This is a genomic window from Bradyrhizobium sp. 21 (genome assembly GCF_023073335.1).
GTDB lineage: Bacteria > Pseudomonadota > Alphaproteobacteria > Rhizobiales > Xanthobacteraceae > Bradyrhizobium.
In genome coordinates, this window is the sequence record NZ_JADPJG010000019.1 from 1 (window position 1) to 54,538 (window position 54,538).

The 54,538-nt window shown below is 62.8% G+C and carries 59 protein-coding genes and 3 pseudogenes (1 of these 62 cut by a window edge); 31 read left to right on the forward strand and 31 right to left on the reverse strand.

From position 1 onward, the window contains the following. Positions 1-272 precede the first annotated feature (272 nt). Both IVB31_RS19025 and IVB31_RS19030 read right to left on the reverse strand, forming a co-directional pair. Positions 273-746: an isoprenylcysteine carboxylmethyltransferase family protein gene (locus IVB31_RS19025; protein WP_247325079.1), complete on the reverse strand. Its 474-nt coding sequence runs from the start codon at positions 744-746 to the stop codon at positions 273-275. Between the two features lie 21 nt (positions 747-767). Next, on the reverse strand, positions 768-1,664 hold the full coding sequence (locus tag IVB31_RS19030; protein ID WP_247325082.1) for an NAD(P)/FAD-dependent oxidoreductase: 897 nt from the start codon (positions 1,662-1,664) through the stop codon (positions 768-770). A 114-nt stretch (positions 1,665-1,778) separates the two neighbouring features. Here IVB31_RS19030 and IVB31_RS19035 point away from each other — a divergent pair, with 114 nt between their 5' ends. Together IVB31_RS19035 and IVB31_RS19040 are read left to right on the forward strand one after the other, a co-directional pair. Continuing rightward, a complete protein-coding gene (locus IVB31_RS19035; RefSeq protein ID WP_247325083.1) occupies positions 1,779-2,423 on the forward strand; it encodes a TetR/AcrR family transcriptional regulator in 645 nt (214 codons plus the stop codon). A 206-nt stretch (positions 2,424-2,629) separates the two neighbouring features. Continuing rightward, entirely contained in the window at positions 2,630-3,625 is a 996-nt protein-coding gene (locus tag IVB31_RS19040; protein ID WP_247325086.1) for an ABC transporter substrate-binding protein, read from the forward strand. Between the two features lie 106 nt (positions 3,626-3,731). Here IVB31_RS19040 and IVB31_RS19045 read toward each other — a convergent pair whose 3' ends face one another. The 3 genes from IVB31_RS19045 to IVB31_RS19055 are packed head-to-tail and all read right to left on the reverse strand — an operon-like array spanning position 3,732 to position 7,673. Further along, positions 3,732-4,349, reverse strand: a complete 618-nt coding sequence (locus IVB31_RS19045) for an Isoquinoline 1-oxidoreductase subunit (RefSeq protein ID WP_247325088.1) — start codon at positions 4,347-4,349, stop codon at positions 3,732-3,734. A 19-nt stretch (positions 4,350-4,368) separates the two neighbouring features. Next, complete coding sequence (locus IVB31_RS19050; protein WP_247325091.1) at positions 4,369-4,893, reverse strand: (2Fe-2S)-binding protein; 525 nt, start codon at positions 4,891-4,893, stop codon at positions 4,369-4,371. Further along, positions 4,890-7,673, reverse strand: coding sequence for a molybdopterin cofactor-binding domain-containing protein (locus IVB31_RS19055; RefSeq protein WP_247325097.1), 2,784 nt, complete (start codon positions 7,671-7,673; stop codon positions 4,890-4,892). Before IVB31_RS19055 ends, IVB31_RS19050 begins: the two co-directional genes overlap by 4 nt. Positions 7,674-8,048: 375 nt before the next feature. On the opposite strand from IVB31_RS19055, the gene IVB31_RS19060 reads away from it, so the two are divergent. Together IVB31_RS19060 and IVB31_RS19065 are read left to right on the forward strand one after the other, a co-directional pair. Next, the gene (locus IVB31_RS19060) at positions 8,049-9,497 is read left to right on the forward strand and encodes a multicopper oxidase family protein (RefSeq protein ID WP_247325099.1); all 1,449 of its coding nucleotides are present in this window, start codon (positions 8,049-8,051) and stop codon (positions 9,495-9,497) included. A gap of 135 nt (positions 9,498-9,632) precedes the next feature. Beyond that, complete coding sequence (locus tag IVB31_RS19065; RefSeq protein ID WP_247325101.1) at positions 9,633-11,255, forward strand: ABC-F family ATP-binding cassette domain-containing protein; 1,623 nt, start codon at positions 9,633-9,635, stop codon at positions 11,253-11,255. Here the strand turns inward: IVB31_RS19065 and IVB31_RS19070 are convergent. After that, a complete protein-coding gene (locus IVB31_RS19070) occupies positions 11,252-12,259 on the reverse strand; it encodes a glycerophosphodiester phosphodiesterase family protein (protein WP_247325104.1) in 1,008 nt (335 codons plus the stop codon). The two genes, IVB31_RS19065 and IVB31_RS19070, sit on opposite strands and share 4 nt — an antisense overlap. Before the next feature lie 538 nt (positions 12,260-12,797). On the opposite strand from IVB31_RS19070, the gene IVB31_RS19075 reads away from it, so the two are divergent. Further along, positions 12,798-13,226 (forward strand): hypothetical protein, encoded by a 429-nt coding sequence (locus IVB31_RS19075; protein WP_247325106.1) that lies wholly within the window; start codon positions 12,798-12,800, stop codon positions 13,224-13,226. A 396-nt stretch (positions 13,227-13,622) separates the two neighbouring features. On the opposite strand, the gene IVB31_RS19080 is transcribed toward IVB31_RS19075, so the two are convergent. Next, positions 13,623-14,045, reverse strand: a complete 423-nt coding sequence (locus IVB31_RS19080) for a hypothetical protein (protein ID WP_247325108.1) — start codon at positions 14,043-14,045, stop codon at positions 13,623-13,625. Positions 14,046-14,072: 27 nt separating this feature from the next. Between IVB31_RS19080 and IVB31_RS19085 the strand changes: the two genes are divergently transcribed. After that, positions 14,073-14,588 carry a hypothetical protein gene (locus IVB31_RS19085; RefSeq protein ID WP_247325112.1) on the forward strand — a complete coding sequence of 172 codons (516 nt, stop codon included), beginning with the start codon at positions 14,073-14,075 and terminating at the stop codon, positions 14,586-14,588. A 137-nt stretch (positions 14,589-14,725) separates the two neighbouring features. Here IVB31_RS19085 and IVB31_RS19090 read toward each other — a convergent pair whose 3' ends face one another. After that, entirely contained in the window at positions 14,726-15,265 is a 540-nt protein-coding gene (locus tag IVB31_RS19090; RefSeq protein WP_247325114.1) for a hypothetical protein, read from the reverse strand. A gap of 98 nt (positions 15,266-15,363) precedes the next feature. On the opposite strand from IVB31_RS19090, the pseudogene IVB31_RS33665 reads away from it, so the two are divergent. After that, a pseudogene (locus tag IVB31_RS33665) lies at positions 15,364-15,501 on the forward strand (MBL fold metallo-hydrolase); the annotation flags it as partial. Here IVB31_RS33665 and IVB31_RS19095 read toward each other — a convergent pair. Then, positions 15,484-15,642: pseudogene (locus IVB31_RS19095) on the reverse strand (IS3 family transposase); the annotation flags it as partial. The pseudogenes IVB31_RS33665 and IVB31_RS19095 overlap by 18 nt on opposite strands. 1,294 nt (positions 15,643-16,936) lie before the next feature. Between IVB31_RS19095 and IVB31_RS19100 the strand changes: the two are divergent. The 4 genes and pseudogenes from IVB31_RS19100 to IVB31_RS19115 all read left to right on the forward strand — a co-directional run. After that, positions 16,937-17,323: a hypothetical protein gene (locus tag IVB31_RS19100; protein WP_247325116.1), complete on the forward strand. Its 387-nt coding sequence runs from the start codon at positions 16,937-16,939 to the stop codon at positions 17,321-17,323. Positions 17,324-17,718: 395 nt separating this feature from the next. Then, positions 17,719-18,090, forward strand: coding sequence for a hypothetical protein (locus tag IVB31_RS19105; protein ID WP_247325117.1), 372 nt, complete (start codon positions 17,719-17,721; stop codon positions 18,088-18,090). Between the two features lie 14 nt (positions 18,091-18,104). Then, complete coding sequence (locus IVB31_RS19110; RefSeq protein WP_247325119.1) at positions 18,105-19,043, forward strand: OmpA family protein; 939 nt, start codon at positions 18,105-18,107, stop codon at positions 19,041-19,043. Beyond that, positions 19,043-19,483, forward strand: a pseudogene (locus IVB31_RS19115) (MBL fold metallo-hydrolase); the annotation flags it as partial. The gene IVB31_RS19110 and the pseudogene IVB31_RS19115, both read left to right, overlap by 1 nt. Before the next feature lie 21 nt (positions 19,484-19,504). Here IVB31_RS19115 and IVB31_RS19120 read toward each other — a convergent pair. The 3 genes from IVB31_RS19120 to IVB31_RS19130 all read right to left on the reverse strand — a co-directional run bounded on the left by IVB31_RS19120 (position 19,505) and on the right by IVB31_RS19130 (position 21,751). After that, on the reverse strand, positions 19,505-20,593 hold the full coding sequence (locus tag IVB31_RS19120; protein ID WP_276576614.1) for a type II asparaginase: 1,089 nt from the start codon (positions 20,591-20,593) through the stop codon (positions 19,505-19,507). 241 nt (positions 20,594-20,834) lie between these two features. After that, the gene (locus IVB31_RS19125; protein WP_071914505.1) at positions 20,835-21,083 is read right to left on the reverse strand and encodes a hypothetical protein; all 249 of its coding nucleotides are present in this window, start codon (positions 21,081-21,083) and stop codon (positions 20,835-20,837) included. A gap of 104 nt (positions 21,084-21,187) precedes the next feature. Then, on the reverse strand, positions 21,188-21,751 hold the full coding sequence (locus IVB31_RS19130) for a TetR/AcrR family transcriptional regulator (protein ID WP_247325131.1): 564 nt from the start codon (positions 21,749-21,751) through the stop codon (positions 21,188-21,190). A 98-nt stretch (positions 21,752-21,849) separates the two neighbouring features. On the opposite strand from IVB31_RS19130, the gene IVB31_RS19135 reads away from it, so the two are divergent. Beyond that, on the forward strand, positions 21,850-22,221 hold the full coding sequence (locus tag IVB31_RS19135) for a nuclear transport factor 2 family protein (protein ID WP_247325132.1): 372 nt from the start codon (positions 21,850-21,852) through the stop codon (positions 22,219-22,221). Positions 22,222-22,272: 51 nt separating this feature from the next. On the opposite strand, the gene IVB31_RS19140 is transcribed toward IVB31_RS19135, so the two are convergent. Continuing rightward, entirely contained in the window at positions 22,273-23,235 is a 963-nt protein-coding gene (locus tag IVB31_RS19140; RefSeq protein WP_247325588.1) for an alpha/beta hydrolase, read from the reverse strand. Between the two features lie 125 nt (positions 23,236-23,360). Here IVB31_RS19140 and IVB31_RS19145 point away from each other — a divergent pair, with 125 nt between their 5' ends. Together IVB31_RS19145 and IVB31_RS19150 are read left to right on the forward strand one after the other, a co-directional pair. Next, positions 23,361-24,038: a nitroreductase gene (locus IVB31_RS19145; RefSeq protein ID WP_247325133.1), complete on the forward strand. Its 678-nt coding sequence runs from the start codon at positions 23,361-23,363 to the stop codon at positions 24,036-24,038. Positions 24,039-24,168: 130 nt separating this feature from the next. Beyond that, on the forward strand, positions 24,169-24,372 hold the full coding sequence (locus IVB31_RS19150; RefSeq protein ID WP_247325134.1) for a hypothetical protein: 204 nt from the start codon (positions 24,169-24,171) through the stop codon (positions 24,370-24,372). A gap of 28 nt (positions 24,373-24,400) precedes the next feature. On the opposite strand, the gene IVB31_RS19155 is transcribed toward IVB31_RS19150, so the two are convergent. Genes IVB31_RS19155 through IVB31_RS19165 form a run of 3 tightly spaced genes read right to left on the reverse strand, consistent with a single transcriptional unit; the run spans position 24,401 to position 26,994 of the window. Further along, on the reverse strand, positions 24,401-25,522 hold the full coding sequence (locus tag IVB31_RS19155) for an HD domain-containing phosphohydrolase (protein ID WP_247325135.1): 1,122 nt from the start codon (positions 25,520-25,522) through the stop codon (positions 24,401-24,403). 48 nt (positions 25,523-25,570) lie between these two features. Beyond that, positions 25,571-25,891, reverse strand: coding sequence for a PilZ domain-containing protein (locus tag IVB31_RS19160; protein ID WP_247325136.1), 321 nt, complete (start codon positions 25,889-25,891; stop codon positions 25,571-25,573). Next, positions 25,888-26,994, reverse strand: a complete 1,107-nt coding sequence (locus tag IVB31_RS19165; RefSeq protein WP_247325591.1) for a DUF2336 domain-containing protein — start codon at positions 26,992-26,994, stop codon at positions 25,888-25,890. Before IVB31_RS19165 ends, IVB31_RS19160 begins: the two co-directional genes overlap by 4 nt. Positions 26,995-27,290: 296 nt before the next feature. Here IVB31_RS19165 and IVB31_RS19170 point away from each other — a divergent pair, with 296 nt between their 5' ends. The 3 genes from IVB31_RS19170 (at position 27,291) to IVB31_RS19180 (ending at position 29,960) form a co-directional block, all read left to right on the forward strand. Further along, positions 27,291-28,238 carry a helix-turn-helix domain-containing protein gene (locus IVB31_RS19170; protein WP_247325138.1) on the forward strand — a complete coding sequence of 316 codons (948 nt, stop codon included), beginning with the start codon at positions 27,291-27,293 and terminating at the stop codon, positions 28,236-28,238. 50 nt (positions 28,239-28,288) lie between these two features. Next, positions 28,289-28,879 carry an NAD(P)H-dependent oxidoreductase gene (locus IVB31_RS19175; protein ID WP_247325141.1) on the forward strand — a complete coding sequence of 197 codons (591 nt, stop codon included), beginning with the start codon at positions 28,289-28,291 and terminating at the stop codon, positions 28,877-28,879. A 115-nt stretch (positions 28,880-28,994) separates the two neighbouring features. Continuing rightward, entirely contained in the window at positions 28,995-29,960 is a 966-nt protein-coding gene (locus tag IVB31_RS19180; RefSeq protein ID WP_256464332.1) for an acyltransferase, read from the forward strand. A gap of 15 nt (positions 29,961-29,975) precedes the next feature. Here IVB31_RS19180 and IVB31_RS19185 read toward each other — a convergent pair whose 3' ends face one another. Further along, entirely contained in the window at positions 29,976-32,057 is a 2,082-nt protein-coding gene (locus IVB31_RS19185) for a HAMP domain-containing methyl-accepting chemotaxis protein (protein WP_247325155.1), read from the reverse strand. Positions 32,058-32,158: 101 nt separating this feature from the next. Then, positions 32,159-32,596, reverse strand: coding sequence for a DUF1810 domain-containing protein (locus IVB31_RS19190; protein WP_247325157.1), 438 nt, complete (start codon positions 32,594-32,596; stop codon positions 32,159-32,161). A gap of 213 nt (positions 32,597-32,809) precedes the next feature. Between IVB31_RS19190 and IVB31_RS19195 the strand changes: the two genes are divergently transcribed. From IVB31_RS19195 to IVB31_RS19215, 5 genes are all read left to right on the forward strand, one after another. Next, the gene (locus IVB31_RS19195) at positions 32,810-33,757 is read left to right on the forward strand and encodes a DUF2778 domain-containing protein (protein WP_247325159.1); all 948 of its coding nucleotides are present in this window, start codon (positions 32,810-32,812) and stop codon (positions 33,755-33,757) included. 78 nt (positions 33,758-33,835) lie between these two features. Next, the gene (locus IVB31_RS19200) at positions 33,836-34,093 is read left to right on the forward strand and encodes a hypothetical protein (protein WP_247325161.1); all 258 of its coding nucleotides are present in this window, start codon (positions 33,836-33,838) and stop codon (positions 34,091-34,093) included. Positions 34,094-34,203: 110 nt separating this feature from the next. Beyond that, the gene (locus IVB31_RS19205) at positions 34,204-34,410 is read left to right on the forward strand and encodes a hypothetical protein (RefSeq protein WP_346730879.1); all 207 of its coding nucleotides are present in this window, start codon (positions 34,204-34,206) and stop codon (positions 34,408-34,410) included. A 116-nt stretch (positions 34,411-34,526) separates the two neighbouring features. Then, a complete protein-coding gene (locus tag IVB31_RS19210; protein WP_247325163.1) occupies positions 34,527-35,084 on the forward strand; it encodes a hypothetical protein in 558 nt (185 codons plus the stop codon). A gap of 21 nt (positions 35,085-35,105) precedes the next feature. Then, positions 35,106-35,765 (forward strand): hypothetical protein, encoded by a 660-nt coding sequence (locus tag IVB31_RS19215; RefSeq protein WP_247325165.1) that lies wholly within the window; start codon positions 35,106-35,108, stop codon positions 35,763-35,765. Between the two features lie 91 nt (positions 35,766-35,856). Here IVB31_RS19215 and IVB31_RS19220 read toward each other — a convergent pair whose 3' ends face one another. Further along, positions 35,857-37,713 carry a tannase/feruloyl esterase family alpha/beta hydrolase gene (locus tag IVB31_RS19220; protein WP_247325178.1) on the reverse strand — a complete coding sequence of 619 codons (1,857 nt, stop codon included), beginning with the start codon at positions 37,711-37,713 and terminating at the stop codon, positions 35,857-35,859. Between the two features lie 487 nt (positions 37,714-38,200). On the opposite strand from IVB31_RS19220, the gene IVB31_RS19225 reads away from it, so the two are divergent. Continuing rightward, complete coding sequence (locus IVB31_RS19225) at positions 38,201-38,860, forward strand: MarR family transcriptional regulator (protein ID WP_247325182.1); 660 nt, start codon at positions 38,201-38,203, stop codon at positions 38,858-38,860. Between the two features lie 174 nt (positions 38,861-39,034). Continuing rightward, positions 39,035-40,126 (forward strand): substrate-binding domain-containing protein, encoded by a 1,092-nt coding sequence (locus IVB31_RS19230; RefSeq protein ID WP_247325184.1) that lies wholly within the window; start codon positions 39,035-39,037, stop codon positions 40,124-40,126. A 21-nt stretch (positions 40,127-40,147) separates the two neighbouring features. Here the strand turns inward: IVB31_RS19230 and IVB31_RS19235 are convergent, their stop codons facing one another. The 6 genes from IVB31_RS19235 to IVB31_RS19260 all read right to left on the reverse strand — a co-directional run bounded on the left by IVB31_RS19235 (position 40,148) and on the right by IVB31_RS19260 (position 45,358). Next, on the reverse strand, positions 40,148-40,930 hold the full coding sequence (locus IVB31_RS19235; RefSeq protein ID WP_247325188.1) for an ABC transporter ATP-binding protein: 783 nt from the start codon (positions 40,928-40,930) through the stop codon (positions 40,148-40,150). Beyond that, positions 40,918-41,973 carry a dihydrodipicolinate synthase family protein gene (locus IVB31_RS19240; protein ID WP_247325190.1) on the reverse strand — a complete coding sequence of 352 codons (1,056 nt, stop codon included), beginning with the start codon at positions 41,971-41,973 and terminating at the stop codon, positions 40,918-40,920. Before IVB31_RS19240 ends, IVB31_RS19235 begins: the two co-directional genes overlap by 13 nt. Positions 41,974-41,979: 6 nt before the next feature. Continuing rightward, positions 41,980-42,801 (reverse strand): GNAT family N-acetyltransferase, encoded by an 822-nt coding sequence (locus IVB31_RS19245; protein WP_247325193.1) that lies wholly within the window; start codon positions 42,799-42,801, stop codon positions 41,980-41,982. Then, positions 42,788-43,825: an NAD-dependent epimerase/dehydratase family protein gene (locus IVB31_RS19250; protein WP_247325195.1), complete on the reverse strand. Its 1,038-nt coding sequence runs from the start codon at positions 43,823-43,825 to the stop codon at positions 42,788-42,790. Before IVB31_RS19250 ends, IVB31_RS19245 begins: the two co-directional genes overlap by 14 nt. A gap of 31 nt (positions 43,826-43,856) precedes the next feature. Then, entirely contained in the window at positions 43,857-44,627 is a 771-nt protein-coding gene (locus IVB31_RS19255) for an ABC transporter permease (protein WP_247325197.1), read from the reverse strand. A gap of 83 nt (positions 44,628-44,710) precedes the next feature. Next, positions 44,711-45,358: a TetR/AcrR family transcriptional regulator gene (locus tag IVB31_RS19260; RefSeq protein ID WP_247325198.1), complete on the reverse strand. Its 648-nt coding sequence runs from the start codon at positions 45,356-45,358 to the stop codon at positions 44,711-44,713. A 100-nt stretch (positions 45,359-45,458) separates the two neighbouring features. Here IVB31_RS19260 and IVB31_RS19265 point away from each other — a divergent pair, with 100 nt between their 5' ends. The 5 genes from IVB31_RS19265 to IVB31_RS19285 all read left to right on the forward strand — a co-directional run bounded on the left by IVB31_RS19265 (position 45,459) and on the right by IVB31_RS19285 (position 48,924). Further along, positions 45,459-46,475 (forward strand): ABC transporter substrate-binding protein, encoded by a 1,017-nt coding sequence (locus IVB31_RS19265; RefSeq protein ID WP_247325200.1) that lies wholly within the window; start codon positions 45,459-45,461, stop codon positions 46,473-46,475. Between the two features lie 267 nt (positions 46,476-46,742). Then, positions 46,743-47,438, forward strand: coding sequence for a septum site-determining protein MinC (minC, locus tag IVB31_RS19270; protein ID WP_247325201.1), 696 nt, complete (start codon positions 46,743-46,745; stop codon positions 47,436-47,438). A 19-nt stretch (positions 47,439-47,457) separates the two neighbouring features. Then, entirely contained in the window at positions 47,458-48,273 is an 816-nt protein-coding gene (minD, locus tag IVB31_RS19275) for a septum site-determining protein MinD (protein WP_007591740.1), read from the forward strand. Beyond that, entirely contained in the window at positions 48,270-48,551 is a 282-nt protein-coding gene (minE, locus tag IVB31_RS19280; protein ID WP_247325202.1) for a cell division topological specificity factor MinE, read from the forward strand. Before minD ends, minE begins: the two co-directional genes overlap by 4 nt. Positions 48,552-48,738: 187 nt before the next feature. Beyond that, positions 48,739-48,924, forward strand: coding sequence for a hypothetical protein (locus IVB31_RS19285; RefSeq protein ID WP_247325204.1), 186 nt, complete (start codon positions 48,739-48,741; stop codon positions 48,922-48,924). 24 nt (positions 48,925-48,948) lie between these two features. On the opposite strand, the gene IVB31_RS19290 is transcribed toward IVB31_RS19285, so the two are convergent. The 4 genes from IVB31_RS19290 to IVB31_RS19305 form a co-directional block, all read right to left on the reverse strand. Continuing rightward, entirely contained in the window at positions 48,949-49,197 is a 249-nt protein-coding gene (locus tag IVB31_RS19290; protein ID WP_247325205.1) for a hypothetical protein, read from the reverse strand. A 114-nt stretch (positions 49,198-49,311) separates the two neighbouring features. Beyond that, positions 49,312-49,701: a hypothetical protein gene (locus IVB31_RS19295; protein ID WP_247325207.1), complete on the reverse strand. Its 390-nt coding sequence runs from the start codon at positions 49,699-49,701 to the stop codon at positions 49,312-49,314. A 94-nt stretch (positions 49,702-49,795) separates the two neighbouring features. Next, on the reverse strand, positions 49,796-50,026 hold the full coding sequence (locus tag IVB31_RS19300; RefSeq protein WP_247325209.1) for a hypothetical protein: 231 nt from the start codon (positions 50,024-50,026) through the stop codon (positions 49,796-49,798). Between the two features lie 378 nt (positions 50,027-50,404). Next, positions 50,405-51,397, reverse strand: a complete 993-nt coding sequence (locus tag IVB31_RS19305; protein WP_247325211.1) for a hypothetical protein — start codon at positions 51,395-51,397, stop codon at positions 50,405-50,407. A gap of 315 nt (positions 51,398-51,712) precedes the next feature. Here IVB31_RS19305 and IVB31_RS19310 point away from each other — a divergent pair, with 315 nt between their 5' ends. Beyond that, on the forward strand, positions 51,713-52,330 hold the full coding sequence (locus tag IVB31_RS19310) for a L,D-transpeptidase (protein ID WP_247325593.1): 618 nt from the start codon (positions 51,713-51,715) through the stop codon (positions 52,328-52,330). Between the two features lie 7 nt (positions 52,331-52,337). Here the strand turns inward: IVB31_RS19310 and IVB31_RS19315 are convergent, their stop codons facing one another. Further along, a complete protein-coding gene (locus tag IVB31_RS19315; RefSeq protein WP_247325213.1) occupies positions 52,338-52,769 on the reverse strand; it encodes a hypothetical protein in 432 nt (143 codons plus the stop codon). Positions 52,770-52,892: 123 nt separating this feature from the next. After that, the gene (locus IVB31_RS19320; RefSeq protein WP_247325222.1) at positions 52,893-53,357 is read right to left on the reverse strand and encodes a MarR family winged helix-turn-helix transcriptional regulator; all 465 of its coding nucleotides are present in this window, start codon (positions 53,355-53,357) and stop codon (positions 52,893-52,895) included. Between the two features lie 102 nt (positions 53,358-53,459). Between IVB31_RS19320 and IVB31_RS19325 the strand changes: the two genes are divergently transcribed. Next, positions 53,460-54,538: the 5' portion of an FAD-binding monooxygenase gene (locus tag IVB31_RS19325; protein WP_247325223.1), read on the forward strand. Its footprint extends 844 nt past the window's final position; the window shows 1,079 of its 1,923 coding nt (coding positions 1-1,079); the start codon lies at positions 53,460-53,462; the stop codon falls past the right edge of the window.

The following is a 54,538-nucleotide window of genomic DNA, read 5'->3' on the forward strand; positions in this document are numbered from 1 at the left end:
GTTTCCGCGCTATCCTAGATTGAAATTTGACTTGGATCGAGTCCAATGAATGTCTGGCTCTGGCCCATCGCTTCCGTTGACGCGGTGTCGCTGCGTGTCGGCTCACAAGGGCAGACCGGACGTTTGCAGCCGGGGGCCAGTTCGGCGGCTTGTGACCCCAAGCGGATGTTAGTCGGACCGTGCGGCCGACTTGCCAAGAGCTTTTTGGATAAATCGGACTTGGTCACGCAAGCCGGTTTCGGTGTCTTCGCCATGCGGCAGCGGCGGAATAGTCAGAGCCAGCGGCGAACCTCGGCCTTGTAGCGGCAGTAGTCGTCGCCGAACTTCGCTTCGAGATAGCGCTCCTCGCGGGCGATCACCTGCGTCTGGATCGCGATCAGCACCAACGGGAGCAAGGCGAAGGCGATCGGCCCGTCGAAGCCGATCGCAAGGCCGGCATAGATAAGCGCCATGCCGAGATACATGGGATTGCGGGTCCACCGATAAGGACCGGTCGTTGCGATGAGGGTCGTTGGCTGTGACGGCGGAACGTTGGTGCCCAGCCGCCGGAACAGCCCCGCCGCCGCAAGCATCATCGCCGCGCCGGCAACGAACAGCAGCGCGCCCGTCGCGACCAGCAACCGCCAGTCGATGCCGAAAGAGCGCTGGGTGACGAACCGCTCCGCTGCCAGCCCCAACAGCAGCGCTCCCAGATAGACGAAGGGCGGAGGGAAGCGCACACCCGCGCTGTCCGGTTCGACGGCCATGCTCATCTCCAATCTGTGCGCTCAAACCAGCATCGACTGCTGGGCGAAGATACCCGCCATCGCGCCGTGCGAAGATGCCAGGGTGACCGATGGCGGCGTAAGGGGGTTGGCGAGGTCGCCGGCGGCGTAGATGCCGGGCATGCTGGTTTGGCGGCGCTCGTCGACCTTGAGGATGATGCCGAGGGGCGTATCGATCGTGGCGAGGCCTAGTGATTCATGCAGGCTTGCGGACGGCTTGTTGCGCGGATGCGCGAACAGGATGTCGACCGCGACATCGGGGCCGGTATCGAGCTTGACGGTGGCGTTATGGCCCCCGTGATGGGCGATCCCGGTGATCCGGCCATCGACGACAGGTGTGTTGCGGCGCGTCAGATCGGCCCGGACATCGGGCGGAATGTCGTGACCATCGGCGAAGACCGTCAACCTGTCGGTCCAATCGTGGAACAGCCTGACCTGATTGTGCGACTGCCGGCCGGACCAGACGAGACCCCAGTGCTGGCCGGCGACTTCAAAGCCGTCGCAATAGGGGCAGGGCACGATGGAGGTGCCCCAGCCTTCGGCAAAGCCCGGAACATCAGGCATCTGGTCGGCGACGCCATAGCTCAGGATCAGGCGACGCGCCCCAAGGCTTTCGCCATCGCCGGTAAGGACAGAGAAATTGTCAATGGCGCCGGAGACGCTGTCGGCCCGGGCACTGACCAGCTTGATCGTCGGATAGCGCGCCAGCTGCTGCCGCGCCTCTGCCAGGATGTCCAACGGTGGCTTGTGATCGTGGCCGAGCAGGCCATGCGAGTGGCCGGCGAAGCGATTGCGCGGCAGGCCGGTATCGAGAACGGTGACCTTACGGCGGGCACGGCCGAGCTGCAGGGCGCCGGCGAGACCGGCAAAGCTGCCGCCGATGATGATGACGTCATCCATGGTGATGGGCTCCGTTGGAGGACAGGTTGAAACCCACCCATTGGCTTGCACATTTCAGATACTACATGGTATCGTAATGCAAGAATTAGAATACTGTCAAGTACTGGAATTGTCGTGACCGAAAACAGCCAGGGCCGGCGCGGCCGGCCCGCCAACGAGGCGCTTGGCCAAACGATCGTCGACGCCGCGCGCGAACTCTTTGTGGAGTTGGGTTTTCAAGCGACGACATTGGACAAGGTCGCCCAGCGGGCGAAGATATCCAAGCTCAGCATCTACAGGCACTTCGAGAACAAGGAGGCGCTGTTTAGCGCGGCCATCGCGGCCGGCTGCCATGAGTTTGCACAGGCCCTTTTTGAAGGCGTCGACGGTTCAGCCGAAGATCAGCTCATGGCGGTCGGATCATCCCTGCTTCGCACGCTGATGAGGCCGGACGTCAGCAATGTCGAAGCCATGATCATGGCCGACAAGACCAATCAAAAGTCGTTAAGCAAGCTCCATTACGAAGCCCGCCCCGCCCATATCATCGCCCAGATCGAGGCCCTGTTGCGTCAGTTGCACGCGAAGGCGGTTCTGAACGTGCCCGATCCTCTCCAATCCGCCCGCTTGTTTGCCGCGCTTTTCAAAGGATCCGATCTCCTGATGATCGCACGCTTCGATCAGGCGAGAGCAGAGGACGACAACGAAATCGAATCCTACTGCCGGTCGGCCGTCGCCATGTTCATCGCCGCGCACGGTGGCAACGACCATGCGGGCGGATAGCCTAGCGGTGAGAATACCCATGGTATTCGATGCGCCAGAAAGCGGCCTGGATCGGTGAGCTGACGTCCGATAACCGCCCTCTGCGGACTCCAGAAGATCGAGTCCGGATCTTCGTGCCCGTTTTGCACTATGCACGATGAGCAGCGATAACTCCCTAGTCAAGATTGAGACTGGGCTCGAAGCCCGGCAGGGCGTGGAGGACACTGGTGGAACGGCGCACATTCATTTCATTGTTCGTCGGAGCGGCCGCATCTACAGCTGCAGTTGTGTCGCCGAGAGAAGTGCGGGCGCAGGCCCGCACACCGCTCATAGGCTTTCTGCATTCCGCTTCTCTCGAGCCGAACGCGAAGCGTCTCACCGGCTTCAGGCAGGGCTTGCAAAAAGCGGGCTATACGGAAGGACGGAATGTCGCGATCGAGTATCGCTGGGCCGGCGGGCAGATTGCCAAATTGCCCGAGCTCGCCAATAAGCTCGTAAAGAAACCAGTATCGATTATTGTAACGTTGTCGAGTACGCCAGCTGCGCGTGCGGCAAAAGCGGCCACCTCGACTATTCCGATCTTCTTCCTCATCGCAGAAGATCCAGTCGCGATCGGACTGGTCGCAAGCCTGAATCATCCCGGCGGCAACGCCACTGGTATTAGCAGCCAGAACGCCGAACTGGTCGCCAAGCGGCTTGGCATATTGCGCGAACTGTTGCCCCAGGCGCCCGCCGTGGCGGTGCTGCTTAACCCTGCCAATCCAAGTGCCAAGCGAGCGAAGGACACGCTACAGCAGGCGGCAGATGGCCTTGGCTTGCAGCTCAACTTACTGGACGCCAGTACCGACGCCGAAATCGAGGCGGTCTACGCCACGCTCAAGCCGGGCAGTCCGCTTCTGATAGGGACCGACCCGTCGTTGTTCGCCCGCCGTGCCTCATTAATTGCGCTCAGCTCCAAGTATGGCATCCCCACCATGTACGATAATCGAGAATCCGCTGACGCCGGCGGCCTGATAAGTTACGGCCAAAACACCGAGAGCAGCTGGGAGCAGGCTGGCATCTATGTCGGCCGCATTCTAAATGGCGCCAAGCCGGCGGAATTGCCGGTCATGCAACCAACGAAGTTTGAATATGTCATCAACCTCAAAACGGCCAAGGGGCTCGGCATCGACGTGCCGCCGGCGATGCAGGCCCGTGCTGACGATGTGATCGAAAATGATTGAAGTCTGCTTCTGTCCCCTTAGCCGACTCGTGAAGGCGAGCTGACCTTGTCTGCTCCCGAGGATAGAGCGGCCGTCGCAGGCCGAACCGGATTTATGAGTACACGCGCTAGGGAGCGGGGCACGCTGCCCCCGTCTTCGCCCAGGCCTCGACCAGCGCGCCGGCCTGCGCTTGCGTGCCCGGCGCGGGCGAACGGCCGAAGCCGGGCTTCCAGGCCCAGCCGACGAGGGTGTCCTTGCCGATATGGTCGATCAGGTCTTCCACCTTGCGCCCGCCATTGCGCCCGGGATCCCTGATCTGCTCGCAGATCTCGCCGATGGTCTTGCCCTCCCAGGCCATTTCGCGTGGAGCAAGATGCCAGTCGGGATGGCCGGGCATGCGGCCGGGCTCGAAATTTGCCTTCTGGTGGCAGCTGTTGCAGCGCATCGCCTCGAGCCCATGGCCGTCAGCGCCGCGCGTGACTGGCGGCTGATGCAGGCGGGCATTGTCGCCCTGGTGCGGGCGGTCACCGGCCGGATGGCAATTGGTGCAGCGGGGATGCGTCAGGACTCTTCCGAGCTCGTTGAAGATCGCTGCCGAGCGCTTATCGGTGTCGCCGATGGCGGCGAAGCTGTCCGGCGAAGCCAATGCGTGGCTCGCAGTCTCCGACGATGCGTAACCTGCACCGAGACTGCCGGCGAGCGCCGCGATCACGGCAATCATCTTGAACCGCGCGTCGGATCTCATGGTTGGTGTCCTTGCGCGCTCACTTGGTGGCGATGAGATAGCGGTTTGAATCGGCAAGGATCACGTCGCGCACCGCCTCGTGATATTTGATGTAGCCGGTGCAGCGGCAGAGATGGCCGTCGAGCGCGTCCGCGATGGTCTGCTCCAGCGCCTCGCGCGGCACGGGGGCACGCGCGAGACGTTCGAGCAGCACCTGGCCTTCATTGAGGAAGCCGGCGGTGCAATAGCCGCACTGGAAGGCGAAGTGATTGATGAAGGCCTGTTGCAATGCCGAGAGCTGGCCGCCCTGGGCGTGGCCCTCGACGGTGCGGATCGACTTGCCGTCAAAGTTCACGGCGGGGGCGACGCAGGTCGGGCTGGTGGTGCTGGTGCCATCGGGCGCGTCGACGATGATGGCGCAGCTCAAACATTGCGCGGCGCCGCAGCCGAACTTGGTGCCGGTCATGCCGAGCATCTCGCGCAGAAAATCGTTCATCGAGAGGTCGTCGCGGACATCCACCGGACCGTGCTTCTGGCCGTTGATGGTCAGGCTAAGTGTCGTCACGCGAGCACTCCCTTCAAGAGGCTTGCAGTCACCGGCAGCGCACGGAAACGGTGGCCGGTGGCGTCGTGGATGGCGTTGATCAGCGCCGGCACGATCGGGATCATCACGACCTCGGCCATGCCCTTCGGTGCTTCGTCCGCGGTCTGCGGCTTCAGCATTTCGATCTCGAGATCGCGCAAGGGCAAATCGGAGCCGCGTGCGACCAGATAGCGCCCGAGATTCCAGTCGCCGCCGCCGGGGCCGCCCTCAAGCGGCGGCAGCGTTTCCAACAGCGCGTAGCCGACGCCCATGGCGAAACCACCATGGGCCTGGCCGATCACGACCTCAGGCACCAGCGCGGTACCGCATTCGAATACGCTGTAGGCCTTTGCGATGCGCAAGGCACCCGTCGCGCGCTCGATCTCGACGCGGACCAGCGAGCCGCACATCGAGGTGTAGGCGGTGCCGATCCGGTTGTTGACGGTCGGCGGAAACTTGACGCTGACACGGTTGATCCGTTCGAACTTGCCGTTGCCCCTGCGGATCGCCAGCGCGTCGATGTCGGCGCGGTATTGCTCGCCGAACAGCGGAAAGCGTGCCCGCGACCAGGCCCAGCGGGAGAAGCTGTGCGCAACCGCACCGGTGACGAAGCCACGCGCATGGGCGGTTGCCGCAAGCACGGGAAGCGCCAACGGTTCTAGGCCAGGCATGATGAGCTGGCCGTTCTGCCAGCTTGCGATTGCCGATTGCTTGGCGCGGGGATCGGTCTTCGGGATGTGCCACAGCTCCAGCGCCGCGGGCCACAGGCCGAAGCGGAAAATGACGCGGGCGGCTTCCCCGGCGGAATGGGTGCCGACATGGGCGCCGATCGAGGAGCTTGTCGGCGAGCTGATCGCGGGCACCCAGCGCGGATTTTTCTCCGCGGCATCCTGGGTCTTTTGGTCCATGGTGGCGGGATCGCCCGACGTGACCAGCCCGAGCACGTCATAGCTATCGACGCGGGCGACCGAGACCTCGTCGGCGATGGCGCCGAGATGGCTTGCGACCCGGTTGGCCAGCGCCGTCCCGATGCCGTTGCCCATCTCGACATGATCGCAATAGATTTCGATCTTGCCGTCGGGGCCAAGCTCGACGCGTCCGAGCGAGCCGTCCGCGCCGGAACCATAGTCTTTCGTCACGCAGGCGACGCCGGTGCCGACCAGCCGATCCGACGACGTCTGTTTGAACTGTGCCCGCTCCTGCCAGATCGGATGCTCCTCGAGCTTGTTGAGGATTTCGGGCGTGCGCACCGAGACGATGTAGGGATTTCCGGTCATGGTCCGACCGTTCTGGGGCAGTGCGTTACGCCGCCGGAATTCGATCGGATCAAGCTTCAGCTCGGACGCCGCCTCGTCGATCAGGACCTCCAGCGCGGTCATCGCCTGCAGTATTCCGTAGCCGCGCATCGAGCCGGCGCTAACGCCGCGCGAGTGCACCGCGACGGTCCGGACGTCCACTTTCGGAATGTCGTAGATCCCGATCGCGCCGGTGCCCGCAACGACGGCGACGCTGGCCGAGAAATGGGCGAGCCCGCCGCCGTCGAGCACGTGGTCGGCGGCGAATGCCTTGATCTTGCCGGTCGCGCGATCGATGCCGATGCGCGAGCGCATGTTGATCGCGTGGCGCTTGATCCCGCCCTGAAACTGCTGGTAGCGGTCATGCGCCAGCCGCACGGGCTTGCCGGGAAAGCAGACCGCGGCGAGCGCAACATAGAGAATGAAAGGCGTGTGATCGCGGCCACCAAAGCCGCCGCCGACATGGGCGAACTGGGCGTTGATGTGCGCGGGCTTGTAGGGCGCGCGCGCCTTGCCGAAGAGATGCGCGATCGAGTCCGCCGCCTCGTAGGGCGACTGTACGCCGAGCAGCAGTTCGAGATTGCCGCCCTTATTGCCTTGCTTGCCGTTGTACCAGGCGAGCCCGCATTCCGGCTCGAGGAACATCGGGTCGACCGATTGCGTTTCGAACTCGCGCTCGAGCACCAGCGTGGAGGCGTCATTCGCTGCGAGCTCGGCGCGGATCTGCTCGCCATATTTGGCCGCCTTGGCGTAATCGGGCGGCATTTCCTTCGCGAGCGGCGACCACACCGGCAGCGCCGCGCTCTGCACCTTCTTCGGCGACACCCAACCGGCCTGGAGCGGCGAATAGACGTCCGGCATCTCAGGCTTGGGACCCGCGACGCGCGTGAAGCGGAAGGCCCCGTAATCGGGGACGACAACAGGCCCGGTCTCCTCGCCGAATTGGACAAAAGTGCCGTCGCGCAAGGCAAGGCGGGCCTGGTCAAAGGTGTCGAACTTTTCGAAGATCAGGAGCGCGACGGGCTGTCCGAGATACAGCGGCGTCTTGCCGGGCGGGCAGAACAGATCGCCGGCGTAGAACGCTGGCACCTGCGTGCCGATGCGGTCGAGATCATCAGCGGTCACGACGACGGAGGGTTTCAGCGCGCCCTTCAAGCGTGCGAGGTCCATGCCGGTGTAGACATGCGTGGCGTCATTGGCGCGCACCAGGATCGCGTGCGAGGTGGTCTGCGGCCAGCCCGGCAGATCATTGGCGCGGAAGTCGGAGGCGTAGAGCTTTGCGCCGGTGACCTTGGCGACGCCGTCGACACGGCCCGCACCTTTTGTCGCCGGGTTGAAGTTGCCGCGTCCGGGCAACGTCTCGTGCGCTGCGAAAGGAACTCCCGCCGCCGAAGCCAGATGCGAGAGGCTGACAGAGATGCCTCCCGCCGACAACCACTTCACGAACTCGCGTCGCGAAGGCCCCATGATCAGATCCTTGTACAAGGTTTCGAGCGCTCACGATGCTGACGGCATCGACGCCCGGACGCTACGCGCCAAAGCTTTAGCTCGAATCCGACATGATTCATCATACCACGATAGAAAGGGGCAGGGCGTTTACAACCGGTGAATGCAGTGCACTCTCTGGATGGAATCGTCGTTTCGCCTTGCTTTAGAATCGAATCGAACTGATGACGGATCGGCAACAGGGGGCGAACTCAAATGCAGCACGATCCGAACGGTGCGTCTTCTGTCACGAGCACGACGAGATTGTCGCGGCGCCAATTGCTTGGTGCGGCGGGAGCGCTGTCATTGATCGGAGGCGCCGCGAATGCCCAGCACGCCATGCATGACCATGCTGGCATGCCCCACACCGCGGACATGCCGCCGACGATGGGCATGGTGCCGGACGCTCCGGTTCCCGCCATGGATCAGCCGCTGGTCGAGCCCGAGGTGCGACGGTCCGTCAATGGTGTGCTGAGCACGACCTTGCGCGTCGGCTACGGCTATCGCCAGATCGGCGGCGTCAGGCTCTATGTCAGGTCTTATGAGGGCGGCAGTCCCGGTCCGACCCTGCGCATGAAGCCGGGCGAGACGCTGCGCATCAAGCTGATCAACGACTTGCCGCCGAACCGCGATGGGATGCCCGCCGACATCAGCCACCCGCACCAGTTCAACAACACCAATTTTCATTTCCACGGCGCGCATACCAGCCCGAGCGGGATCGCCGACAATGTGATGCGCTCGATGGCGCCCGGCCACAGCTACAACATCGAAATTGCCCTGCCGCAGGACCATACAAGAGGCACCTACTGGTATCACCCGCATCACCACGGCAGCGCCGACATTCAGATGTCGAGCGGCATGGTGGGCGCCGTCATCGTCGAGGGCGATTTTGCCGATGTTCCCGAGATTGCCACGGCCCGCGAGCGGCTGCTGGTGCTGACCCAGGTGGTCTACGACGCCAACGGCATGGTCGAGAATTTCGAGACGCTGTTTCCGGAAACCGCCACGCGATTCCTTGCGATCAACGGCCAGCGGCGGCCAACAATCGATATGCGTCCCGGCGAAGTCCAGCGTTGGCGTATCCTCAACGCCGCCTATCAGGACGACATGCTGCTCGATCTCGAGAAGCACGATCTGCAAGCGATCGCCTATGACGGCATTCAGCTCGGCGCGGTGCAGCCGCTCAAGCAGGTCCTGATCGCACCGGGCCAGCGCGCGGACATTCTGGTGAAGGCGGCGAGCCCCGGCACCTACGCCTTCAACGCGGCGCCCTATGATCAGGGCCATCCCTCGCCGGTCGGGCCGCTGGCGCGGGTCGTGGTGTCGGGCACGCCGATGGACATGAAGCTGCCGCGCGCCCTGCCGCCGGCGCCGCTCGCAACCATCAAGGATTCCGAGATCACCAACCGCCGCAAGGTGGTGCTGTCGGCCACCGCGCCGGAGTCCGATGCCGCCGGCCACTGGCAGGAATTCGAGTTCTTCGTCGACGGCAAGAAGTTCGACCCCGGACGGATCGACCAGCGGGTCAAGTTGGGCGCTGTCGAGGAATGGACGATCCTCAACACGCATGAGCATGACGACCATGTCTTCCACATCCACACCAATCCGTTCCAGGTGGTCTCGGTCAATGGCAAGGCGCTGGCCGTACCGGAATGGCGGGATTCCGTGATCGTGGAGCGCAAGGGCGGCGTGGTGGTGTTCCGCTCCCGCTTCCTCGATTTCACCGGCGTCTACATGCTCCACTGCCACATGATGAATCATGAGGAGATGGGCATGATGCAGACGGTCGAGGTCTATAAGGGCTAAGCCCAAGCCCCAAGTTTCTTGGCAAATTGCGCGAATTTGGCGGCTGGCCGGGCTGAATCCGGGTCCGTCCGGGCTTCCCCTGGCGGCCGGCATGGCCTATTACGCCGCAACGCAATATTCCCCCAAAAAGACCCCATGATCCGCCTCGATAACGTCAGCAAGCAAGCCGGCCACCAGATCCTGTTCATCGAAGCTTCCGCCGCCCTTAACAAGGGCGAGAAGATCGGGCTCGTCGGCCCGAACGGCGCCGGAAAGACCACGCTGTTCCGGATGATCGCCGGTGAGGAACTGCCCGACGAGGGGCAGGTTTCGACCGATCGCGGCATCACCATCGGCTATTTCAACCAGGATGTCGGCGAGATGGCCGGGCGCAGCGCCGTGGCCGAGGTCATGGACGGGGCAGGGCCGGTGAGTGCGGTGGCGGCCGAGTTGCACGAGCTCGAAACCGCGATGGCCGATCCCGACAAAGCCGATCAGATGGACGAGATCATCGCGCGCTACGGCGAGGTGCAGCACGCGTTCGAAGAGCTCGACGGCTACGCGCTCGACGGCCGTGCGCGCGAGGCGCTGTCCGGCCTCGGCTTCAGCCAGGAGATGATGGACGGCGACGTCGGAAAACTCTCCGGCGGCTGGAAGATGCGCGTGGCGCTTGCGCGCATCCTGCTGATGCGCCCCGACGTCATGCTGCTCGACGAGCCGAGCAACCATCTTGATCTCGAAAGCCTGATCTGGCTCGAGAAGTTTTTGCACGATTACGAAGGCACGCTGCTGATGACCTCGCATGACCGCGAGTTCATCAACCGTGTGATTTCGAAAGTGGTCGAGATCGATTCGGGCTCGCTGACGACCTACGCCGGCGATTACGAGTTCTACGAGCAGCAGCGGGCGCTGAACGAGAAGCAGCAGCAGGCGCAGTTCGAGCGCCAGCAGGCCATGCTCGCCAAGGAGATCAAGTTCATCGAGCGCTTCAAGGCGCGCGCGTCTCATGCAGCTCAGGTACAGAGCCGGGTGAAGAAGCTCGACAAGATCGAGCGGGTCGAGCCGCCGCGCCGCCGCCAGACGGTGGCGTTCGACTTCCTGCCGGCGCCGCGCTCGGGCGAGGACGTCGTGGCGCTGAAGAATGTCCACAAAGGCTATGGCAGCAAGCGGATCTATGACGGCCTCGACTTCATGATCCGCCGCCGCGAGCGCTGGTGCGTGATGGGCGTCAACGGCGCGGGCAAGTCGACCCTGCTCAAGCTCATTGCCGGCGCGAGCGAGCCGGATCAGGGCACCGTGGCGGTCGGCGGCAGCGTCAAGATGGGCTATTTCGCCCAGCACGCCATGGACCTGCTCGACGGCGAGCACACGGTGTTCCAGTCGCTGGAAGAACAGTTTCCGACCGCAGGGCAGGGATCACTGCGCGCGCTCGCCGGCTGTTTCGGCTTCTCCGGCGACGACGTCGAGAAGCGCTGCCGTGTGCTGTCAGGCGGCGAGAAGGCGCGCCTCGTGATGGCCAAGATGCTGTTCGATCCGCCGAACTTCCTGGTGCTGGACGAGCCGACCAACCATCTCGACCTCGCCACCAAGGAGATGCTGATCAATGCGCTGTCGGATTTCGAGGGCACCATGCTGTTCGTCTCGCATGATCGCCATTTTCTCAGCGTCCTGTCCAACCGCGTGCTGGAGCTGACGCCGGAGGGCATCCACCAGTTCGGGGGCGGCTACACGGAATATGTCGCGCGGACCGGGCAGGAAGCGCCGGGGTTGCGGAGCTAGTTCTTGCTCTTGCTCTTTCCCTTGCCTGTTCCCTTGCCTGCGATCGTGGCGATTGCCTCGATCTCGTTGGTCCAGATCCCGCCGGAATAGCCTTGCGGGAGCCGGGCGAACAGCTCCGGCGTATCGATGCCGGTCGAGAACTCGCCTCCACTGTAGGGACCGAGCACGAACACCGCGCTGTTCGCGCCGTCCATGCGCGCGAGGAAGCGGTCAGGCCAACCCCATAGAAAGGGCGCGACGTTGATCGGCACCAGCACCATCGCGTTCCGGCAGGCTGCCGGCACCAGGCCGGTCCAGCCGTAGCCGATATAGCCGATCAGGCAGCTTCGGATTGCCGCGCGCGAGATCGTGCGAACTGCCGGGGTGAGGCGGCGGATCATGTCGATGGGCTCCTCGCCGCCATAAACCATGATCGTCCGGCGGCGCTCGGCCGGCAGCGCGTTCAACACTGTGGCAAGTTTGTCGCCTTCGTGCACGTCGCGGCTCTTCACGTTGATGAGGAGCTTCTTGTCAGGGAAGGCGGCGAACACCTCCGACAATGTCGGCATCATCCCGATGCCTTTGCCACGAAACGGAAACGTCTTGCTGCCGTCGGCGGTGTAACCATAGCCGATGTCCAGCAGCTTCAGCCTCGCCATGCCTTGCTCGCGCGTCACGCCGTGGCCATCAGTGCGGCAATCGAGCGTCCAGTCGTGGAAGACGGCAAACTCGCCGTCGGTGGTCGGGTGCACGTCGAGCTCGACCACGTCCGCGCCGGCGTCGAAGCTTGCCCGCATCGAGCGAACAGTATTCTCCAGATAATCGTGTGTCGGCGGCAACATGCGTGCGGCGGTGCAGGTGTCGTTCTTCACATCGCGCTCATCGAAGCGCTGCGCCATGCCGCGATGGGCAAGCAGCTGTGGCTTGCCATCACGACGAGGCGCCAGCAGACTCGTGTTGTTGACGTAGACGCCCAAGGCGACGGCGATGATGGCTGCCGTCGCGACTCTCAGTTTCGTGCCCACCGATTCTTCCCCATTCCGTGACCACCGTCGGCGGCGTTTGGGGTTGATTTGCGGCGATCGTCACGCAAGGTGACGGCTCCCCGCCGTCCGGCTTGAACGGTCCGATGCCGCCCGCTACGCTGCTTCAAAAATGGGAGCGAAACAGCCATGCAGCAGCTCAGGATCGGCGACATCACCATCGATGCGGTGATCGAGCGGGCGGGGCCGTGGCGGCGGCCGCAGGTCAACACCAGCTTCAATGTGCGTGGGTAAGCCGATCGTGTGCACCCCGGAAGACGCCTTTCCGGCGCTCCCAGTTTTCCGTGAGATGGATCACAGTTGAAAATGAATTCTTCGTTCATCTTTGGGGTCCGGCGAAGTGTTGGTCCCATTCTCGCTTCGCTGAGGCTCCGCCACCCCTTAAAAGGAGGCGGGGCTTTTTTACAGCCACTTCCACACTGAATCCTGAACTGTGATTTGGCCCACAGAACGCACTGCGTTTTTCCAGCATGTTCATGTCACGAGCTGCATTACGCAGCCGCACAATGGGACCACGCAAATGAACAAGCTTTATACGTCGCTCTCGATTGCACTCGTCGCCCTTTCATTCGGCTTCGGCGCAACTTCCGCCAACGCCGGTGAGAAGAGGGGATTTTTTGATATCGACATCAACATTGGCAACCACGATCATCGTCCGGGCGCCGACCGCCCAGACCGTCCATTTCCCCGACCGCCTCAGGCAAAACCAGCGCCGCAGACAAACGCGGGGCTTTGCCCGCAAGGTCTGGTTTGGCGCGAACGTTTTGACGGAGATACCGTTTGCGTGCTTCCCGGCGAGCGCGACGCCAATCGCCGCAAACGTGGTCTTTCAGTTGGCGCCGCGACAGCATGCCCGCAAGGGCTGGTATGGCGCGAACGATTCGACGGGGACACGGTTTGCGTCACTCCGCTCGAACGTGACGAAAATCGTCGTCGTCGGGGCTTGTGAACGCGACGATTCCACACACGCGACGACAGGAAGGTTGCTTCAAGCCAGCGGCAAGCCGCGATCCAGTTCGTGAACAAGAGCGGCAGCGTCACGACTCTGGACGAAGCCAAAAGCGCCAGGCTCAGTGCACACGATGTTTCGTGACTGATTGCGCGCCTGAGTTAGATGTTAAGGGGCCGCCCCACGGGCGGCCTCCTCGTTTTCCCACCGTACTCTTGTTTGCTTGCGCAGAAGCAAACGAGCATTCACGCGCCTCATCAAATAACGCGCGGCGCGAAAGCCGGGTGTTGTTCCGGAAGGGACGATAGGGCGAGATTTTCATCACCAGCGCCGCCATGTGGTCGCTGCAGCGGTCCGCCCCTTGTTGCGCATCGGCGGCCATGTGTTTCGACCAGCTCAAGTCCGACGCAGTGTAGCTTTGCCGTTGTGCGCGGTCAGCATCTCCTTCCATTCCGCCGTGGCGGCGCTGTGTAGGGATCCCACTCCGATGCCGATTGACAACATCGCGAAACCGCAGCATTTTACAGCGATAGTGTTGGGCACAACCGCCATGGACGATAAAAACGTCTGCGCCACCGCCAAAGCGGGCCAAGTCGCCATCTCGACGCGGCAGCTTGAACGTCGCCCCGGTCGCTCTACTGATACCGCTGTTGCCGGGGCCCTTCTGAAATCCGCTTTATCAACTTCATGGCCGTCAAGCCCGAAGACTATTACGCGACCTATCCACTTGGGCTGTTTTTCGACGACGTCGAGCACATTCAACAGGTAGTCGATTTCCTCGGGGGACCGATTGAAGCCTCCAGCAGCTCCAGATTGCATAACACTTATTCAACTACGGAGTGAGCCATGTTACAAAAGCTTGTCGGCACCGTATTGCGGCCTTTTGGAAAGATTTTCTGCAAAGTAGGCATTCTGTGTTTCGGAGCGATGCTGTTATCTTCGCCAACGATAGCTCGGCAATGTTATTGGGATGGCTCATCACCGATCTGCAGGGGGCACTGCCCCGCAGACTACGACACCGTCAAAGTCAAGGCCTGCCTGAACGGCTACAAAGTGCAATGCTGCGAAAAGCTGGGATCCGTGACATATATCGACAAGGCTGCGCCCCAGACAAAACCAGCGCCGCAGACAAACGCGGGGCGTTGCCCGCAAGGTCTGGTTTGGCGCGAACGTTTTGACGGAGACACCGTTTGCGTGCTTCCCGGCGAGCGCGACGCCAATCGCCGCAAGCGTGGTCTTTCAGTTGGCGCCGCGACAGCATGCCCGCAAGGACTGGTATGGCGCGAACGATTCGACGGGGACACGGTTTGCGTCACCCCGCTCGAACGCGACGCAAATCGCCGTCGTCGAGGCCTGCCATGAAGACGACGATTCGGCTTCGATCCAATCGAGATGAAAATCGATTGGAAAATGAAGGGGCGAGCACCAGCGGGTCAAAGTACGCGTCATAAAATGAAAGAGGCCGCCCACTGAGGCGGCCCCTCTCGAATGCTTGCGGTTCAGTGGGAGCCGTACTTCTGCGTGCAGCTCCTGACGCCCTGCTGCTTCTCCGCATCATTGCGCCCGAAAATCTGGTAAGTGTGGAGGCAATCCATGTAGCCCTTGTTGCTCATCCAGCTATACGGGCTGGCGGTACCCACCTGTGCGTACTGTTGCGGCGCTGTGCCCTGCTTGACCTCGGCGACCCTGCGGACAACGTCGCTCAAAAACCCTGCGTTAGCGGAAGTAGCGCCGAAGCCGATGGAGAGGCCGACGAGTGTGATAGCGATTGTGCGAGAGATGTTCATTGCCTTGGTCCCATTGTTCCGGGCTGCGTGATGCAGCTCCATGTAGCAACCATGCTGGAACTGGTTGGAAACATCTGTGATCCGATTCACACTGGGGCTATGTGTTACTGGCCCGCCGATATGGACAGCACCAAACCAACTAGAGGAAGTTTGAACGGGCAAGTTTCCGCAGCGCTCGTCCTGTGACCTTTCGAAGTAAATCACGGCATCTGGCTCGCTGGCGGTCGCCTGGCCTTGGTTGAACTTTTGCATACCTCCAGAGGGGCCCCGCGTGCAGCAAGCGAAGAACGGGTTTTGGATTTTGAAGATGGCCGTGCAAAAAATCGCCCTGTTGAACTAACGGTGCAATGAACAAGGGCGAATACGCGGCCTGGGAGGCGGAGAACGCCAAAGGCCATAACCCACCGGGCACCGTGTTTCGCGACAGTTGCCTGCCGATCGTCGAGGCCGGGCAGGCGCTGCTGGTGAACGATGAAGTGCGGGTCGATGCCGGTGTTCTTGAACCAGCTCAGCTTAACATTGCTGGTGAACTCGGCGCCGATGTTGGAGACAATCTAACCGGGCTTGCCGCGCCGTTGGACAATTGCTGTCAGTTCACGCGTTACGCGACGTCGCGAGATCGAGGATGTCCAGGCTCGACGTCGTCTGCAATCCCATCCTCCGCAAATCAATACGAGAATGGATCAAGCCCGCCAACGCCGATCTACAGCATGCCAAATCAAACGATATCGACTCCAAACCACTTAACAGTTGCTGCGCAAAAACTTCGGGTGTTCAACCTGTTAAAGGCTCACCGGGGAGGCAGTCAAAAGACACCACCTGCCGGCTCGCATTCATTGACCTTCCGGTTCCCTGCGCATCGGATCAGCTCCTGGCATACAATTCCAAAAATCCACATTCCACGCAGCGCTCGGCTACAATTGGAATGCAGGCCCTCCCTTTTACCTTAACATTGCCCATCCAGTTCTTGTCAGGTGGCCCCTCGTACCAACTACTGGCTTGGACAGAACCATACCCGACATCTGGAATAAACCCGGGCTGCAGTTCACCTGCACACTTCAAACAGGGCATCGAGTGGCTCCCAATTTTCTCGCGACAAGTCGAACTTCGAGAAATGAGTGCAATATACGCATCCATTTCGCGATTGAACTTCTCCAAACTTTTTATCAGTTCCAGATTGCGCAAAATAGACTTTCACGTAGAATTACACCGTTTGCGAAGCTCTCTTTCAATTCTACCAAGTTCCGATTTTCCAACGGAGTATTGCGCTATGAAGTATGTCCTGAGTACCATCATTGCATTATCATTGAGCGGGACGCTGGTGAGCGGCGCTCTAGCCTACGACAACCCGGCCACGGGAGGCGGATCGATCGGTGGAGCTCACCCTGAGAAATTCAATCAGGGCCCGGGATCTCTCCCTTCGCACCGGATTCCCGGAACTAACCAGCGACGCTGTCCAGCCTATTACTATCTGGATCGGTACAGCCGCCGCTGCTATCGAAGGTTGTGACTTCATTTTATGGTATGATCGTGTCCGGGTCATGGAAATAGTAAATCGCAATAGGCATCCCGCCAGACGGCTTGGGCGTCTCGGTCTAACGATATCTTTTTTCAAAAGCCGAATCGCCCCTGCGATTTGACGCGTAGTGATGTGGCTGGATCACCTCAAATCGATCTATTAGCCGCGGGATTGTCGGTGGGCCGCTTCCTGCTAAGACGACGCCCTTCGTGTTGTGAGAGAAGATGTTTTCGTGATCATCAGGTTTGGTTCAGAGGCTTGCTTTTCAATAATGAAAGACGAAGCCTCGAATGCATCAGTGTCAGAGTATCCCGTCACATTGCAATCGGTTGCCCGCAGACGCCTCGCCCACCAAGTTCGGCGGTTGATGCCAAGACAAAAGTGTTTCTGACAGGAGAAGTATCTTGAAAAAATCTCTTTCCGCATTGAGCGTCACCGGATTTATCTGCGCGACGATATTGTTGGGGCCGGCCGCAGCCTACGCAGGCTGCAGAGAGAGTTTTTGCGTCAGCGGTCGCGACATAGGCAAACAACATGTAGTGAATTTCACCAACAGCAACTCGAACGTCCATCATTACAATGCGCGGGTTAATCCGCCTCTCAACATCGTTGGTAGCGTCTTTTCCAGCCAGGTTGAGGTGGGCCGGAACGTGCGGAGCTTCACAATTATCGACCTGCCATCCACGCGGCCAGTTACGATCGAATATTCAATACAAGCGTGCGCCTATGGCGGATTTCCTCCGCATTCGAATTGCGGACCATGGACAACATTTCATCACGCGATTCAGTGATAGTTGCGTGGGGTAGCTAGATGCCCGGATATCGACACGCGGATATTCTGCCGTCGCTCGCAAGCCTTGCCTTCGCTGCTTTGGCTGTTTCGCCAACTGCCGCCCTCCCGGTTGCAAACAAGGTTTCTGCATGCATGGGCAGGATCTGGGCAATATCCACTCGGGTGATATTCGCCCACGAGGGCTCAGCGCCGTTCTACAAGGTGAAGGCAGCGGGCCGCTCCTTCACGACCCACTTTCGTGTGTTTGAATTCGAGATCGGCAGCGCTCGCGCGGTGACCTCTCAGTACCAAATCCAGGCATGCGGACCGGGTACTTGCGGGCCCTGGATGAGCTTTTCGCACACCACCAGATAGCCCGCGTCAGGAAACATCGGACCGAAGGACGATCCAGAAATGAACTTCAATGTAATTCGCGTCTTTGGCGTGACACTGCTCAGTGCCATGGTTCTCGCGACACCAGCCTCCGCCGGTTGCAAGGAAGGATTTTGCGTCAACGGTCATGACAACGGCCGTCGACATTCGGTCGATTTCACCAGCACCTATAGCAACGTAGATCACTATAACGTCCGCTCGCCTTGGCTTATCGCCAACGGCGGGGGGCACCAATTCGAAGTCGGACGAAACGAGCGCGGCTTTTCGTTCGGCTCTCTCCCAACGTCGCGCCCGCTGGATATTGAGTATTCCATTCAGGCCTGCAGCCGCGGTGGTTTCCCGCCACATTCCAACTGCGGTCCCTGGGTGACGTTCTATCACACCATGCGTTGAAGGGTGTAACGGCCATGATGAAGCATAAGGTGCTCGCCTGCCTGTTCTTCCTTGGCGTTCCTTTTGCGGCGCGCGCTGATGACGCCGCAGGATGCAAGGACAATGCATTGACGGGCCGGTACGAAGGTTCGTCAATCGCCTACTGCAAGGCGAAGGATTTCGACGAACTGGTCTTCCTGAAGACCCCGCACGACTACGGGGCTTTGCTGGACCGGAACGCTCTGAAAGACCGTTCCGGTCCAGAGTGGCTTAAGAAAACGGGTAAGACGAACGAGATCCGCTATGAACTGAAGGATAACACCTCGGCCCTTGAAGCGGCGTCGAACTATGAAGCACGGCTCAAATCGAACGGTTTCAAAGTCGTTTTCTCCTGCGTGGATCAGGAGTGTTTGAGCGGCAGCGTGACGGGAACGTACGTTCTGGGCGAGCAACTTGATCCCACGAATGTCGTTTCAACCGCCTATGGTGATCATGCGCGCTATTTGCTGGCTCAACGCGACGGCGCAACCGTCGGGGTCCTGATTGGCGAGGACAAGGAAAAGTCCGTCGCCTTTGTTCGCATCGTTGAAGATAAGCCGATACAGAACAAGATCGGTGATGCCCTGGCCACGCGAGGCAGCGTCAACATTTATGGAATCCTGTTCGATTTCGACAAAGACGTAGTGAAACCGGAATCGAAGCCTGCGCTGGACGAGATCGCCAAGGCACTCTCGGACAAACCACAAATGCGGCTCAAGATCATCGGCCACACCGACAACAAGGGCGGCGAAGCCTACAATCTTGATCTGTCGCAGCGCCGCGCCGCTAACGTGCTGGCCGCACTGGCGGAAGGCTATGGAATTGATAGGGCAAGGCTTTCATCAGAGGGGGCCGGTTTGTCAAAACCGATAGCGTCGAACGATTCTGAAGATGGCCGTGCAAAAAATCGCCGTGTTGAACTGGCGGTGCAATGAACAAGGGCGAATACGCGGCCTGGGAGGCGGAGAACGCCAAAGGCAACAAGCCGCCGGGCACCGTGTTTCGCGACAATTGCCTGCCGATCGTCGAGGCAGGTCAGGCGCTGCTGGTGGACGACGACTATGCGCTCGACGACACCGTGACGTTGACGCTGACGCCAGGGCATTCGCCCTGCCACTGCTGCGTGAACATCTCGAAAGGGCAACGCGCTGTGGTGACTGGCGATCTCATGCATCACCAGATCCAGTGCCGCGAGCCGGACTGGTCGGCCAAGCCGGACTGGGATGCCAGGCAGTCCGCCGTGTCGCGGCGAAAATTCTTTGCCTCCGTCGCCGACACCGACACGCTGATCCTGCCGATTCATTTTCCGGCGCCGACGGTCGGGCTGATCAAGCCGCTCGGCGCCGCCTTTGACTACCGTTTCAAGCGGGAGTAGGGCGACCGTTCGTCGGACGGTTTAGTAAGTGTAGAACATCCGCTGGATCTCCTTGGTGTCGGTCGTCTTGGTCAGCGCCAGCATCAGCAAAATGCGCGCCTTTTGGGGATTCAGCGTATCCGAGACGACGAAGTCATGTTCGTCGTCCTTGGCTTCCCCGTTGCGCGCGACGATGCCGTTGCCGACGCGGCTGCTCCGGACGATAATGACCCCCTTCTTGCGGGCTTCGTCGAGCGCCGGCTCGACCGCGGGCCGGGCAAGGCTGCCATCACCCACGCCGGCGTGCACGATCCCCTTGGCCCCTGCGGCGACAAACGCGTCGAGCGCGACCCGGTTCATGTTGGCGTAGCCATAGACGATATCGACCTGCGGCAGGGTATCGAGGCTGGAGACGTCAAATTCGGAGTCCGCCGTGTGTCGTCGGGTCGATTGACGATAGAAGTACGGCTTGTTTCCCTGCATGTAGCCGAGAAAGCCGAGCTCAGGGGTGCGGAAAGTGTCCGCCGTCGAGGTGTTGTTCTTGGTGACGTCGCGCGCCGCGTTGATCTGATCGTTGAGGGCAACGAGCACGCCCTTGCCGACGGCCTCTTCGCTGCCTGCGAGGATCACCGCATTAAAGAGGTTGATCGGCCCATCCGCGCTGATCGCCGTCGATGGCCTCATCGCGCCGACGACGACGACAGGCTTCTTGCTCTTCACCACCAAGTCCAGGAAATAGCTGGTTTCCTCGATCGTGTCGGTCCCGTGCGTGATCACGATCCCGTCCACGTCGTCCTGCGTGAGGAGCGTGTTGACGCGCTTTGCGAGCTTCAGCCAGTAGTCGTTGTTCATGTTCTCGCTGGCGATCTGGAAAACCTGTTCGCCCTTGACGTTGGCCACCGTTTTCAGCTCGGGGACGGCGTTCAGGAGAGTCTCGATGCCGACCGTGGCTGCGGTATAACCGACCACAGTGGTGCTGCTCGCACCGCTGCCGGCGATCGTGCCGCCGGTGGCCAGGACCATGACGTTGGGCAGACCGGGGCCCCTTGCATTCGCAACGTCAAGACTGATGAGCAGTGCAAACACGCCCATTGTCGCCATCATGTGATCACGCACTCGAAACTGCCACATCTCGACCACCCTTTGCTCGAAGCCTCGTCGATGCGCCCCAATTCGCCCAGCACTCCATGATCGGTCAGCGGACGCCTTCTGTCTAGGGTGGCGATTCTTTCGGATGGTTTGGTTTGGGCGCGGACCCCGGAAACACAGACGCGAATGGCCGGGACATCTAGCGCGAAGACGCGCTTCTGCCCGGCCATGACGCAGTTCGTTTGGCGATTGCCCGCTAAAGAAGCAGCGAATTTGCGGCGCCTTACGCGCCGACTTCGCACTTCTTCATGAAGCTGTTCTTGGCGGCGCCGGCGAGCGGCTTGCCGTCGGCGCTGACGGCCTTCGGCGTGCACGCGTCCGCCTTGCACTTCTTCATGAACGAGGTCTTGGCGGCGCCGGCGAGAGCCTTGCCGTCCTTGCCGACCGCCTTGCTCTCGCAGGTATCGTCCGCGAAGGCCGAACCCGCCGCAAAGGTGGCAACGATCGCAGCCAGGAAAATCCGCTTCATCATGATTGTCTCCCTAAACCAAAAAGATGGCGAACGGATTGGAGCCGTGAATCGTGGCGCAATCAAGCAGGATCGGCGCGCATCATCGATTTTTCGATGGGCGCATCTCAGATCTTTGCATCGATGCTTCTGACGAGCATGGCGACCTGAACCGCGATCAGGCGTCGCATGTCTTTGCCGTTCCTCGCGGTTTCACGCAGCCCCCGCATGCCGAAAACGAGGCAGCGCGCCAGCACCTCTGGTTCGTCCGCCACGCCTGCCGATCGCACCTGATCGCGGATGAGGTCGGCGATTAGCGACTGGAAATTGTCATAAACCTTCCGAACCGCCGGAAAACGCAGATCGAAAAGATCTGCCGCATCAGGATGCGCTTCCGCCAGGTCGAAGCCGTGGCATCCCCACGACTTGCAGGCGTGGAGCAGCTTGGCGTGAAGTCCGTCGAGCCTCCCGATCGCTGCGAGAATCTCGCGATGTTTCCCCTCATCCATGCTCCGGATCACTGCCGCGAACACGGCATCCTTGTCGGGAAAGAACAGGTAGAGCGCCGGGCGCGATATCCCGGCCTTTGCCGCGATATCGCCCATCGTCGCGCGGGCGTAACCGTAGCGCGAGAAAACCTCCGTTGCGGCTTCGACAGCGAGCTCCTCTTTCGAAACACTGGAACGAGACATGATCCTCACGCGATGAAATCACCACTCGACCAATCTTGACAAAAAAACAAAAAATGTCAATTAGTCGGACGCCGCACCGAAGGGGAAGATTCTGCAAGATGAACGATGAAGCACGTCTTAAAACCTGGAACACCTATCAAGCCGCGTGGGGCCCCGTTGACGAGGCCGAGCGCCGTCGCCTGCTCGAACAAAGCATAGCCGCGGATTGCGTGTACACGGATCCTGGGTCGCAAATCGAGGGGCGCGACGCCTTGATGGTCCGCATCAGTCAAACACAGCTCAAGTTTCCGGGAGCTTATTTCAGGAATGACAGCTTCCTCGAACACCACGAGCAAGGCCTTTTTCGTTGGACGATGTACGACGGTATTGGCGAAGTGTTCGTCAAGGGCGAGAGCTTTGGCCGCTTTGGTGACGACGGTCGGCTCGTTCAGGCGACCGGATTCTTCGAAGTGCCCGCTGCCAAATCGTGATCGCTAACCGGTGGCGCAAAGGAGCGAATTCGCCGCGGTTCAGGCCCTGCGTCAGATCCCCCGCGCGAGGAGAGCCTTAAAGTCGGCCCGCGCACGCTGCGCCTCGGCCCGCGCGACGTCCGAGGCGTCGCCAAGGCCGAAATAGCCGTGGATCAGGCCGGCGCCCTCGTGATGTTTCACGCGCACGCCGGCGGTCTCCAGCGCCCGTGTATAGGCTGCGCCCTCGTCGCGCAGGGGATCAAACCAGGCGGTGGTGACGATCGCGGGCGCGACGCCGGCGAGCGAGGTGGCGCGCAGCGGTGAAACGCGCCAGTCGGTCGCGTGAGCCGGCTCGGCGAGATAATGGCCGCAAAACCATTCCATCACGGCGCGGGAGAGGAAGTAGCCTTCGGCGTTCTCGGCGCGCGAGGGGAAGCGTGCGTTCTCGCGCGCGTCCGCATAACTCCCGAGGACGTCGGTCACGGGATACACCAGGAGTTGCGCGGCGAGCCCAATGCCGGCGTCGCGACAGGCGATCGCGGTGGCGGCAGCGAGATTGCCGCCAGCGCTGTCACCGGCAACGCCGAGGCGTTTTGCATCGCCGCCAAATTCCGCGACGCGGCCAAACACGTCGCTCACCGCCGCGAAGGCGTCCTCGAAGGCACCGGGAAAGCGCGTCTCCGGGGGACGCCGGTAGTCGACGGAGACAACGACGGCGCCGGTCTCGATCGCAAGGTTGCGCGCCTGCCGGTCGTGAGTCTCGAGGTCGCCCGCGACCCAGCCGCCGCCATGGAAGAACACCACGGTCGGCGCTGGCCCAATACCGATCCTGTAGATTCGAGCGTCGACCGGGCCGCCGCCGCCCTTCACCTTGATGTCCGTGACTGTGTCGACGGGCGGCGGCGGTATGGCGGCGCGCGCGGCAGCGAGTGCGCGCAAGGAATCGCGGGCGCTTTGTGGCGTCATCGCCGTGGGATCGCGCATCGGCAGCAGCGGAATGATCTGGGCAATGACGGGATCGAGCGGTGCGGCCATGTTGGCTTTCATGGGATCCTCACAGGGTTCTTGGTCTTGCTTGCGGGTTAGCATAGATTTTGCGCGGCGCATCGGCAACCGCTCGCATCGTGCGATGCCGGATGAACCGGCAGGGAGGTCAAAGAGTGGAATTCGAAAATCTTGTCCAGTCGCGCCGCAGCGTGCGCGGTTTCAGGAACGAGCCGGTGCCGCGCGCGGTGATCGAGGCGATCATCGAGAGCGCCAAGCGGGCGCCGTCGTCCATGAACACCCAGCCCTGGCACATCCACGTGCTCACGGGCGGCCCGCTGGAAGCGCTGCGCCAGCGCAACATGGAGGAGATGATCGGCGGCGCCAAGGTCAAGCGCGACATCATCAGCCACGGCGAATATCAGGGCGTTCACCGCACCCGGCAGGTCGACATCGCCAAGCAATTGTTCAGCGCGATGGGGATCGCGCGCGACGACAAGCCGATGCGCCAGGACTGGGTGCTGCGCGGCTTCCGCCAGTTCGACGCGCCGGTCTCGCTGGTCCTGACCTACGACCGCGTGCTCGATCCCGGCGCGGTCTGCCATTTTGATCTCGGCGCGCTCTGCTACGGCATCGTGCTCGCGGCCTGGGACCGCGGTCTCGGTTCGGTGATCAACGGGCAGGGCATCATGCGCTCCGACATCGTGCGCGAGGTCGCAAGCATTCCGGAGGACGAGGTGATTATGACCTGCGTCGCGATGGGGTATCCCGACGACAACTTTGCCGCGAACGCGGTGCGCTCAGATCGCGAGGGTAACGACGATTTCGTCCGCTATGTCGGCTTTGCCGATTGATGCACGCAGACGGGATTATTCTCTCGCCGAAATTTTTGGTGCGGAGGTTAAGCCGCCTCTTGCAATCTCGATCGTGCAGGAGGAACAATGTGCGGATTGAAAGGTTTGTTGCTGGCGCGAGGGAATTGACATGCGGCGGCTGGCTAGCCTGGTTCGGCGGTTGTTCGGCCCGCGGGTGCGGCGCCCGATCGATGATGATCCAAGTCTTCCTTTCACACCCGACGAGTTGGGCCGGCTGATCCGCAGCGGCAAACGCGAGGATATGAAGCAGCTGGCCGAAGGGCTGGCCTGCCGGTCGATCCCGCGCCGCGCCAAGTACCGGGCCACGCACTAGGCCCGCGTTCGGGATGGGTCTGACGCGCTTACCGGGTGAGCGCGACGTGTTTGAACGAGGCTACCAGAGCTTTCTCCAGCTTTCCACTCATTCCGCAGAGAATGTTGTAGGCCTCCGGCCGTGGCATGGTCGGCTTGTAGTGCCGGTGCTCGATCAGGGCCGCGAAGATGTCCGAGATCGTCAGGATGCGCACGATATCGCCGATGTTCTCGGCGCAGAGCCCATCCGGGTAACCGCTGCCGTCGAGAAATTCGTGATGATGCCGCACGGCGTCGAGGATCTCCGGCGAGATTTTGTCGTGGTCTTTCAGAAAGTCGTAGCCCGCCGCCGGGTGAGTCTCGATCATGGCACGTTCCTCCGGTTCGAGACGGCCGGGCTTGTCGAGGATGGCAAGCGGGATCCGGGCCTTGCCGATGTCGTGGAACATGGCCGCCGTGTACAGGCGCGCCAGATCGGGCCTGCCGACGCCGAGGCTCAGGCCAAAGTCGATTGCGACGCCGGTGACGAGGAGACAATGCTGGTAGGTCCCCTCGTGATGGCGCCGCACCGTCATGAGCCATTCCGACAGGCCATGCTGGGTGATGCGATCGGCGATCTGGCGGCCGGCTTCCTTTGTACCGTCGATGTCGAGGGGCTCGCCGAGCGTGACGGCCGTGAACATCGAGGCGATGGCGGTTGCGGCGGTTTCGACGGCATTGTCGGGCTGCCGCGCATCACTTGAGGACGCAGACGCTTCTTCAGCAGGATCAGCCAGCGCTGCCAGCAGCTTGATCTTGTCGATCGTCCCGGGAAGGACGAGCGTGGCCCCGAGCGCGTAGGCTTGCGAGATACTCATATGAGAGGAGTGCTCGACCAGGAAGATGCGCTTCGTTGCCTTCGCGAGCTTTGCGGCTCGCTTCTTGATGGCCGCAATGATGTGGACGTCACGCAATTCCGCACGGATGACGATCGCGAACGGCACCTGGGACAGCTTGGCTTCTGCGTCGAGCCGTTCGCCTGCGACGGCAAACTGCTGCTCGAGAATCGAACAGACGCTCGACAATTTGTCTGAGGAATCAGCCAGCACATGCACGAACCGGCGTGCCGCTTCCTTCTCTCGGATGCCGCCGTCGCCTTTGACGGGGCGGGATATAATTCGCGCGCTCTGCACGGTTGACCTGAATTATGTTGAGTGGAAGGGGCTGATGAATCCTGGGGCCTATTTGCTCTGAGCGGCAGTCTGCGCGGCAGCTGCCGGTTTCTTCTTGCTGTCTGCGGTGACGAAGTGCACGCCGGCCGTGGTGCCGTCGATCCAGACCAATTCGCAGCGCCGGTAGGCGAGCCCCGTCGAGGACAGCAGCAGGAAGAATTCCTTGGCCTGGAGCACGTCGAGCGTGCCCTCGACCTCGATCTTTGCACCGCTTTGCGATATGTCGAGCAGAACGCAACTGCGCCGCCACGTGCCGTCCGAGCCCATCAAATTGACGGGCTGCTTGTGGTCCATTTTTACGCGCTGCGCTTTACGGCCATCGAACTTCATCGACTAACCCCCACCTTCGCGCCGCGATTTCCCAGATCGCTTGTTCTGGCGGTCGCCGCTATTTCTCCCCATCGCACTGTCCATTGGCTGGTGGACAGAAGCAGCGTCTCGAAGATCCGTTGCGCGCGTTCGCGCTCGGCATAGGAGAGCCGTGTGCCGCTGCGATTGGTGAGGATAGCAAGCGTGGTTGCCCAGTTCAGCCGTGACGCCCGGCAGGCCATGACCAGTCCTTCGCAGTCGTCATCGGTCATGACGTGCTCGACAATCTCGATCGGAGCCGCCGACAGCACCGACAGCGCCGTGAACAGATTGGCGGTCTCGCCGCGGATCGCGAAGCGGTTCACCGTGGAATCGTTGAGCTTGCCGACGCGGTTGAGGGCGACGATCTCCGGCCGTGCGCCCGCATAGTCGGCCGGGCAGGGTGGCTTGAGAGGAGCCGGTGCTGGCACCTGCGCGGGCGAAACTGCCGATGCGTTGGGCTTGGACGTCTTCGTTGGGCCGGGTGAGGCCGAGAGCAGCTTTCGCACGACCAGGTCCGGCGTGCCGGGCCGCAGCGCCAGCGCCTTCATGATCTCGCCGTCTTGCTCCGCCTTCGCGACCAGCGCGTCATAAGCCGCGTCGGAAAATTCGGTCCCCGGGTTCTTGATCAGCTCAAGGCAGATTGAGCTGCCGCGCCTGATCAGCGCCTCGGTCACGGCGGGCTCGATCGCGTTGCGGGCGGCGATCGCGCGTAGATGCCGCTCGCCACGGGAGGCTGCGATCACCACGAGGTCAGCTGCGGCGAGTGCCTGAGATCTGAGCAGGACGGGACACGCCACGTCCGCATCGTCGTGCGAGGCGAGGCGCCGCAACGTCTCCGGCGGAGCTGCCTTGAGTTCGGCAAGCGCGGCACCGAGTTTGATCAGCGCGATGGCATCGACCCGTTCCGCCAATCGCAGCAGAACCCCGTCGACCACACCGCAGAGCAATTCCTGAGACCGGTCGCCGCTGCCCGTGAGCAGCTGCATAATACCGGAAAGGATGCGCCCGCAGCGGTCCAGCGGACACGTTGCGACCGCATCTTCCAGTTCGACCAGAATATCAGCAGGCGAATTTGCCATCAGGGCAGGGGCCTGTTTCAAAATGAATTTCGACTAACCAATGACTTCCATTGCGTCCCACAGGCGTTAATTTGAAATTTAGAGATTGAGCGCCCGGGTATTGGTGCACCGCCGATGCTGCGGGAAACGATATCGAAATTCGGCGACGCTCGATCCGGCGACTGGTCCTTTCAACGGAACCTTCGCCAACTGATCGAGATGGATTAAGATGATTCTTTCGGTCTAACGGGACGCCGAAAGGGGGAAGCCGGCATCGTCGCCGGGCGCGCGTCTGTCGCGGCGCGACGCTTCGTATTGCCATGAACATTATTGATGATGCGCCCGGGTTGGCGCCAAGGACTTTTCGTTTTTCCGACGCCGATGAATTTCGGAATGCCATACGCGGCCTGAATTTTGAATTCACGCCCTTCGTACGGAGGATTTCGGCCGAGCAGACAATTCTGTCGCTGCCCGGCTGCGATGTGAATTTGACGCGCGCGTTTCCCCGCGTCGTTGACGCGCAGCTCGTCGAAAACTGCACCGCGATCGGGTTCACAATGGACGACCTCAACGTGCCCGTCCGCTTCAATGGCTCGCAGCGCGCCCGACCGGTCATAGTCATCGGCAATGGCGGCGCCGCCTACACCACGATCGAGGAGGTGCAGCGGCAAATTGCCTCGGTGGTATTCAGGCCGGAGGTGACGGATCGCGGCTGGCCGCACGCGGTCTCGAGCTTCAAGATTTTTGAAACGTCGGTCCTGGGCCTGAACCGGCTGCGCAGCATGGTTCGGGAGGTGCTGGCTGCCGCGTCGGAACCTGTCGGTGCTGCGGAGGTGCCGTTGAAGGCCGCAGCCATGAAGGAGTCGCTGCTTGGAGCCGTCGATGACGCGTTCGACAGCGTTGTCCCCGCGCGATGGACCCTGCGTCCCAACGACGAGCGGAATTTCAAGATTTTCCGGGACATTCACGTGCTTCTGTCCGACGACCTCTCGCAGCCGATCTACAGCGAGGCGATCGCGCGCAAGCTTAACCTGCCCGTACGCACCATGCATGATGTCATCCGCCGCTATCGCGGCATGAGCCTGCATCGCTATTTGCGCCTGCGCCGGCTGTGGCTGGTGCGCCAGCGGCTGCTCGTTGGCGCCGACAGCGTCAAGGCCGTGGCCCTGGCGTTCGGCTTTTGGCATCTCAGCGACTTCTCCAGAAGCTATCGCGATCAGTTCGGCGAGATGCCATCGCTAACGCTCGAGCGCGGCCGAGGTCGATAGCGGGACAAATGGATTGGGGTCATCCGTCCGTTCCGTGCTAGACTGCGTCCATGAGCAATCGCATCCTCGTTCTCTACGGTTCCTACCGGTCCGACCGCATGGGCATCCGACTGGCAAATTTCATCATGGATCGTCTGCGCAAGCGTGGCGACGACGTTGTGTTCATCGACGCCAAGGCGATCGGCCTGCCGATGCTCGATCGTATGTACAAGGAATATCCCAAGGGCTCCGCACCCGAGGCGCTAGAGAAGCTGGCCGGAGAGATCCGCGGCGCGGACGGTTTCGTCTTCGTCACCGGCGAATACAATTGGGGCATCCAGCCGGGGTTGAAGAACCTCACCGACCACTTCCTCGAAGAGTGGTTCTGGCGTCCGGCGGCGATCGTCAGCTATTCCGCCGGCCGGCTGTCCGGCGCGCGCGCCTCGACCGCCTGGCACGGCACGCTGTCGGAAATGGGCATGGTGGTGGTATCGAGCACCATCGGCGTCGGTCCGATCGCGCAGACGCTGTCGGAGGCGGGCGAGCCGATCGGCGAGGGCGGCAAGGCGCTGGAGCGCTCGTTCCCGCGCTTCGCCGATGATCTCGCATGGTGGATCGAAGCCGCCAAGGCCCAGCGGGCACGCAAGGCACCCCCGTATTGAGGGCGCGTAGCCCTGCTCCGCGCTGGTCGCGGTTGCCGTCGGCGATTTGGTGCGCTAACCCGTTGAGCGCATGGAATTGCATGGGAACTCGGCGTTTCTGCCGCGACTTGAGGCTATGCGTGGGTATGCGGCCGTGTCCGTGCTCGCGTTCCACGCCTGCATGCTGTCCTGGGAAATGATCGCCGGCGGAATGGCGCCGGTCGTCGTCTTCTTCGTGCTTAGCGGCTTCCTTCTCTCCCGGTCGCTGGATCGCGATCCTGACCCCGTCACATTCGTGCGTCACCGGCTGTTCAGACTGCTGCCCGCCGCAATCGCGACGGTGCTCCTGCTGACGCTGGCCTATCAGAGCTTCGGCTTCTATGTAGGCTTTCTGCCGTCTTTCGATCCGCTCAACGTTGTCCTCAATGCGCTTCTTATCAAGAGCGACATCAACGGCGTGATGTGGTCCCTGACCGTCGAATGCGTCGCAGTACCGGTGATCCTGATATCCCACGCTCTGCTGAAGTGTCACGGCACGACGCCGGTGTGGATCCTGGTTGCCTTCCTCTTCGCAATCGCGTTCTGGGGCCCGTATGTTCATTTGCTGGGCGGCTTCACCAATCTTGCGCCGCTCTATGCCTTCCTCGTCGGCTTACTCCTGCAATCGGGCGGCACCGCGCTAAGCGGGGCAGCGCAATCGTCCCGCGCAAACTATGTCGCCATCGCCGCGCTCGTCGTGATGGTCATCGTCGCAGTTCGGAAGCAGACCGCTGTCACGATCGCGTTCGAAACGCTCTGTGCGTCCGTGCTGGTTTGCCTTGCGGCCTTCGGGCCCCGCAAGCTTGTCGCGCTACGGCCGTTCGATGTTGAGATCGCGCGATTTTACGGGCGCGTATCGTACAGCTTCTATCTTCTGCACATGATCGGACTTGTGATCGCAGCCCGCCTTCTGCCGTTCGACCAGCAGCCGGTCATCCGTGCAACGATCCTGTTCCTGGCGGCGCTGTTGATCACGACGCCGGCGGCCTGGCTGATGTGGCGCTTCATCGAGGTGCCCTTCATCGAGCTGGGACGCAGGCGGATGGTGACGAGAACCGCCTGATGTCGCGGGCTGAGCTTACGCGGCCCTGACCTCGCCGAGGAAGCGGTCGAACTGTCCGGCGAGATCGCGCGACTGGGTCGATAGCTGCTCGGCCGCGCCCAGCACTTCCCTGGCCGCAGTCCCGGTGTCGTCGGCGGCGCGCTGCACGCTCGTGATGTTGGTGTTGACCTCCTGGGTGCCGCGCGCGGCCTCCTGGACGCTGCGGGCGATCTCCTTGGTCGCCGAGCCCTGTTCCTCGATCGCGGCGGCAATCGCGGTGCCGATCTGGTCGATCTCGCCGATGACGTCGGCGACGTTGCGGATCGCGGCCACGGTTTCGTCGCTCGCGGCCTGGATCGCCGAAATCTGCTCGGAGATTTCGGTGGTGGCCTTGGCGGTCTGGCCCGCCAGCGACTTCACTTCGGCAGCAACCACCGCAAAGCCGCGGCCGGCGTCGCCGGCGCGGGCGGCCTCGATGGTGGCGTTGAGCGCCAGCAAATTGGTCTGCTCGGCGATGCTCTGGATCAGTGTGACGACGTCGCCGATCTTCTGCGCACCCTCGGCGAGCGCGCGTGCGGTGTCGCCGGTGCGGCGGGCGTTGTCGACGGCGCGGGTCGCGATCACGGTGGACTGTGCCACTTGACGGCCGATCTCCGCGATCGAGGAGGTCAGCTCTTCGGTGGCGCTGGCGACCGTCTGCACGTTGCTCGATGTCTGCTGCGAGGCGGCGGCGACGACCGCGGCCTGGCTGTTGGTCTGGGCCGCCGTCGTGGTCATCGACTGCGCCGTGGTTTCCATGGTGGATGAAGCGCGGGACAGGCCGCCGACAAGCTCGGTGACCTTGGCTTCGAAGGCGCGGGTGAGCCCGTCGAGCGCCTGGGCGCGGCGCATCTTGCCGTCGTTCTCGGCCTGCTTCTCCGCCGCGAGCCGGTCGGCGCGGATCATGTTGTCCTTGAACACCCGGACGGCCGCGGCCATTGCCCCGATCTCGTCGGAGCGCTCGGCGCCGGGAATCTCTTCCGCAACGTCGCCGTCGGCAAGCCGCGACATCCGAATCGTCAGGTAGACGATCGGGGCGCAGACGCGGCGGCGAACCAACACGATGAGGCCGGCGCTGGCGATCAGCACGGCGAGGAGGCCGACGAGTGCGACGGTGAAGCTGGTGCGCGCGGCGGAGGAAGCGCCGGCGAGGATCTGCTCGGCATTGTCGTAGAAGGCGTCGCGGACGTCGATGATGGTGCTGAGGCCACGCTGCGTGGCGGTGTAATAGGTATCGACGTCGTGTTCGTACTTGCCGCTGATCGCACCTTCCTTCACCAGCTTGAGCTCGCGGCCGAACTCCTCGATATAGATCGAGTTGAATTTTTCCAGCGCGGCGGCGACGTTCGCCGGTGTTGACGGGTTGCCGCGCAGCTCCAGCAGCGACAGCACGATCTGATCGTTGCGGCCCTGCGAGCGGCCGATATCGGCTTTCTCGGCGTCGGTCGCCGGTTTCTTGCCGCCGACGAGATTCTTGTGCAGGCTGGAGTTGAAGCCGCCAACGTCGCGCAATGTCATCGCGATGTTGGCGTAGCTGGCCTGCCGGTAGGCGTCGCCATTGAGGATCGCCATGCGGCGGACCTGCTCATTGAGCAGGGCGGTCACGCCGCCGTTGAGCACGGCGTTGTCGGCGACGATCTTCTTGGCTGCATCCCTGCGCGCCTCCGCCGGTCCCGCCATCGCCTTGTCGATGGCCTCGCGCAACGCGGTGAACTTGGCATTGATGCCGTCGATGTTGCTGCCGATGGTGTTGCCGTCGTCGAACGGCCCCGGCAGCTCCTTGCGCAGCGTGTTCATCTTGTCGCGGGCGCCGTCGGTCTGCTTGCGCAGCTTGTCGTGCTCGGAGAGCTGCACGGGGTCGTAGGTCGCGGGCCCGTAAAGGATGTTGGTGGCGAAGCCGCGCTCGGGATTGAGATAGCGCGGGATGTCGCTGACGGCGCGGACGATCGCGAGCCGCCCCTGCGCCTCGGTGATCCGCTCCATGGTCTGGTACTTCGTCACGGCGACGTAGACGGCGAGACCGCCGCCGACGGTCGAGAGCGAGACGATGGCGGTGGTCAGGAGCGTACCGATTTTCATGATCTGTCCGGCAATGGGCGCGGGGAGAAAGATATTCTCCGAAAAATAGGGGGCGCGTATTAATCGCGGGTTTACGTTGCGTGCCGCGACACGCAGGTCAGCTAGGCTTTTCGATCAAGGGCCGCCAGAATCTCCAGCGTTGCGCCGTCGCGCTCGCCTGCGAAATAGCGGGCCAGGGCCTCGCCGAAAACGGGCTCGTCGGACACCGCGCCGAACAACGTCATCGACGAGCGGAATTTGGCGTCGTCTGGCGCACCTAGGATTGCGTTGATGGTGCGTCCCTCGACGGCGAGCACGAGGTGGGTGCATTCGGTCAGCCGCGGACCGAGGATGGGGTGGGCGAGGTAGGCTATGGCCTCGGCACGGGAGCCGATGGCGTAGCGCTGGGACATGGCGCTGAATCCGAGCCCGGCCACCTGCGGGAAAACGAACCACATCCAGTGGCTCTGCTTGCGACCCCGGGCCAGTTCCCCCCGGACGTCGCGAAAAACCGGGTCTTGGGCCCGGACGAAGCGCTCTAGATCGAAATGATCGGTCATTGGATACCTCGGGATGGCCTGCCAGACCCCTTGCCATACCTTCGCCGGCCGTGATTATGCCTAACTTTTGGCTCCCAATGTGGTAGCTGGTAGAGAGTCTCCGGGTGGGGGTGGGTTCCCCCGGGGGTCGATTTTGGGGATCTGATGGTTTCCGACCGCGCACAAGCCGAGAGGCTATTGTCGCGCCGCCGTATTGGGCGAGCCGAGACGATATTGCTGTCTTTGGCCGCCTTCGCGCTGGCGGTGGGCGCCGCCGCATGGGTCGCTGACATCGGCGATTCGACCCCGCTCGTTTCCGCCGCGTTGCCACCGTCCAATGCGCCTTCCTTTGAAGATCGCTTCACCTCGCTGTCGGGCAATCCGTCCGCGCGCGACATCGGGCTGCGGACGCTGGAGCGCTCCGCCCTGAGCGCGGTGCAGCTCAAGCTGCGTGATGCCAAGGCGATGCTGGCGGAGAAACTCCAGGGCAACGACTGGCGCTCGACCTTGACCGATGACGATCGGCCCGTTGACGAGAGAAGGTCCTCGCAGCGCGCCGACGTCGTCCCAATGCCGCGCTCGCGCCCGGCCCAGGCGGACTTCTCCGCCCAGATCGCCTCGAGCCAGGCCTATGCAGAGACCAATCCGAGGGTCGACAACCGCAACTTCTTCGAGAAATTCACCGACAAGATCAAGCTGGCGTCGCTGACGCCCGACAGCGGCCTGCTCGGCAGGGCGCCCGATCTCATGGCCCTCGGCTATGATTCGCGGACGGCGGTCTACGATATCTCGGCCAAGGCGCTTTACCTGCCGAGCGGCCTCGCGCTGGAAGCGCATTCGGGCATGGGCGCGCTGATGGACGACCCTCAGCATGTCGACCAGCGCATGGTCGGCGCGACCCCGCCCGCGACCTACGATCTGAAGCCGCGCGAAAAGCTGTTCCACGGCATTCGTGCGCTGCGGCTGACGCCTACTGACGGCACCAGCGCGCTCGGCCGTGTCGGTCTGCTCACCCACAATTTCATGCTCGGGCCGCGTGGCGATTCCAACGGCTGCGTTTCGATCAAGGACTATGATCGTTTCATGAAGGCCTATGACAATGGCGAGTTCAACCGCCTGGTCGTGGTGCCGAGCCTGAGCGGATCGGCAATTGCCGCGCAGCGCGCGAGCACCGATTCCTGATTTTGATACCGACATCTGCCTGCTGCCGCGGGGCTGCCGTTGTCCCTTCGTTAAGCCGTCCTCGTCCAGAAGCAGCCCATGAGTGATCCATCAAGTTCAGAGACACCGCTGCGCACGACGTTCAAGATCAAGCTGAACGGCGACACGCTGGCGATTGCGACCGTCGGCCAGGCCTATCAATTCCTCACCAACTTCAAATCGGTCGAGTGGATGGAATTCCGCTCGCTGCACGAAGACGCGGTCGCGGCGCTCGAAGGCGCCGCTGGCGATGCCATGCTCGCAGTGCAGGCGACCAACGCCGTGCGTGCGCTGTTCGTGAGCGCGAAGCTGCTCTGAGCAGCCCGCTTTTTCCCTGTCGTTGCGAGTGTGATTGATCTCGTGTCCCGGACGCGCCGCAGCGCTCTCGTGCTGCTGCGCGGAGCCGGGACCCGGAGCAACACGGTACAATGCGGCGACGATGCCGGCGACTACGTCACGGCGCTCCCGGCGAAGATCCACGGCAGTGGAAGGCCGCAACCGAGGCTCTGCTGCTCGTCGCCGAGCGCGGCGGTCCGGCGATGCTGGCGCGGATCGGCATGATGCGGGCGCTGAACGGAGAAGCGCCGAGAACGACGATGGTGAAGCCGCCGGCGACGCTTGTGCGCAATCCCTGAGGTATCGACTTCAAACCCTCTAAAGTCGCTAACGCAACTTGAACTCACCCTTAGATTGATATTTCATGGTCGGTACTCGGCAAAGGGGCGAAAGCATGGCTAACAGGTGGCACGACATGTCACTCAACGACCTCATGCAAACCATGGGACAGGCGCAGATCGGCTCAATCGACTACAACTATGCACTAGCCGAATATAATCGCCGACAGTTCAAAACGAGCAATCGGCCCATGGTCCTCGCGGTCCTCGCCGCCTTCGCCGCGATGGCGTCGGCGCTCGGTTCATTTTTCACCATCGCCGCCGCACAAAACGAAAGTCGAATTGCTGCGTCGATCGACGTTGCACGGAAGCATTTGACTGAGCCGCAGATCTCGGACGGACGCCAGATCGCCATCAATCTAATGCGGAGCGACGTGAACTTCACCATTGCAACGACTAAACAAAGCGCCGATTGGAATCAGTTTGCCTTAGAGGCCGGCTATCTAGCAAACCTACCAGAGAAGAAACGGATTGATCGAGACTATCTCACGTTGGCCACCATGTGCGACATCTGGATCGCGTCGGTGGCATCCATGAAGCTCCCGAACCCGCCAGCGTCGCCTAACGCCATGCAGACAGTCGGAAAATCCCTCGAAGGCGAGTGCAAACCGATTGTTCACGTTCCAATAAATTAGTCGCGCGGCGGGGGAACAACGATGGCAGGCGATCAGACGCTCCAACCGGAGAACGTCGACAAAAGAGCCCGAAGCAAGAAGCGCAACGAAGCCGAACTGCGGATGATTGTCGCAACCAACAGTCAGGACCCATCCCAGCCGCCCCAGATAATGACCGGAGGAAGCTCGAACGAGTTTGCGCCCGCCATCGGCCGTATAATTTCGAGTTGGTCGATGCTTGAGCTGGAGACCGACATTCTAATCACGGCGATTCTGTTGTCTCGCCAAGACCAGGACATCAAGTGGCGTGGGCGGCAGTTCGGCCGACGATGGGACTGTCTTCACGAGATGTGGCGTGACTTCGCCTCGACGAATCGCTTCCTGCTAGACGAAATGCATAGAGCCAATAAATCCGTGAAGGCCGCTCGCCATACGCGAAATCAAATCGCTCATTCGCCAATGGCTTTTGGTGTGAGCGATAAAGGCCCTTGGGTCAGATTTCGCAACCGAAATCCCTCGTTCCCATGGTCAAAAACCTATTTCGCAAAAGAGCTCGCCGCCGTCGAGGTGCAGATCGTTGAAGCAACGGGCAGGATATTTAGATTTACGGCGCGCGACTACGCCTCCCACTTCCCAGAGGAAAGTCTTCAACTTTTGACTATCCTGCCCAATATGGATCACGTCCGATTGTCGGTTGACTAGGCTACGCCGTGGCTTCTGGGCCCCGGCTCAGCAGCGCACCGCTGAAGAAACGCTGCGCTGCGTCCGGGGCACGAGGGACGGACGCCGCGTCTCAGTGCCTGTCGTTTCCACGCCCGTCGTCATCGTCATGGAAGTCGTGGTCGCCGCCCGGTCTGAAGTCGGGGTCGATGCAGGCGAAATTGCCGGCGTCGTTGGTCATGCCGCTGCCCTTGTAGGCGGCGGTCTTCGGATAGACGCACAGCGGCCGTGTGCCGCCGGTCGGGAAGTTCTGGGCAATGCGCGGGTCAAAAAGCCCGCCGGTCGGATAGGGCGAGGTGGCGTTGGTATTGGTCGCCACGATGCGTTCCGGCGCGATGTCTTTTTCCACCCAGTCGGTGATGGCGTTGAGCTCGTTCACGGCGAAGCTCGCCGTGGCCGCGCCGCCGCCGCAATGGGCCATGTTCGGCACCATGAACAGCCGGGCGAAATCGGTCGCGCGACCGCTCGTGTGCCTGTCCATGTTTCGATACCAGCGCGCGATCGCTGCACCGGAGAAGATGCCGTCATTGACGGAGGAGGAGATGATCAGCTTGCCGCCGCGCGCCCTGAACGGACGCAGGTCGGTCGAGACCGCGGCCATGAAGTCCATCGAACTTTCAGGATAGGCCGCCGTCTTCGTGAAGATCTTCGGCGCATCCGTGTCGAAGTTGAATTTGAACACAAAGGCCTCCTGTCCGTTCGGCCCGTTGACGGGCGTGACCACCGGCGGCGTCTGGAAGATCATCGGGATCGCGCCCGCGCCGAGCGTCAAATTGATCGCGGTGTTGACGCCCGGCACCGGCGCGGTGACGACGTTCCAGAAACCCCAGCCCGCGCCGGGCGCGGTGGGCGGCGTCCAGATGCCGGCATCCCAGAACCAGTTCGAATAGAGCCGCTGCCCCCTCGAGTTGACAGGTCCGGCATAGATCTTCTTCAACGCGTCCACTTGCGCGCCGGTCAGGCAGGTGCCGCCATGCGGCGTCGAGCCGTGCGAGCCGGTGCCGCAGGTATAACTGGCGAGCGCCGGGTACACCTTCTTCGCCGTGCAGGCGTGATAATTGTCGATGATCCCGTCGACCAGCCCGTCGAGTGCGTCGCAGGCGCTCAGGATCGCGGCCGAGGCGACCTGGAGGTCCTGCGGCGGAAGCGTGTCGGGAATGAACGGCTGCCCGTTGATGTCGGTGCTGGTTGCAAGCTTGCCGAGCACCTGCTCGTTCCAGGCCTCCGCGAGGCCGGCCTGCGGCAGGTTGAAGCCGGGATTTTGTGAGATCACGCCGTCGAACAGCCAGGGCGATCGCTGCGAGGCGACCATGGCGTCACGACCGCCGTTCGAGCATCCCATGATGTAGGAATGGACGGTCTCGAAGCCGTAGAAATAGCTGATGATCTGTTTCGAGATCGTCGTGGTCTTCTCGATGCCGTTGTAGCCGTAGTCCCTGCGGGCCTGGGCGTCGATCGCGAAATGCGCCGAGCCGCCGGCATTGGCGTCGTCGTCCTGATGGCCGCCGACGGCGTTGGTCGCGTTGTCTTCGTGGCCCCCATCATCGGCCGCGACGGCCCAGCCCTGGCCGAGCTCGACGCCAGCGGCGCCCTGCGGGTCGGGCTGGAGGCTGCCATCGGTGCCGCCGCCGCCCATCATCTCGAAACGGCCATGCCAGGTATTGGGCAGGTTGAGCGCAAAACCGATCCCGTAGGTGAAGTGGTCGGGGTCCTGGGTCGAGACCCGCTTGTTGATGATGCCGATCACGTTGCAATAGCCCGATTTCTGGGTCGCGCTCAGGATCTGCGTGTTTGGCAAGGTGAGGCCGGTCAGGGCGGTGCAGGACGAACGCGGCGCAACGCCGCCCGGCGGCAGTCCATGCGCAATGGCCTGCGGGCCGAGCGCGGCCCAACCGGCCACGATCGTCGAGGCGAGAAGTCGTCGTTTCATGTCATGTCCTCCCGGTTTGATGATGGTCCGAACAGCGGTCGTCCACGCGACATCGTGGCGCCGCCCCTGGATGCGGGCGTCGTCGCGACGGCGAACGATATCGTTGTCGATTGAGAATTCGGGTCGTCGAAAGGTCGTAGCGACCGCGATGCGGCGCACGAGGCAATGCGCGGACGAACGTGGTCGTCTCGCCGCGATGCGGCATGGACCCGCGGATCGTTGTCCCTCCTTGATGAAGGCACGGACGTTAGCTCCCCTGAAGCCTGCTTGTGTGTTGGCAGGTTTTCTCGATCCTTAAGCGAGCGATGTTGACGTGTCAACATGACGCAGCACGCGAGTTCTCGGTGCAACCTGTCGTGGAAGCTGTACGGCAAGGCGGCTGTCGCTCTGCTTCCTGTTGCGGGGCGAGTGCGATAGTCTCGGCAATCGAATCCCGGGACGCCTCGGGGCGGATGCCGCTGCGCCGGCGTGTGAAAGATGGTCGTCGATGGAGCGGGAGAAGACTGGCGTCAGGAAGCGATCCGCCAAGGCCGCACAACGCGGGGCGCCGGTGGCCAAGCCGTCTGCCGCCAAGCCGTCTATCGTCAAGCTGTCTGTTGCCAAGCCGCCTTTTACCAAGCCGCCTTTTACCAAGCCGCCTTTTACCAAGCCGCCTTTTACCAAGCCGTCGCGATCCGCGCCGCGCGCTGCACCGGTTGCAAAGCCGGCCCGGCCAAGGCTGCTGGCCTCGGCCGATCTCTCAAGTTCGCTCGGCTATCGCATCCGGCGTGCGCAGCTCTGGGTCTTCAAGGATGTCAGCCGGCGGCTCGCCGCCTTCGACATCAGCCCGGCGCAGTTCTCCGTCCTGTCGGTGATCGGGGCCAATCCAGGCGTCAACCAGCTCGCCATCGCTCAATCCTTGTCGATCGAGCGGGCGGGCCTCGGGCGGCTGGTGGATCATCTGGAGCGGCGCGGCCTGGTGCAGCGTTCGGCCTCCGCCATCAACCGCCGCTACTATGTGCTGTATCTGACGCAGACCGGCGCCGCGCTCCTCGGCCGGCTGCGGCCGGCGATCGCCGAAAGCGAAAAGGCCCTCGCGGCAAAGCTCGGGTCTGGCGCGTTCAAGCAATTGCAGCGGGCGCTGTCGATTTTCCTTGGCGATGACTGAGCCATCGTCGGTCCCCCACCGCGATCCCGTCTTTCTGTCGCGGCTTGAACTCGGCTCCAGGAACGGGCAAACGATCCGACAAAGACTGTGGCCCAAAAGACCGTGGTCGAAGACGTTGTCCAAGACATGGCCCCGGCCTATCCGTTCGAAGCCGACCTCAAGGGAGAACTCATCATGAAACGCCGTACATTCCTCAAGGGCGGCGCCGTGGCCGGTGCGACGACGCTGGTTGCCGCACCCGCGATTGCGCAAGGCGCGCCCGAGATCAAATGGCGCCTGACGTCGAGCTTCCCGAAGTCGCTCGACACCATCTACGGCACGGCGCAGACCTTTGCGAAATACGTCGCCGAAGCCACCGACAATAAATTCCAGATCCAGACCTTTGCGGCCGGCGAGCTCGTCCCCGGCCTGCAGGCGCTCGATGCCGTTAGCACAGCCTCTGTCGACATGGCGCAGACCCCGCTCTATTTCTACATCGGCAAGGAGCCGGCGCTGGCCTATGCCACCGGTGCCCCGTTCGGCATGAACCATCGCCATCAGGAATCCTGGTGGCATTTCGGCGGCGGCGCCGATCTCACCAACGAAGCACTGAAGCCGTTCAAGGCGCATGCGATCCTCTGCGGCAATTCCGGCACCCAGATGGGCGGCTGGTTCCGCAAGGAGATCAAGACCGTCGACGATCTCAAGGGACTGAAATTCCGCATCGCCGGCATGGGCGGCCATGTGCTGGCGCGCCTTGGCGTGGTCCCGCAGCAGATCGCGGGCGGCGACATCTATCCGGCGCTGGAGAAGGGCACGATCGACGCGGTCGAATTCGTCGGTCCCTATGACGACGAAAAGCTCGGCTTCCAGAAGGTCGCCAAATACTACTACTTCCCCGGCTGGTGGGAAGGCGGCGCCATGCTGCACATGATCGTCAACGACGAGAAGTGGGCGTCGCTGCCCAAGCAGTACCAGGCGATCGTCAACCAGGCCGCGTCGGCCGCGGGCGCCTGGATGCTCGAGAAATACGACAGCGTCAATCCGGCGGCGCTGAAGCGGCTGATCGCCAATGGTGCTGAGCTGAAGGCGTTTCCGCAGCCAGTGCTGGAGGCCTGCTACGCCGCAACCCAGGAGCATCTGAACGATCTCGCCGCCAAGAGCGACCTGTTCAAGCGAACCAAGGAAAGCCACGACGCCTATATGAAGGAACTGCTGTTCTACACGCAGATTGCGGAGAATTTCTACGATAATTATCTGCTCGGCAAGATGCGCAACAAGGCTTGATAGCGAAAGGGGGCGCGGTGCCTACGTCGCGCCCAGTCCCAGCCTCTCATAAATCCGCCGCGCATAGGCGCCGAACGCGTCCGTCGTCTTGAGCGGTAGGTCGCGCGGGAAGGGCAGGTCGATCGGGAAATAATCGGCCATCTTTGCAGGTCCCGCCGTCAGCACGGCGCAATGCGAGGACAGGAAGACGGCCTCCTGGATCGAATGCGTGACGAAGATGATGGTCTTGCCGCTCTCGCGCCAGATCCGCAGCATCTCCAGATTCATCTGCTCGCGCGTCAGCGCGTCCAGCGCGCCGAACGGCTCATCCATCAGGACCAGTTTTGGGTCGTGAATGAAGGCGCGCGCGATCGCGGTGCGCTGCTGCATGCCGCCGGAGAGCTCTCGCGGATATTTCTCCTCGTAGCCGGCAAGACCCACCAGATTGAGCAGGTCGCGCGCCCGCTCGCGCGCGGCCTTGATCGGCAGGCCCACGATCTCCGCCGGCAGCAGCACGTTGTCCAGGATGGTTCGCCATTTCAGCAGCAGCGCCTGCTGGAACACCATGCCGATGTCTCGGGTGGGATCGAACGGGCTTTCGGCGTTACCAATCTTCACCGTGCCGCCATCGGCGCCGTGCAGGCCGGCCAGAATCTTCATCACCGTGGTCTTGCCGCAGCCGGACGGGCCGACCAGCGAGACGAGCTCACCTTCCTGCACATCCATGGTGACGTCGGACACCGCCAGGAATTCGGCGCCGCCGCTGCGGTAGACCTTTCGGACGCCTTGCAGGCTGATGAAGGGTTTTGAGCTCATGCCAGCCATTTATTCAAGTTAGCCGCCACGAAGGCGTCGTCGCTGAGGTCGGCATGCTCGCGCGTGACGCGATCGATCTCCTCCTTCTGACCGGGACTGAGGCCCTCGTTCGGGTCGAGGCACCACAGGCCTTGCAACAGGCCCTGCCGACGCAGCACCTCATGGCAGCCGGCGATGCAGCCGTGAAAATTGTTGGCGACGTCGAAGAACGCGCTGTTGCAGTCGGTGACGCGGGCATCGAGCGCGAGCAAATCGGCCGGAACGCTGTCCTTGTGCCGCGCCGCCTTGCAGCGCTCGAACTGCTTGATCGCGCTCGCGGTCCACACCGACCAGTGGCCGAGCAGGCCGCCTTTGAAATAGGTGCGTGTGGTGACGCCCTGGTCGCGCAGATCGAACGGCAGCATCAGGTCGAGCAGGATGTGATCGTCATTGCCGGTATAGAGCGCGACGCGGTCGAGCGCGCCGGCGGCCGCAACACCGCGCAGCACGTCGAGCGTGCGATAGCGGTTGAACGGCGCGATCTTGATCGCGATGACATTGTCGATCGAGGCAAAGCGCTGCCAGAACCGGCTCGACAGGATCACGCCGCCGACGGCCGGCTGGAGATAGAAGCCGACCAGCGGAATTTCGGCCGCGACCGACGTGCAATGCGCGATGATCTCGTCCTCGGAGGCGCCCTTCATCGCGGCGAGACTGAGGAGCCCTGCGTGATAGCCGATGTCGCGCGCGGTGCGGGCTTCCGTAACCGCCTGCCGGGTGGGGCCGGCAAGGCCTGCGACCAACGCCAGTGGACGTTTGCTCCAGTTCGCCGCTGTCTCGGCGGCGAGCTCGAGCACGGGACGGTAGAGGCCGACATCGCGGATCGCAAACTGCGTTGTGTGCACGCCGACCGCAAGGCCGCCGGAACCGGCATCGATGTAATAGCGCGTCAGCGCGCGCTGATGCTTCTTGTCGAGTTGGCGATCGGCGGTGAGCGCGAGGGGATGCGCCGGCAGCACGGTGCCGTCGGCGATCAGCTTGCGGATTTCGCTCCTCATCTGGCTGTGGTGCATGATGTCCTATCCGAATTCAGGGCCGGCAACGGCGAATGGCATGTCCTCAGCCATGGCGGTGGCCGGGCCGAACCGCATGCGCTGGAACGGTCGCTCGATGGTCCAGCCCGATGCGGTCAATCCTTCGGGGAATGCGCCCTGCGAGGCGACGGCGTCGAGCAGCAGCGGCCCTGTCTCCGACTGCGCGATTGCGTCGACCAGGGTCAGCGCCGCCGCGGCGTCATCGGCAAACAGCGGGCCGATATGGCGCGCGGTGCGTCCGTCGCGAACCAGCGCGATGGCGCCGTTCGCGGCGACGATGCGTGAGCCGGGCCGCTGCGCGAAGGCCGCGAGCAGGGCGGTTCGATCGAGGCCCGTAGCCCGCCGGTCACGCGCGCGAAGCTCATCGAGCGTCGCGGATGAAGGTGGTTGCGCGGCCGCTCGACCTGATGTCGCCAGCTTGAGGCGGCGCAATTGCAGCGTCGGCGTGAAGCCGAGCGGGCCATAGACGGCGGCGCCGTCGGGCGTCGCGTCGAGCCAACTCGTCAGGCCGTTCTTGCGCGCCGTCTCTAGACAAGCGTCAACCAGGCGCGTGGCGAGACCGCGGCGGCGATGGGTTGCCGTCACCAGCACCATGCTGATCCAGGCGTTGTTGCCGGGGTAAGGGAGTAGAGCCGCCGTGGCGACCAGCCGCATGCCGTCGCGGATACCGAAGACGACGCCTTCGTGCAGGAAGATTCGCCAGTCCTCCTCGGTCTGGTTCCAGCGCGCTTCTGTCGACAGTGCGAGCCCGGCTATCGCATCTTCGATGCGGAGCTTGATAATGCCCGCGACCTCAATATCGTCCATCGCGCACCTCGTATTTGGTGGGCTTGCCGAGGCTCGGCATGGCGCGGGACACCCAGTCCGCCGTCCAGGTGATCAACTGCTCGGTGTCGACGACCGGCGGGCCGAACAGCGCGACGGCCCTGGATGTGTCGGTGAGCCACGCCGTTGGCTCTTCCTGGCCTGTCAGCACCGGCGCGCGGCCGAAGCGGGCGCCGAATTTCTGCGCGAGATCGCGCACCGCCAAAATCTCGTGGCCGCTGACATTGATCGCCGAGGTCGGCGCCGTGCAATGCGCGAGGCAACGCAGCGCCTGCGACGAGGCATCGCCCTGCCAGATGAAGTTGACATGAGAGATGCTGACATCGATCGGCGTGCCCGTGAGCACTTTCATCGCGATGTCGTGCAGCACGCCATAGCGCATGTCGATCGCGTAATTGAGGCGGAATAGCCGTCCGGGTGTCGAAAGCTTGCGCGAAAAATATTCGAACATGCGCTCGCGCCCGACGCAGGATTGGGCGTATTCGCCGGGCGGGTTCGGCGCCATCTCCTCGGTCGCGCCTTTGCCGTCGACGGGGACAAAAGGATAGATGCAGCCGGTCGAGAACGCCACGATCCGCGACGACGGAAAGGCCTGCGCGACCAGCGCCGGCACGTGCGCATTCATCGCCCAGGTCAGCGACAGATCGCCCTCGGCGCCGAATTTGCGTCCGGCCATGAAGATGATGTTGGGCGCCTTGGGCAGCGACTGAATCGCGGTCTCGTCCATCAAATCGCAGTTGATCGTCTCGACGCCGCGCGCATGCAGCCAGTCCTTCACGCCGGCTTCGCTGAAGCGCGCCACACCGATGACACGGCGATCCGGCACGGCCGCTTTCGCAAGCCCCGCCAGCGTCGGGCCCATCTTGCCGGCAACCCCCAAAATCATGATGTCGCCTTCGACCTTGGCGAGGTCGTCGATCAATGCCTGCGTCGGCCTGCACAGGAGATCGTCGAGCGCAGCGATATCGGGGATGGTCTTCGGCAATGTCTGACGGGTGAGCAGCATGGGGCGGTCCTTGTCTTCAAGTCTGCCGTTTTCAGGTTTGTCTGGCGTCGCCGACCACGAACATGCGTTCGAAGACGAGAACCAGGCCATAGAGAGCGACGCCGAGCAGCGTGAGCAGCACGACGGCCATCACCATCGCGGGCGTGTCGAGCGACGACTGCACCTGGATCATGAGGTAGCCAAGCCCGCGCTCGGAGGCGATGAACTCACCGACAATGGCGCCGGCGACCGCGAGGATGGCGCCGACCTTCATGCCGGAGAAAACGTAGGGCAGCGACCCCGGCAGCTGGATCTTGCGGAACAGCGTCCAGCGCGAGCCGTGCAGCGATTTGACGAGATCGAGCAGATCCGGCTCGACCTCTCGCAGGCCCCGCGCGGTGGTGAGCAGGATCGGAAAGAAACAGATGCTGAAGGCGATCAAAATGTTCGGCACGATGCCGTAGGAGAACCAGACGATGAGGAGCGGGCCGAGCGCCACTTTCGGAATCATGTTCAGCGTCACGAACAGCGGCAGCAGCACGAGGCTGATCAGCGGCGCCCAGCTGAAGATGACGGCCAGCGCGGCGCCGACGAATGCGCCGAGCGCAAAGCCGCCGAGGATCTCGATCGCCGTCACCAGCGTATTGGTGCCCCAGGCGTAATTGGCGGTGCCCAGCGTCTGGATCGTGGCGAGCGGAGAGGGAAGGATGAATTTCGGCACGTGGAAGGTATCGACCAGGACCTGCCAGAGCACGAGCACGGCGAGGTGCACGATCAGGATGATCGCAAAGCTGCGTGAGGGGCTTGCGCCGTCTCCTGCCACCGGTTGTTCCCTGTTGCCGCGGCCACTGTGCCGCTGATCGCAAGCCTAACCGTCCTTGAAGAAAGTTTCAACCAGTTGGTTGATTAGGGGCGGAGCGAATGCAGCACGAGATCGGCGACGTGCCTGCGGCGCGCGCGGCGTGCGGCCCGGCTTGACAGGTCCTTGCCGAAGATCGCCGACAGCGTCGGCGTATTCGAGAGATAGAAATAGCTGAGCCCCGCGATCGAGATATAGAGCTGGATCGGGTCGATACCCTTGCGGAACATCCCGGAGCGGACGCCTTCGTGGAGAATGTGGGAGACGCTCTTCACCAGGGGCGAATGCATCGCTTCCAGCCGCGTCGAGCCGCGGACGTGGCGGGCGCCACCGCGATTCTCGTCGTTCAGGAGCACGATGAAATCGGGGTTCGTCGCGAGGTAATCGAACGAGGCCTCGATCAGCTTCCGGATCGCCTTTTCCGGCGGCAGGCCTTCGAGATTGAGCTGGCGCTCTTGCTCGCGGATATCGGCATAAACCCATTCGAGCACAGCGAGATAGAGCGCGTCCTTGTCGCCAAAGTAATGATAGACGAGCTGTTTGTTGACGCCGGCGCGCTCGGCGATCTCGTCGACGCGGGCGCCGGCAAAGCCGTGCTTGGCGAACTCCAGCCGCGCCGCGGTGAGCAGCTTCTTGCGGGTGGCGACGGGGTCACGCCGCTGCGGCACGGTGTCGCCAGAACGTTTTGCGGGCATTTCCAACCAAACAGTTGACAATTCGAGAAGGGGCTTGTTGCATTGGTATCCTCACATGGGGAGAGCGACAAGCCGGGTCGCGGCAATGAGGAGGGATGCGATGAAGCGTTTGCAGGCGGTGGGCTCGGCCCTGGCTTTGACCGTGATACTCGGTTCACCGGCGGCGCCGGCGAGCGCGGGCGAGGCGGTCAATCTGATCCTGAACTGGACGCCGACGGCCGACCACTCGCCCTATTATTACGCGAAGGCGCAAGGTTGGTACGAGAAGGCGGGGATCGACCTGACGATCGAGACCGGCAAGGGCTCCGGCGTCTCCGCCGCCAAGGTCGGCTCCGGCGGCTCGCCGTTCGGCGTCGCCGATCTCGCCACCATGCTGGTGGCGAAGAGCAAGGGGGCCGACACCGTTGCCGTGATGAGCGTCTACGCCAACACCGGCCAGACGTTTTACTGGCTGAAGAGCTACGGCGTGAACGGCGTGAAGGAGTTTCCGAGCCACAAGATCGGCAACCCGCCCGGCGACGCCTCGCGCGTGATGTGGCCAGCTTTTGCCAAGGCCGCAGGCATCGCGCCTGATGCCGTCAGCTTCGTCAATATCGGGCCGACGGCGAAGATCGCGGCGCTGAAGAGCCACACCGTCGATATCATCAGCGACTTCTACAACGAGCACGATCTGAAGGTGATCGAGTTCGGGCCCGATCTCGGCTACGTCAACTGGAAGGATATCGGGCTCAACCCTTACGGCAATTCGCTGATCGTCAACGGCGCCTATCTGCAGAAGAACCCGAAACTGGTCGAGGATTTCGTGCGCGTCACGCAAAAGGCGTTTGCGACATGCGTCGCCGACGCCGCACCCTGCCTGAAGGCGCTGCTCGACCAGGTCTCCGGCCTCGACCAGGCGAACCAGGAGCGCCAGTGGGAGCGCATCAAGTTCTTGATGACCGACGAATTCACGACGACCAAGTCGCTCGGCTGGATCGATGGCGAGCGGATGAAGAAGGACTACGAGCTGGTCCAGACCTATCTCGGCATGGAGAAGCCCTTCGACGTGACCACGGCGTTCACGACCAAGATGCTGGACCCGGGGATCAAGATGGATGCGAGCAAGGTGAAGAAGTAGGGGAGGCTCGCACGCTCCTCGTGCCCCGGACGCAGCGCAGCGTCCCTTTGACGGTGCGCTGCAGAGCCGGGGCCCGTATTGCCGAGGACCGTGTCCGTGATTTCTGGGTCCCGGCTCTGCGCAGCAGCGTTTCACGCTGCAGCGCGTCCGGGACACGAGCGGCGCCGAGCAGCCACCTCCCACGTAACCGCACGGAGAAATTAACCGGCCATTAACCATATCGGCGGCATCGTTAACCATTCAATAACAGGGAACGAGTCGGCCGCTATGGAGGCTGCAGCAAAAGTCCAACGCCAAATGGTGCGCCTGCGCGGGCGCTCCTATGTCGCCTTCGTGTTCGTGCCGACGGTTCCGATCCAGGACTGGCTGCAGGAAATCGACACCACCATCGCGCGCTCGCCGGGTTTCTTTGCCGGCAGGCCCGTGGTGATCGACCTGTCCTCGGTCGATCTTAGCCAATCCGGCATCGGCCATCTGCTGACCAGCCTTCAGGACCGCAACATCCGCGTGCTCGGCATCGAGGGCGTGGAGGAGGGCCGGTTGACCCCCATGATGCCGCCGCTGCTCTCGGGCGGACGGAGCTGCGTGGTCGAGCCGAGCGCGCCGAAGAAAGCCGAGAAGGTCGAGGCCAAGGCGACCTCACTGCTGCTCGAGGCCCCCGTGCGCTCCGGCCAGACCGTGATCTTCCCGGAGGGCGACGTGACCATTCTGGGCTCGGTCGGCTCCGGTGCCGAGGTCGTCGCCGGCGGCTCCATTCACATCTACGGCGCGCTGCGCGGCCGCGCCATGGCGGGCGTCAACGGTCACACGAGCGCACGCATCTATTGTCAGAAGATCGAGGCCGAACTGCTTGCAATCGATGGCTTTTACCAGACTGCCGACGATATCGACGCGGCCCTGCGCGGCAAGCCGGCCCAGGCCTGGCTGCAGGGCAACACCATGCGAATTACTGCGCTGAACTGACCAGAAGGAGATATTTGAGATGGCCAAGGTACTGGTCGTAACATCAGGCAAGGGCGGCGTCGGCAAGACCACGACGACGGCCGCGCTGGGAGCCGCGCTGGCGCAGCGCGGCGAGAAGGTCGTCGTCGTCGATTTCGATGTCGGCTTGCGCAACCTCGACCTGGTGATGGGCGCCGAGCGCCGCGTCGTGTTCGACCTCATCAACGTGGTGCAGGGCGTCGCGAAACTTCCGCAGGCGCTGATCAAGGACAAGCGGCTGGAGAATCTCTGGCTGCTGCCGGCCTCGCAAACCCGCGACAAGGACGCGCTCACCGAAGAGGGCGTGGGCAAGGTCATCGACGATCTGCGCAGCCGTTTCGACTGGGTGATCTGCGACAGCCCGGCCGGCATCGAGCGCGGCGCCTCGATGGCGATGCGCTTTGCCGACGAGGCCGTCATCGTCACCAATCCGGAAGTCTCCTCGGTGCGCGATTCCGACCGCATCATCGGCATGCTCGATTCCAAGACCGTGCGGGCCGAGAAGGGCGAGCGCGTCGAGAAGCATATCCTCATCACGCGCTACGATCCCTCGCGCGCCGCGCGCGGCGAGATGCTGACCATCGAGGACATCCTCGAAATTCTCGCAACGCCCTTGCTCGGCATCATTCCGGAGAGCCAGGACGTGCTGCGCGCCTCCAACGTCGGCACGCCCGTGACGCTGTCGAACGCGGAAGGCGCCCCGGCGCGGGCCTATATCGACGCGGCGCGGCGGCTGTGCGGCGACACCGTGCCGATGCAGGTGCCGACCGAGCGCAAGGGTTTCATGGATCGTCTGCTGCGACGGAGGGCTGCATGAGCATGGGTCTGCTTCGGCTTCTCCGCGGCAAAAAAGGCTCAGCACCGGTCGCGCGCGAACGGCTGCAGATTCTGCTTGCCCATGAACGCGGACTGCGCGGCCAGCCCGATCTGCTCGGTGTGCTGCGTGAGGAAATTCTCGCCGTCGTCTCCAGGCACGTGACGCTGGATCCGACCAAGGTCATCGTCCGGCTCGATCGCGGCGACGAGGTCTCGACCCTCGAGGTCGATATCGAGGTGCCCAACGACTTCGAACGCAAGCGCGTGGCGGTCGCGTAGGGACGCGACTGACGACGGCCCATTTGGGGTGGGTGAAGGCGGTCCGCTGGGCATAGCGGGCCGCCTTTGTCGTATGCGCGGGCGATCGGAACGAGAGGCATGACCGGTCGTTGTCAGAAACCCGCAGGGGTCATCGAGCTTGGGTCATCAAGCATGCCCCGCGGTTTCGTCAAACGGGAGAGCGCTCATGATGACGGAGGTCCAGGTCCACACCGTCGCGCGCCAGATGCTGGAACGGCATGGTTTTGCGGCGATCGCGAAGGCCGCCGAACAGGCCCAGGCTTGCGAGGGCCGCGGCGAGGCCGATGACGCCAAGGAGTGGCGTCACATCGCGGACGCGATGAAGATCATACGCGGTCCGCACCAGAGCTGACACTCGCAAAGCCCGAGCGCGCGCTCAACGCTCACCTTGATCAGCGCCTTGCTGCGGCGTGCGATGCTGGGTCTGCGGCTGGCTGCGCTCGCCAGTCTCCTTGCAGGGGAGCGGTTGCCACGAGCCGTCTGGCGCCTGCTGGTAGGCGCTACAGGATGAGGACGTGGACTTGTCCTCGCCCTTCAGGGCGTCGGAGTTCTTCGCCAGCACGGGCGCAGTCAGCACCGTAGCGACGGCCAACGCGCCGGCGAAAACGACATGGGTGATCCGCATGAGGGTTCTCCTTTTCGATGTCGAAGAGGTCCCGCATACTGGCAAAAATTGTGACAATTATTGGTCAGGACGCGCCCGTGCAGTTGCGTGCTTAACGCGGTGCAAACGACCCCTCTAGCCGCCCTTGGCGCGGATCAGGCCGGCGAGGTTGGTCTTCTGAGCCTCGCACCAACCGGGCATGCCGAGGCGGCGCTGGTTGAGGTCGGTCGCCTGGGTCGCCACCGCGACCTCGGCCATCAAGTCGTCGTCCTGCTTCTCGCCCATCTTGCCGCCAGTATGCATCCAGGCAATCGCCTTGCGCACCTTCTCGGTGGTGCCCTCGGGAAGCTGCATCTGCTCCGCCTTCCGCACCAGATCCTGGTAGACGACATCCGTGCCCGGGCATTCGACCTTGGCGGCGAAGGCCTGCAAGACCAGCGTGACATAGGTCGAGCGTGGATGGTCCTCGGCGTGGGCGGGCGCCGCCACCAGCAACAGGGCCGTCATCAGAAAACCAGCGCGCATCCTTGGTACCTCCCCAGATTTTTGGGAAGGCTAGCGGCTGGAGCGCCGCTCCGCAATGGGGGGATCGCGGACAGCCGCGAAGCCGGTCGGCGAGCTAGCGTTGCCAGGCCGGCACGGGATCGAGCGGCGTGCGATAGACCTCGTTGTGATCGCGATCGGTGACGCGCACGGCGCAACCCGTCCGTTGCAGTTCCGGCTTCACCTGCGACAGCTCGGTGGCCAGCTGAACGGCGCGATCGGAGGCGACCTCGATGTCTTCGAGGATGATTCCGCCCTGGTTCTTGAACTCTTCACCAACCACGAGATCGAAGGAGTAGTAAGGCATCCGAATTCCCCGGTGTGACGAATTGAGATTCAATGGAAGTCTCAACACATGACCGATGGTACCACTGAGTCGATGTTTATCGAATGAACGGCGCGCGCAATCTCTGTGCTTATGGCGCAGAAATGATGTGCAACATTCGAGCGCTTTAAGATTTTATTAAATATGTCGGCGCGATCATGATGCATGGAATTGCAGCAGAACCGGGCCCCGGGAACCGGCAGCTGCAAGAGAAGGCCGCCGGCATAGATCCCGACGGCCTTTTCTCTTGACGGAAGACGATCGAGGTATCGCTTCCCGTAGTTGCCCGGACTCAACGTATCATATCGAATAGGACAGCTTGCGCGTGTCGCGGCAGCGACGTTTGCGTTGTCGTCTGGTTTAGCGCAGCGGCATCGGTGGACGCACGACAGGTCCATCGTCATCGGCAACGCCTTGCGCCGCAGCGACCGGCGCCGGGACCGCTGTAGCCTGCGAAGCTGGGGGCGGAGGTGCGAGCGGCGCGGGCGAGTAAGCCGGCGAATAGGTCTGCGACACGACCGGCTTCGGCTTGCGTACCGGCGGCGGCACAGGCCGGGGCGGGAGCGCAGAAACGCGCGCACGCGGATCGACCGGCGGCCTCGCCTCGGTCACCGGTTTTGGTGCGGTTGGTTTCGCCATCTCGCGCGCCATCTGCTCCTGCCCTGCCTTCAACTCGGCGATGTTGGCCTTGAGCGCTTCAATCTGCTGCGCCATCGCGGTGAGATCGCGCGTCATCGATTGCACCGATTGCGCAGGATCGGGCTGTGTTGCCGTGGGCACGGCCGCTGCAAGCCGAGGCGCAGGCGGTGCCGCAGATTGATCGGTCGTCTGATCCGTTGCGGCTTGCTCTGCAGGCGGCGCAGCCTGCGCGGCGGCGACGGGCGCGGTCTGTGACGTCGAAGGCAGCAGCGACGCCAATGCCGGCGTCCATTCGGTGAGCATCTGCAAGGCGGTGTCGCCGTGTTTCTCCCAGGCGATGGTGGCGGCCGCGCTGCCGCCCGCAAACAGAAACGTGACGAATGCGCCGCGCAGCCACTTGCTCGCGGCGGATCGCTGCCGCCGGCCGGGACCATCGCTGGCCGCGACGCGCACGGCGGTGTCGACCGAAGGCGCTGCCCCCTGCGGCTCCGCGACAGGAGTGAACTTCGGCTGCGGATTGATTTTGGGCTCCGGCGCGAATTTCGGCTCCGGACGGCTCACGATCTCCGGTGCCAACGCCGGCGCACCGCTGATGGCGCGCGAGGCCAGCACCATGTCAGGCGAAATCTGAACCGCGTCATGCGGATCGTTGTCCTTGACCGTGTCCTTCACGATCGCATCGACGATTTGACTGCTGTTCAGCGTCGCGAGCATCGCAGCTCCTTTGAAGTCCAGATGTTTGAGGTATTGGTCGTCCGCATTGGCGCGAGCCGGCCCGGCGAGCCCATGGCGGGCGTGATAACGCACGAGTCCAGCCGGATTTGACCAAAGCAAGGCGAGGGGATGGAGACTGTGCGACGCTCTTCCGCCGTTTGTGGTGAGGGAACCCGCTTTGGGAAACACGCGCACGTGTTCCGCGGTGCCTTGTTTTCAGCACGATTTGGGCACCATGTGGCGAAGCTGGGGGTGCTGCTATCGTTATCGGGGCCGGCGGTGCCAAAGTCTCTTTTCGCTCTATTCGTCGTGGCCATGCTGCCGCTGGGCGGCTGCATGCAGACGACGCTTTCGCCGTCGACGGATGCGAGCATGACGCCGCGCGACCGGCAGTTGCTGGCGCATACGCCTTACGCGCAGGCGAACGTGCCGGAGCAATATCTCCGTCACATCGTCGATTATCCGCGCAAGGAGCAGCCGGGTACGATCCTGGTCGATACCGATGCCCGCTACCTCTATTTCGTGCTGCCTGAAGGCAAGGCGATCCGCTACGGCGTCGCGGTCGGCGAGGAAGCCATGGCCTTCTCCGGCGTTGCGCGGGTCGGCCGGCTGGCGGAATGGCCCGACTGGGTTCCAACAGCGGACATCCAGGCGCGGCTCGGACCCTATCCTGCGCGCGTGACTGGCGGCCCAGCCAATCCGTTGGGCGCGCGGGGCATCTATCTCTATGCCGGCAACAAGGACACACTCTACCGCATCCACGGCACCAACCAGCCGGAATATATCGGACAGGCGATCTCGTCCGGATGCATCCGGATGCGCAACGAGGACGTCATCGATCTCTATGACCGGGTGAAGCTCAATTCGACGGTCGTGGTGCTGCCGCCCGGGCAGAACGCGCAAGTCGAGGCCGGGCCTCGCTGGCGCGGGTGAGGCCGCACTATTCCGCGGGCTGGGCAATGCGCCATTGCAGCGTCGTGGCATTACCGTTGGCATCGCCCGGCGCCCTGTCGGCGGGCGAGGTGTAGAGCGGGCGATAGCGGTACGCCCACATCTTGCTGCCGTCGTCGCGGTTGATCACGGTGAAGTCGCCAACGGCCTTGGCGTCGGCCGTTGCAGCCAGCGGGATCCAGCTCTCGCTGCACTTGCCGTTGCAGTTCGACGTCTTCCCGGTGGTGTCGCGTTCGTAATAATAGAGCGTCATTCCCTTGAGATCGACGAGCTTGGGACCCTTTTTGGTCAGGACGACTTTGGCTGGCGCGACGGGGGCCTCGACCTTCGGCGGGGCAGGTTCACCGCCGCCATGGCCGTTTGCGAGTGCAGGGACGGTCGAGAGCGCGACGGCCGCCGCGACGATCATGAACCTGAACATCCAAAAACTCCTGAACGGCAAAGTTAATCACGCGTTAATCGCCGAATGGTGCCGACCGTAACAGCCGAAGGTTAGTTCCTGGTTTCGCGGGTCTGCGACACATAGGGGGCAAAAATACGGGGATTATGCCTGCACCTCGCGCAGCGGGGCGCGGCTGAGCTCGTTGCCGGCGGCGATGGCCTTATGCAACAGCCGCATCAATTCCTCACCTTCCTTGGCGCTGAGGCCGCGCAGCATGATGCGTTGCGCGGATTCGACGGCCGGTGTGATCTTCCGCAGCGTGCGTTTGCCCTCGTCGGTGACCTCGAGCTCGCGGGCACGGCGGTCGCGGCGCGAGGCACGCCGCTCCGCGAGCCCCTTCTGCACGAGGCGGTCGATCACGCCGGTGATGGTGGTGCGGTCATAGGCGATCAAGCCTGCCAGCGTCACCTGGTCGAGACCCGGATTGGCCTTGATGGTCGCAAGGGCTGCGTATTGCACCGGCGTCATGTCGAAGCCGGCATCGCCAACCTCGGCCAGAAACACCGCCACCGCGATCTGCTGGAACCGGCGGGCCAGATGCCCGGGCATGTCGTTGTTGTCTTTCACCGGATTCTCCGTTGGGGCAGGGACGGTGCTTGCTGATTGACAAGCATACTGATAGTCAGCATACTGAGCAATATCGAAAAACGTTTTCGGGAAGAGGTGCTCATGCAATTCCATCTCAATGGATTTCAGCCGGGCGACCCCGAGATCGCCGATCCCGCCGAACGCATTCAGGCTTCCGGCGCAGCCGGGGCCGTGCCTGACGAAGTGGACGTCCTCATCGTCGGCTGTGGCCCCGCTGGCCTGACGCTCGCCGCCCAGCTCGCACAATTCCCTGAGATCAAGACCTGCATCGTCGAGCAGAAGCCGGGGCGCCTGCTGGTCGGGCAGGCCGACGGCATCGCCTGCCGCACCATGGAGATGTTCCACGCCTTCGGCTTCAGCGAGCGCATTCTGAAGGAAGCTTGTTGGGTCAACGAGACGACATTCTGGAAACCGGACGAGCGGACGCCGGGCAAGATCGTCCGCAGCGGCCGGGTGCAGGACGTCGAGGACGGGCTGTCGGAATTCCCGCATGTCATCCTCAACCAGGCGCGCATCCATGACGGCTTTCTCGACATCATGCGCAAATCACCGGCCAGGCTCGAGCCCCATTACAGCCGCCGTCTGCTCGACCTCGAGATCGAGCCTGGCGCGGGTCCCGCCGATCATGCCGTGACGGTGCGGCTCGAACGCGTCGATGCCGGCAACGAGGGCAAGGTCGAGACGATTAGGGCGCGTTACGTCGTCGGCTGTGACGGCGCCCGCAGCACGGTGCGTAAATCGATCGGCCGCGAGTTGCACGGCGATTCCGCCAACCACGCCTGGGGCGTGATGGACGTGCTGGCCGTGACCGATTTTCCGGACATCCGCTTCAAGGCCCTGATCCAATCGGCGAAAGACGGCAGCCTGCTGATCATTCCGCGCGAAGGCGGCTACATGGTCCGCCTCTATGTCGAGCTCGCAAAACTCGACGTCGGCGAGCGCATCGCCAACCGCAACATCACCGCGGAGGACGTGATCGCCAAGGCGCAGCGGATCCTGAAGCCGCATACGCTCGAGGTGAAGGAGATCGCATGGTGGTCGGTCTATGAGATCGGCCAGCGCCTGACCGACAGGTTCGACGACGTGCCGGAGGCCGAGATCGCCTCGCGCCTGCCGCGCATCTTCATCGCCGGCGATGCCTGCCATACCCACAGCCCGAA

Bases quoted from the DNA above. Each gene is read 5' to 3' on its own strand.
- IVB31_RS19305 (WP_247325211.1), bottom strand. From the start codon at position 51,397: ATGCTCGCGACGCTGAACAGCAGTCAAATCGTCGATGCGATCGTGAAG.
- IVB31_RS19160 (WP_247325136.1), bottom strand. From the start codon at position 25,891: ATGAAGTTCGATGGCCGTAAAGCGCAGCGCGTAAAAATGGACCACAAG.
- IVB31_RS19295 (WP_247325207.1), bottom strand. From the start codon at position 49,701: ATGCGCGCTGGTTTTCTGATGACGGCCCTGTTGCTGGTGGCGGCGCCC.
- IVB31_RS19245 (WP_247325193.1), bottom strand. From the start codon at position 42,801: ATGGACGATATTGAGGTCGCGGGCATTATCAAGCTCCGCATCGAAGAT.
- IVB31_RS19215 (WP_247325165.1), top strand. From the start codon at position 35,106: ATGGCAGGCGATCAGACGCTCCAACCGGAGAACGTCGACAAAAGAGCC.
- IVB31_RS19055 (WP_247325097.1), bottom strand. From the start codon at position 7,673: ATGGGGCCTTCGCGACGCGAGTTCGTGAAGTGGTTGTCGGCGGGAGGC.
- IVB31_RS19170 (WP_247325138.1), top strand. From the start codon at position 27,291: ATGAACATTATTGATGATGCGCCCGGGTTGGCGCCAAGGACTTTTCGT.
- IVB31_RS19200 (WP_247325161.1), top strand. From the start codon at position 33,836: ATGAGTGATCCATCAAGTTCAGAGACACCGCTGCGCACGACGTTCAAG.
- IVB31_RS19265 (WP_247325200.1), top strand. From the start codon at position 45,459: ATGAAGCGTTTGCAGGCGGTGGGCTCGGCCCTGGCTTTGACCGTGATA.
- IVB31_RS19060 (WP_247325099.1), top strand. From the start codon at position 8,049: ATGCCCCACACCGCGGACATGCCGCCGACGATGGGCATGGTGCCGGAC.
- IVB31_RS19025 (WP_247325079.1), bottom strand. From the start codon at position 746: ATGGCCGTCGAACCGGACAGCGCGGGTGTGCGCTTCCCTCCGCCCTTC.
- minC (WP_247325201.1), top strand. From the start codon at position 46,743: ATGGAGGCTGCAGCAAAAGTCCAACGCCAAATGGTGCGCCTGCGCGGG.
- IVB31_RS19310 (WP_247325593.1), top strand. From the start codon at position 51,713: ATGCTGCCGCTGGGCGGCTGCATGCAGACGACGCTTTCGCCGTCGACG.
- IVB31_RS19185 (WP_247325155.1), bottom strand. From the start codon at position 32,057: ATGAAAATCGGTACGCTCCTGACCACCGCCATCGTCTCGCTCTCGACC.
- IVB31_RS19235 (WP_247325188.1), bottom strand. From the start codon at position 40,930: ATGGCTGGCATGAGCTCAAAACCCTTCATCAGCCTGCAAGGCGTCCGA.
- IVB31_RS19075 (WP_247325106.1), top strand. From the start codon at position 12,798: ATGAACAAGCTTTATACGTCGCTCTCGATTGCACTCGTCGCCCTTTCA.
- IVB31_RS19130 (WP_247325131.1), bottom strand. From the start codon at position 21,751: ATGTCTCGTTCCAGTGTTTCGAAAGAGGAGCTCGCTGTCGAAGCCGCA.
- IVB31_RS19180 (WP_256464332.1), top strand. From the start codon at position 28,995: ATGCGTGGGTATGCGGCCGTGTCCGTGCTCGCGTTCCACGCCTGCATG.
- IVB31_RS19120 (WP_276576614.1), bottom strand. From the start codon at position 20,593: ATGTGGCAGTTTCGAGTGCGTGATCACATGATGGCGACAATGGGCGTG.
- IVB31_RS19065 (WP_247325101.1), top strand. From the start codon at position 9,633: ATGATCCGCCTCGATAACGTCAGCAAGCAAGCCGGCCACCAGATCCTG.
- IVB31_RS19090 (WP_247325114.1), bottom strand. From the start codon at position 15,265: ATGCAAAAGTTCAACCAAGGCCAGGCGACCGCCAGCGAGCCAGATGCC.
- IVB31_RS19135 (WP_247325132.1), top strand. From the start codon at position 21,850: ATGAACGATGAAGCACGTCTTAAAACCTGGAACACCTATCAAGCCGCG.
- minD (WP_007591740.1), top strand. From the start codon at position 47,458: ATGGCCAAGGTACTGGTCGTAACATCAGGCAAGGGCGGCGTCGGCAAG.
- IVB31_RS19045 (WP_247325088.1), bottom strand. From the start codon at position 4,349: ATGAGATCCGACGCGCGGTTCAAGATGATTGCCGTGATCGCGGCGCTC.
- IVB31_RS19260 (WP_247325198.1), bottom strand. From the start codon at position 45,358: ATGCCCGCAAAACGTTCTGGCGACACCGTGCCGCAGCGGCGTGACCCC.
- IVB31_RS19190 (WP_247325157.1), bottom strand. From the start codon at position 32,596: ATGACCGATCATTTCGATCTAGAGCGCTTCGTCCGGGCCCAAGACCCG.
- IVB31_RS19210 (WP_247325163.1), top strand. From the start codon at position 34,527: ATGTCACTCAACGACCTCATGCAAACCATGGGACAGGCGCAGATCGGC.
- IVB31_RS19285 (WP_247325204.1), top strand. From the start codon at position 48,739: ATGATGACGGAGGTCCAGGTCCACACCGTCGCGCGCCAGATGCTGGAA.
- IVB31_RS19230 (WP_247325184.1), top strand. From the start codon at position 39,035: ATGAAACGCCGTACATTCCTCAAGGGCGGCGCCGTGGCCGGTGCGACG.
- IVB31_RS19085 (WP_247325112.1), top strand. From the start codon at position 14,073: ATGTTACAAAAGCTTGTCGGCACCGTATTGCGGCCTTTTGGAAAGATT.
- minE (WP_247325202.1), top strand. From the start codon at position 48,270: ATGAGCATGGGTCTGCTTCGGCTTCTCCGCGGCAAAAAAGGCTCAGCA.
- IVB31_RS19140 (WP_247325588.1), bottom strand. From the start codon at position 23,235: ATGGCCGCACCGCTCGATCCCGTCATTGCCCAGATCATTCCGCTGCTG.
- IVB31_RS19110 (WP_247325119.1), top strand. From the start codon at position 18,105: ATGATGAAGCATAAGGTGCTCGCCTGCCTGTTCTTCCTTGGCGTTCCT.
- IVB31_RS19225 (WP_247325182.1), top strand. From the start codon at position 38,201: ATGGAGCGGGAGAAGACTGGCGTCAGGAAGCGATCCGCCAAGGCCGCA.
- IVB31_RS19125 (WP_071914505.1), bottom strand. From the start codon at position 21,083: ATGATGAAGCGGATTTTCCTGGCTGCGATCGTTGCCACCTTTGCGGCG.
- IVB31_RS19290 (WP_247325205.1), bottom strand. From the start codon at position 49,197: ATGCGGATCACCCATGTCGTTTTCGCCGGCGCGTTGGCCGTCGCTACG.
- IVB31_RS19105 (WP_247325117.1), top strand. From the start codon at position 17,719: ATGAACTTCAATGTAATTCGCGTCTTTGGCGTGACACTGCTCAGTGCC.
- IVB31_RS19250 (WP_247325195.1), bottom strand. From the start codon at position 43,825: ATGCTGCTCACCCGTCAGACATTGCCGAAGACCATCCCCGATATCGCT.
- IVB31_RS19175 (WP_247325141.1), top strand. From the start codon at position 28,289: ATGAGCAATCGCATCCTCGTTCTCTACGGTTCCTACCGGTCCGACCGC.
- IVB31_RS19220 (WP_247325178.1), bottom strand. From the start codon at position 37,713: ATGAAACGACGACTTCTCGCCTCGACGATCGTGGCCGGTTGGGCCGCG.
- IVB31_RS19300 (WP_247325209.1), bottom strand. From the start codon at position 50,026: ATGCCTTACTACTCCTTCGATCTCGTGGTTGGTGAAGAGTTCAAGAAC.
- IVB31_RS19240 (WP_247325190.1), bottom strand. From the start codon at position 41,973: ATGCACCACAGCCAGATGAGGAGCGAAATCCGCAAGCTGATCGCCGAC.
- IVB31_RS19150 (WP_247325134.1), top strand. From the start codon at position 24,169: ATGCGGCGGCTGGCTAGCCTGGTTCGGCGGTTGTTCGGCCCGCGGGTG.
- IVB31_RS19315 (WP_247325213.1), bottom strand. From the start codon at position 52,769: ATGTTCAGGTTCATGATCGTCGCGGCGGCCGTCGCGCTCTCGACCGTC.
- IVB31_RS19080 (WP_247325108.1), bottom strand. From the start codon at position 14,045: ATGCAATCTGGAGCTGCTGGAGGCTTCAATCGGTCCCCCGAGGAAATC.
- IVB31_RS19205 (WP_346730879.1), top strand. From the start codon at position 34,204: ATGCGGCGACGATGCCGGCGACTACGTCACGGCGCTCCCGGCGAAGAT.
- IVB31_RS19030 (WP_247325082.1), bottom strand. From the start codon at position 1,664: ATGGATGACGTCATCATCATCGGCGGCAGCTTTGCCGGTCTCGCCGGC.